Genomic DNA, 56078 nt, shown 5'->3' on the forward strand with positions numbered 1-56078 from the left:
TCAGAGCGCGAAGACGCCGCAGGAGCTGGTGAAGGCGCTGATGACGACTGGGCATACGGTAGTGGTGGCGGATGCGCGGTACTTTGCCAACTTCGGGCACTTTCATTACAAGGGGCAGGATGTGATGATGCCGTTCTGGGTGGACTCGCAGATTCGCGTGCCGGGAACGAGGCGTCCGCTGTTGGTTCCGGTGAGCCATGCTGAGTACGAGTGGGGGGTTCGCGGACCGAAGGTGAATGCGAATGTGAGTTGGTACTTCGGCATCGACGGTAAGGCGGAGTTTCGCACGATGGATACGCAGGATCAGTCTTGGGTGCTGGGTCGTCATGCGCATGAGTATCGCGATGCAGATGCGGTGGAGGTGACGCGGCTGGTGGGAAAGATGGCGATTGCGTATATGCATCAACATCTGGCACGTCCAGAGCTTCCATTTGGCGGATACTATCCGCTCGGCGTTTGCCAGGATGGTGTGGCGGCGATTGAAAGGAAGATGACGGGGAATGACACGTTGTTTCCCAACACGGCGGATGGCGCGTTGTTTGATGATCCTCGTGATGCGGAGATCAATGAACTCATCAAGGCTATTCCGAAGGACCGGGAAGGCGGGGCGCCGGAGCCTGCGCGGATCTTCGGGTCTCTGCCGGCCACGGATTTCGATTCGATTACGATTCCTGGGTTTGCGGCTGATCTGAAGCTTGTGCACGCGGCGTGGCAGGATGGGTCGCTGGAGCGGACTCCTTCGTGGATACGCAGAGTGACGTTGAGAGTTGTCGGGGTAGCAGCTTTGGGGATGCTGGCGGGAATCGTGGTGTGGCGACGACGGCGAAATCGCTGACGTTACTTGGTATCGTTTGAGGGGCAGTGATCGTTTGGTGATGCAACGTTGCGATGGTCTCGAGGACTCTTAGTGTGAGGAGGAACTCTATGACTACGAAGAAGGCAACGGCAAAGAAGTCGGGGAGTACGAAGACAGGTTCAAAGAAGACGGCAACGAAAAAGACAGCGACTAAGAAGACTCCGGCAAAGAAGTCGGCAAAGAAGAGTTCGACGCGGAAGTACAGTCCTTCGGCCAGCAAGAACGTTGAGACTGAGATGCGCGAGATGAAGAAGGGCACGTTGAAGAGTGGTCGCAGTGGCAAGAAGGTGACCAATCCGAAGCAGGCGATCGCGATTGGTTTGTCAGAGGCACGGAAGGCCGGGAAGAAGGTTCCGCCGCCACCGAAGAAAGGGTAAGGATGACGCAAGTGGAGAGGTATCGCGCGATGCTGGAGGTCGCGCTGAAGGAGGCCCGCACCGGTCGGAGCGAGGGTGGTGTTCCGATCGGTGCGGCGTTGTTTGATGGGGAAGGCAAGCTGCTGGCGTCGGGAAGAAATCGAAGGGTGCAGCAGGATGATCCGTCGGTGCACGGAGAGACGGATGCGTTTCGACGGGCGGGGCGGCAGAGGACTTACAAGGACAAGGTGATGGTGACTACGCTTGCTCCCTGCTGGTATTGCAGTGGGCTGATTCGGCAGTTCGGGATTCGCACCCTGGTGGTGGGGGAGAGCAGGAACTTTTTAGGTGGGGTGGAGTGGTTGAAAGGGCTTGGAGTGAAAGTGATCGATCTCGATTCGCAGGAGTGTTCGGACCTGCTGACCGGGTTTATCGCAGAGAAGCCTGAGATTTGGAATGAGGATATCGGTGAGGAGTAAAGGCTCTCCTGGCGGAAATCACTCTCGCGTGAAGATGCTCTCTGATGTGGAATGATGGAGAGATGAGTATTAAGTCAGAGAGCGGGTTTGGTTGTAGCGTATGTGGCGAGCATCATGTTTTGTCGTTGAGTTATAGCGTCAAAGCTCCGCTGGCTGTTGGTGCGATTGCGGTGGAGGAGTTGGATCAGCGAGTGGTGATTACTCCCGATCAGTGCGTTGTTGATGGTAAAGATTTCTATCTACGCGGGCGCATTCTGGTGCCAGTGATTGGGTTGGAGGAGCCGTTTGTTTGGGGGATCTGGGCTGAGGTGAGTCCAAAGAACTTTGTGCGGACCAATGAACTGTGGGCGGTTGAAGGACGAGAGAAGGAAGCACCGTTTCCTGGTTGGCTGAACTCTCAGTTGCCGATTTTCGGCGATACTTACAACCTTGAGGTGAGCGTGCAGACACAACCGGTGGGGCGTAGGCCGCATTTTACGATTGTGGATCAGGACCATCCTTTGGCAGAAGACCAGAGGGATGGCATCACGATGGAGCGGGTGGAAGAGATTGCGGTTCGGATGCTGCATCCGGATTGATTCTGTTGGTTGTCCTGCCGGACGGGCCCGCTGCGCGCGGGGCGGTCACTTCGTGACTTGTGTACCTTTTCTTGGTTGGATAACTGTGTGAGGGCCTCCCGTTGGTCGGCTAGCTATTAGATTGCTGAGGACTGCGACGGGTGGTGAGGGCAAACCAGGCCGTTCCTCCAAGGATGTAAGCGAGGTATACGTAGGGTAGCCAGTTGTAAGGACGCTCGGGGACGGGGTAGAGGGTTCCGGCCAGCGCGAGCATGATCGCGAGCGTAGTGGCGACGGAGAGGATCAGTGGAGTGTTGGTGAGGCGGTGGTTGTGCTTCAAGTAGAGAGGGAGCGCTATGGCGGCGAGACCGTAGGTGGTGAGGAAGCCGTAGACGGCGAGGGAGCCCATCCAGCCATAGATGTCGGTTCCGGCGATGCCGCGGAGGGCGAGGACCGTCACAGGGAGTGCGGTGAGGATGCCGGAGACGAGGACCGCTGCGCCTGGGGTTGCGTTCTTACGGTGGGCCAAGCCCAGTCGCTGGTGGACGAGGCCGTTGTGGCCCATGCGCATGAGGACGCGCGCGGCCGCGGTGATGCAGGCGAGGGTGCAGGCGAACATGCTGACGAGAGCGCCGAAGTCGATGAAGGGGCCGAGGGGGGTGACGCCCGCGAGGTTGGCGAGGACGCGCATGGGGGCGGTGGATTCGCCGAGGTTCTGGTGGGCGGCGTGCATGCCGAGGGTTTCGAGGTAAGCGCAGAGGATGAAGAAGAGGCCGGTGAAGACAGCGCTCTGGATGACTGCGCGGGGGATGGTGAGGAGCGGGTTGGAGGCTTCGGCTCCTAGAGTGGTGGCGCTCTCGAAGCCGACGAAGCTGAAGAGGGCGAGGACTACACCAAGGCGGACTGCGGAGGGAGTGACGCCTTCGAGGTGGAGTTGGGCGTGGTCGATGTGGAGGCCGTTGTGCCATAGCAGGAGCGCGAGCACGATGGCGATGAGCGCGACGGAGATGGCTTCGATCCAGAGCATCAGCCGGGCAGAGACTTGTACGTCGCGGTAGGCGATGAAGGTGGAGACGCCGACGCAGAGTAATGCGAGCAGGAAGGTTGGAGCCGACTTGCCGGTGATCGAGAGGAGGAAGACGTTGGCGTAGTTGATGAAGCCTCCGGTTACTGAGGCTCCTGTGGCGATGTAGGCAAGCAGGAGCGCCCAACCTGCGATGCCGCTGATGACCGGTGGGAGGGAGGAGGTTGCGTAGGTGTAGAGCGAGCCTGAGCAGGAGGTGTAGCGGGCGAAGCGGCTGATGCAGAGAGCGATGAGCAGGATGGCAGCGGTGGCGAAGAGGTAAGCGAGCCAGGTTCCGTTGCCGGCGAGGACGAAGACCAGAGGGATGGTCATGGTCGGTGTGGTGGTGGGAGCGATGGTGGAGATGGATTGAGCGAGTGTCTCCATCGGCGAGAGGATGTTTGCGCGCAGACCGGGAGCGGGAGCGAGGGAGGCTTCGGATTCGGCGACGGTTTGCTCCATTGTGCTTGATCCTTCTTGCGTCGGTGGGAATATCGATGCGGATGCGCGGAAGCGGTGCCGAATGTCCGAGGCAGAGCTGCTTGTGGCTGGAACGATGACGTGGAGTTAGAGCGAGGATAGCTGAAGTTGGCTGGAGCGCGAAGCGGTATCTTGCGCAGCTGTCGACAATGTGGCGTTGCCCTCAATTGAGAGCAGACGTTGCTTTGGCCGAAAGAGATGAGCTTGTTCGGGATCCGGAACGAATCACGAGGTGACTTGCTGATGTTCAGCGCTGGGAAACTGGTGTAAGCTTTCGGGCGGGCTCCCACACAGAAAAATCTATGAGGTACGACCATGAAGGCGTTCGCACGTTGTTTCGTCGCTTTGGTACTCACTGCTATGCCGGTTAGCGGACTAGCTCAACAGTATTACAGTCATACAGGAGTCGTTCGGGCTGTGAAGCTCCGGATATTGCCAGGAAAAACCAAGGAGTTTTACGAAGCGTTTGCTTATGCGCCTAAGGTTTTCGAGGCCGAGAAAGCAGCTGGCATCATCACGGGATACTCGATTATGACCTCAGTGAACTTCGAGGGGCCGGAGAAGTGGGACGTAATGTATGTGCTTCATTTCAAGAATATGGCCGTACTGGATACGTCCGCGGATCTGGCCGAACCTATTATTGCCAAGGTGTATGGCTCGCCCGAGAAGAGAGCAGAGGTGCTCAGGATGAGGGCGGAAAGCACAGAGGTGGTCTCGAGCGAACTGGTTCGCGAGATTCAACTGAAGCCGGTGCCATAAGCGAAGCCGCTGCCATCAACCGAAGCCTGGAGCGCCTGCGCGGCTACTTCTTGTCTGACGACGAGGAAGCTGCTGCAGGCGCTGCCGGGGCGGACGTGGCTGCTGGAGAGCTGCCGCTCGAGGAGTTGGAGTCGGTGCTCGACTTCGAACTACCAGACTTGGAATCACCGGACTTGGAGTCGCTGGACTTGGAGTCGGTGGATTTCGAATCGGCTGACTTCGAATCTCCGGCGCTTGACCCTGAGCCGTTGCCATCGCTCGAGGACTTTGGTTTGGCGTTGCCGTAGCCGTCGGCGTACCAGCCGCCGCCTTTGAAGCTGATCGCGGGGGCAGAGATGACGCGTTCGAGATGGCCGCCGCAGTGAGGGCAGACGGTGATCTCGGGATCGGAGAACTTCTGGATTTTTTCAGTGTGCTTGAGACAGGTGGTGCATTCGTATTCGTAGAGCGGCATGTTGTTCTTTCTTTATTTCCTTACTTGATGGGATGCGGGATGAGGCTTGAGGATGCGGTTCAGGCCTCATCCGGTGATGGAGCGTTAGAGTTTGCCTAGTTCGATGAGACGAACGCTGGCGATGGCTTCTACTTTGCGCAGAGCTTCGACGGCGGCGGTAGCCGATGCGGCCTTGGGTACGTCGATCTGGACGACTGCGAGGGCCTGGCCCTGGGGGACGCGCTGGCTCTGCGTGGAGTGTGCGCGGCCCAGGGCGAAGTTGGCGATGTTGACTCCATGGTCGCCGAGGATGGTGCCGATGCGGCCGACGACGCCGGGAACGTCGTGGTTGCGGATGGCGACGAGGGTGCCGTGGAGGGGGGCCTCGATGTCGATGCCGTCGTAGCTGAGAAGACGGGGCGAGGTGCCGTGGAGGACGGTGGCGGAGGCGCTGGCGTCGCCGTCGGAGGAGTGGAGGACGATCTTGAGGACTGAGCCTGCGCCGCCGACGGTGAACTCTCGCTTGTCTTCCTGGATGCGGATGCCGCGTTCGGCTGCGATGGCGGCGGCGTTGATGCGGTTGGCGGTGCTGCCGCCGTCGGCGCCCGAGAAGATGCCTGCGATGGCGGCGTTACGGATGAGGTCGGTCTTGCCGGAGGCGATGCGGCCGGTGTAGGTGATCTGGATGTTCTCTAAGTTGCCCGGCGTGGCGTGGGCGAGGAAGTATCCGAGGCGTTCGGCCATCTCGATGTAGGGAGCGATCTCTTTGTACTCCTCGTGCGAGAGGGAGGGCAGGTTGACGGCGTTCTGAACGACACCGAGTTTGAGGTAGTCGCGGACCTGCATGGCGAGCTGGATGCCGATGGCCTCCTGGGCCTCGTCGGTCGCGCCGGCGATGTGGGGGGAGAGGAGGACGTTGTCGAGGTTGTAGAAGGGCGACTCTTTGAGAGGCTCCTGGTGGAAGACGTCGAGGGCTGCGCCGCCGACGTGGCCGGATTTGATGGCGTCGGCGAGGGCTTGTTCGACGATGAGTTCGCCGCGGGCGCAGTTGATGATGCGTACGCCCTTCTTCATGATCTTGATGGAGGTGGCGTTGATGAGGCCTTCAGTCTGGGTGGTGAGGCCGACGTGGAGGGTGAGGTAGTCGGAGGATTTGAAGATGTCGTCTATGGGCACGAGGGTGACGTTGTTCTCGCGGGCGATGACGGGGGCGACGAAGGGATCATATCCGAGGATGGTCATGCCGAAGCTGGCGGCGCGGCGAGCGACTTCGAGGCCGATGCGGCCAAGGCCAACGATGCCGAGGGTTTTGCCGCGGAGCTCCTGGCCCTGGAGGGATTTTTTGTCCCACTTGGCCTGGTGCATGGTGGAGTTGGCGCGCGGGATGGAGCGGGCGAGCGAGATCATGAGGCCGAGGGTGAGTTCGGCGACGGCTACGGCGTTGGCGCCGGGGGTGTTCATGACGACGATGCCGCGGTGGGTGGCGGCGCCGGTGTCTATGTTGTCGACGCCTACGCCGGCGCGGCCGATGACGCGGAGTTTGGGGGCGGACTCGAGGAGTTTGGCGTCGGCCTGGACGGCGGAGCGGACGACGAGGGCGTCGGCGTCGGCTAGCTCTGCGGCGAGGCCGTTCCTAATCTGGTCTGGGGTGACGATCTGCCAGCCGGGTTCCTGCTGGAAGACGGCTAGGGTTGCTGGCGAGACTTTTTCGGCGAGAACGATCTTCAAGATTGACCTCTGCGTTCGGTATCGGTTCAGTGCGGCATTGCAGGAGGGGGTACCCCCTCCCCCATACCCGCGTGCAAGTTGTCTGTTTTCATTTAGATAGCGAAAGGGGTGGACGCTAAATACGTCCATCTAAATGGGTTACGGCTAAATTCTTCCAGCGAAACGAGTTAGGCAATCTATCGGACGGTTTGGCCAGTGGGACGGCTTTTTGTGTGTACTTCTCTCTATTTTACGGGATTGGGTGAAACTAATGCGCCACGTTGATGTTGTTGTTTGAGTTGGGGTTAGGAGGATAGGGGGCTTGACACGATTTTGTTTGGCTTATAGGAGCAATGTCACTGCATGTCCTGCCGGACGGGCCCACTGCGCGTGGGGCGGTCACTTCGTGACGGGTGTACCGGTCTTGGCGGGATGAGTTGCATAGGTCCTCCCGCTGGTCGGCATGAGCATAGGCCCGACCAACGGGAGGAGCACGTAGTTCCCCCTGCCACGACAAGGTATACCCGTCACGAAGTGACCGCTCTCCGCGCAGGAGGCCCGTCCGGCAGGACATGATCTTCTAAATGAAGAAGTGCGGGACGAAGGAGCTCAGGTTATCAGTGATGGGGTTGAAGGACTCGCGGACGCCGAGGCCGCAACAGTCCTGGTCGATCATCCAGAGGCCGAGGACGGTGTGGCGATGATCGAAGACGGCGTCCGGGGCGAGGGCCTGAATGATCTGTTCGCCATTGTAGGGGCCGGCCGTGGTGGCGATGTCAGTGCCCTCGCGAACGAGGGTGATGTTGGCGCCTTCGCGGGACATCAGCGGCTTGCGGACGTAGTTTCGCAGATTGACTGCGGCGTCGTTGCTGCCTGCGAAGTGGGATTCGAGGAGAAGGTCGTGGTTGGGGTAGAGCTGCCAGAGGATGGGGAGGATCCCTTTGTTGGAGAGGAGCATCTTCCAGATGGGCTCGATCCAGCGGGTGCTGGGGTAGGTGTCGATGGCGTGGGGGCCGAACTCCTCCTGAAGCATGGCCTCCCAGGGATAGAGCTTGAAGATGGAGAACATGGGGTGTTCGTCGGGGTCGAGGAAGAGTTGTTGGTCGTCATTCCAGCCGATCTCGTTCATGAACATCTGAAGGGTTTCGAGGCCGGCCTGCTGGGCGGTGTCGCGGAGATAGGTGACGGTGAGCTGGTCTTCGGGGTTGTCGAGCGCGGCGAAGTAGACGGGCTTCGAGAGGTAGGGGTCGATGTCATGCCACTTGGCGATGAGCTTTTCGTGAATCGAGTTGAACTGATCGGGCTTTGAGGAGATGAGGGATGTGGGCATGTCCTTGAGCCAGTGCCATTGGACGACTGCGGCTTCGAGGAGCGAGGTGGGAGTGTCGGCGTTGTACTCGAGGAGCTTGGGGGCGTGGCCGCTTTGTGCGCCGGCCCAGCTCAGGTCGAAGCGGCCGTAGAGCGCGGGTGGCTCGTTGTTCCAGGCCCACTCGATGGCGTCGACGGCCTGCTGGGGGATGTCGAGTTCGGCGTAACGCTTCTGGTCGATGATGTGCTGGGCGGCGGCGAGACACATCTCCTGGAGGGTATTGCCGGCGGCTTCGAGAGTGTCGATCTCAGCGGCGGTGAAGCTGTAGGCGGCGGACTCGTCCCAGTAGGGTGTGCCGTTTTCGAGGGTGTGGAAGGTGAGGCCGACGGACTCGACTTTTTGTTGCCAGTTGTCGCGTGGGGTTAGGGTGATGCGCTGCATGAGTCTCCTGGGTCGATGATTCGTCGCTGCTGTTATTCGCCTGCGCTGCCGCCGTGGGATCCGCCTTCACCGCTGCTGTGGCTTCCGCCCTCAGAGAAGCTGCGGCCGAAGCCGCCGCGGATGGTGACGCCGGAGCGATTGGCGTAGCTGCGACCGGCGACAGGGGCGTAGCCTCCCCCGCCAACTACGCTGCCGAGGCCGTAGCCTCCCCAGCCGCCGTAGTAGTAGCGGTAGGGGATGAGGATGGGGAGGAAGCCACCGTGGCCGTCGGGGCGCTGTTGCTGGATGCCTTGTTGATCAGGCGGGAGGTTGGCGCAGAGTTTGTCGTCTACGACGTGGTTGTTCTCGTCGACGCAGCGCTGCATCTCGGGTTTGCGACAGCCGGTTAGGAGCGCCATGGCTGCGGCGGCTAGAAGAGGTGCGGCGACCTGGCGGGAGCGTTTCATCGGGTTGCACAAGAGTATCAAGGGCCGAGAGACCGCGGATTGCGGATTTTACTAAGACGATTGCACTGCGGTTCGAGGAGTGCGGTTCGCTTCGCAAATCCGACCCTTTATGGTGAAACTGGAAGGGTGGGGACCGGCTTTGCCGCGGCTAAAGGGGTACTCTTCATTTCAGCTTCTTCAGCTCCGGATACCGCGCAAATATCCGTCGCTGATCCTCCGCTGTCAACTGCCCCAGCCGCTGGGGCTTATCCTGTGGCCGCGTGCCTTTCTGATTCAGCACATTCATCAAGCTCCACTCCCGCTGCAGAATCTGCGGCTCCTGAGCCGGCAAGTCGTAGCGCGTGAAGTCAATGACCATTGGTGCGTCGTTCTTCGCCCAGTTCCGCAGCAGCGCCAAACGAAACTCGCGGTTCATAAACCACTCGATCTCCAACTCTTTTTCCGAGCCCGGCGCGCCGGTTCCTCGAGCATCGAACTGATAGTTCAACGAGGCATTGCTGGGCGTGTGCTCGCGCCACTTCAGGCCGAACTCACCCTCGGTCAACACGCTGGTGTCCGGCCACCTGTCCCTGACGGCCTGCAGCCAGTAGGTCAGATCCTCGTCGTGCCCAACCGAGACCTCCCAGATCCCCGTAACCCAGCCAAATCCATTGAGAGCGTGGCCTCGGTCGAAGTGCACCGCAGTGGTGTCCAGCATCTCCCTACGGCCCACTGCCGTCCCCAGATTTCCTACAGCTTCGATTGGACCCACGCCCAGCCGGCTGTTATACCCGCCCTCGAAGCCCTCCCGCCGTGCGGTTAGAAAGTCGCAGGTCCAGCCATCCAGGCAGACGCAGTCGATGAAGTCGGCCGCTCCCTGTGCGGGTTTCAGATAGTGCTCCCGGCTTGGATAGTACGGATAGCAGATGGCGCCATCGCCATCACCGTGGTCAATGCCGTGCTGGCTCCAGATCTGCCCCTGGCAAACATGAATGCCCTCTTCGGTAGCCAGGTATCTCTGGTTTTCCGCGTCCAGGAAGCCCGCTACTATGCACTGCGGACGATATCCTCCGCCCACCATGGTGGAGATCAAGCCCAACGCCTTGTGAATCGTCTCGCGGTTATGCGGTCGCGTGTCGTACATGGGTGCAAAGTAGCCGCCCGGAATGAAGGTGATCTCGTCACCATACTGATCGTGATACGAGGCGAGAAGACGGCGCGCGTCTTTGTACTCCTGCCGGTTGTCGTTCAAGGCCAGCCAACTTACCGCCCATGTCATTCGGCCTTCCGGGCACCCTCTGGCAAATGCTTCTCTTCGCGAACGAATATGGGCGGGGCTGTTGTCCGGAGCTTCGTCTTCTCCGATCGAACGATTAGGCGTCACCTCGATCTGGTTGACGCGCACGACGGAGACATGGGTCAGGAATCGTCCGCGCAGAGCAGAAGTGCTCGCGCCCAACGCCATCGCGCTCTGCGCCGTGAGCGCGGCGCCGGCGGCACCGATCAGAAACTCTCGTCTGCTATAAGCGTGGTCCGTTGCCATAATTTAGACTTTCCGTCTTCCATGGCTATTGAAAACCCACGTCCGAGAGTCCGGACGTGGGCACCCCGTTTTGTGGCGTTGCTGGTTATTTGGCGTGTTCGGCGAAGAAGGTTTGGGCCGCGATCAGGCCTCTGCCGAAGGTGAAGTTGGGGGCGGGGAACTTGGTTTTGTGGATGACTTGCTCGAGCGCGCCGAGAATGGCGATGGTGTCCATGTAGTCGAAGAAGCCGATGTGGGCGATGCGGAAGAGCTGACCCTTCATCTCGCCCTGGCCGTCGGTGACGATGGCTCCGAACTGCGATTTGAGACCTTTGACCAGCGTGCCGGAGTCGCTGCCTTCGGGGGCGACGATGGCGGTGGCTGCTGCGGCTTCGTTGCCTGCGGGGGCGAAGAGCTTGAGGCCGAGTGCGGTGGCTGCGGCGCGGGTCATGGCGGCGCAGGTGATTGCGTTGTCTACCAGCTTGACGCGGCCTGCGGCGAGGTCGCCTTCGGGTTGTTCGGGTGTGGCGGCTTGTGCGGCGATGTAGTTTAACGCTGCGCCCAGGGCGGCGATGAGCGCAACGGATGGCGTGTATGCGGATTCGCCCTTGGCGGCGTTCTTGCGCTCCTTGCGGAGGTCGAAGTAGTAGCGCGGGTTGTAGGTGGCCTCCATGCGGTCCCAGGCGCGCTGGCTGACTGCGAGATAGCTGAGGCCGGGGGGAATCATGACGGCCTTTTGCGAGCCGCCGATGAGGACGTCGATGCCCCAGCCGTCCATGTCGAGGTGCGAGGTGCCGAGGCCGGTGATGCCGTCGACGATGAGGAGAGCTTCGGAGTTTTCGGACTTGAGAAGCTTGGCGATGGCTTCGATGTCGTGGCGGACGCCGGTGGAGGACTCGGTGGCCTGGACGAAGACGGCGCGGGTTTCGAGGTGGAGATTCGCTTTGATCTCATCGAGGGAGAAGGTGCTGCCGTAGGGGGCGCTGACAACGTCGACGTGGCAGCCGAAGGCTTTGGTGATGCCGGTCCAGCGCTCGCCGAACTTGCCGGCTGTTAGCACCAGAACGCGATCTCCCGGTGACGTCAGGTTGGAGACGGCGGCTTCCATGGCGCCTGAGCCAGAGCTAGAGAGGATGATGACGTCGTTTTTGGTGCCGACGAACTCTTTGAGCTGGGAGAGGACGCGGGTGTACATCGCGCGGAACTCGGGGGTGCGATGGTGAATATCGGCCGCAGCCATGGCGAACTGGGCGGCGGGGAGGAGAGGGGTCGGACCAGGGGTGAAGAGGCGCGTTTTGCGGATCATGAGTTTATTGTAGCGGGGTCCTGCCGGACGGGCCCACTACGCGTGGGGCGGTCACTTCGTGACTTGTATACCTTTTCTTGGTTGGTTAGAGGCTTGGGGCCTCGCGTTGCTCAGCTTACTTATAATTGGGGATTGATTGGATGGAGATGCGATGACGATTGGCGAGAAGATTCAAACGGATATTGTGGTTGCGATGAAGGCGAAGGATGAACATAAGCTGACGACGCTGCGGATGGTGAAGTCGGCGCTGAAGAATAAAGAGATCGACAAGCGCGAGAAGCTGACGGATGCGGAGGAGTCGCAGATTTTGACGACGCTGATCAAACAGCGGAGGGAGTCCGTGGAGTCGTTCACTAAGGGTGGCCGGCCGGAGCTTGCAGCGAAGGAGCAGACGGAGATCGGGATGATTGAGGGCTATCTGCCGCAGGCTGCGGGGGAGGATGTCATTCGCGGTGTGGTGCAGGGGGCGATCCATACGATGTCCGAGGGCGGTGCGAAGCCGACGCCGAAGGAGATGGGCGCGGTGATGAAGGTGGTGCAGCAGCGGATCCTGGCGGATGGACTGCGCGCGGATGGCAAGCTGGTGAGCGAGATTGTGAAGGCGGAGTTGGCGAAGTAGTTGCATGATGCCCGGTGTGGCGGTTAGGGGATTCAGGTAGGTCGGAAGGACTGAAGTCTGATTGATCGCGCGAACGGTTATTTAAGTAGTGATGGGAAGGTGCTTGTCCAGGGAGCTTATTCTTCGATGTCGTCTGCTTCTTTCAAATCAGTTGAATCTGAAGAGACCTTGTCGCTGCGGATGCCTGCGGTGAAAGCGGTGAGAGCACAGGGCGTTATTGCCTGGTCGAGCCTCTTCTTCGTGCTTCTGCAAAGCGTCTGCAGCTTCTTTGTTGCTCTGGATGGTCTGCGTGTTGTGATTGGAGTGGGCGCGTTGGCTGGCATCACACAGGCCGGGATGGCCTGGGATAAAGTCCACACGGACTGGATTCGCGTGCCGATGATTGCGTTTGCTCTGATGGGTGCGCTACTGAACCTGGCGATTCTGCGGCGTGTTCGATATCTCCGCAGACGCCCGTCGTCGCTCTGGCGTCAAAGGCCTCTGACCCTGCGCAAGATTCGAATGGAGCGCATCCAGTTGGTTTTGTCATTGGTCACACTGGCTCTGATAGCGATTGAAGAACTGACACACTTTCATACGTTTCATCGGATGTAATCTTCGATTTGCGTGCGGGTTGGTGGCTGTATCTTCGCGACCAGTTGAACTTGCGTGGTGTGATGATGGCGGAGCCTTGCAAGGGTGGCCGGCGGATTGATTGCGCGCGGATGGGAAGGTGGTGAGCGGGATTCGTTAAGGCGGAGCTGGCGAAACAAATCAGGCGCTTCGAGTGGAGATCTCTGGATTGCGTGGCCGCTGCCAGCAGGTGTATATTTCTCGGCCATCGAGGTAACAACTTTATGCGAAAGATTCTATGCGCGTTAGCGCTGTTAGCGTTTGCGACGCCGCTGCTGGCTAGTGATCCCTTCGTTGGGACATGGACGCTCAACTCGGCAAAGACGAAGTATACGACCGGTACTGCACCGAAGAACGTAACGCTTGTAATTGAGGAGCAGGGCGCCAATCTTCAGGTGACGGGTACTGGCACGACCGGCGATGGGTCGCCGCTATCGGTGAAATATACGGTTCCGATCAAGGGCGGGGTGGGGACTGTACAGGAGGGCGACTTCGACGGAGTCAGCTCAAAGCTGGTCAGCTCTCACAGCCGCGTTAATACTTTTACGAAAGCCGGAAAAGAGATCAGGACACGCCATACCGTCGTTTCAACAGACGGGAAGACGCTTACGACCACAGTCAAGGGAACGGGACTGGACGGGAAACCGGTGGCGGGGGAGGACGTTTACGACAAACAGTAGCCTGGCGCTTGACAGGGATTGAAGCTTGGATGCGCCTGAGGGGATCTTGAAGGTTAGGTGTGATCTCCACGGATTGCAGAGAGCAAGGGGTTGGGGGTTCCTGAGCGCTGTTTATTCGGGAACCCCCAATTTGTGTCGGGCTAATGGCGCGATGTGGTCCAGTTGAATTCCGTACCGGCGATGATGGTGCGGCCTTGCAGGGGGACTTGCGGGATCTCCTGGTAGCCGGTGTTGCTGAGGTTGAGCAGGCGCAGGTAGGGGCGCAGGTGGCCGGTATTGCGGGAGAGGGCGACGTCCCAGAGCAGGTAGGCGGTGTGCTGGGTGCGCTGGACGACGTTGACCTGGGTGTGGGCGTTGATCTGGTGACCTGCTCTTCCAAAGATTGCGCCGGGGAGGGTGCCGTTCCAGGCGAAGATGGCGTTTTGTGCGGCGTAGTTATAGGCGTACTCGGAGATGAGGTTGGGTGGTGGGGATGCTGCGTGGGCGGCGGTGTAACTGAACTGTAGCTGCTGGGTGGTGGTGAGGCGGAGGCGGAGGGTGGTCTCGGCTCCTGTGATGTTGAGGTTCTGGATGTTGACGGCCTGGTAGGGTTCGGCGAAGGTGAGGGTCGGGGTGGCGAGCGCGAGTTTCGAGTAGTCGATGGTGTCTTTTTGCTGGAGGCGGAAGCCTGTGGCAGTGAGTGTTAGGCGGCTGTTGGTGGGGTTCCAGTCGAGGCCGGCTTCGAAGCTCCAGGAGGACTCGGGTTTGAGGTTGGGATTGCCGATGGTGGTGGGATCGGCGTAGTAGAGATCGACGTAGGTGGGGAGCCGGAAGCCGTGGCCGGCGGAGGTGCGGAGGCGGACCGTGTGGGTGAGGGTGTAGGCGGCGGCTACTGAGGGGGAGAAGACGTTGCCGTTGCTGGAGAGGACTTCATCGCGGGCTCCGAGGGAGAGGGAGAAGCGGCCGAGGGCGCGGAGGTTGAGGTTGGCGTAGCCTGCGCCCTGGTTGCGGGCGTGCTGGCCTAGTGAGTTGGAGTGAATGGAGTCGCCGTCGGCTTCGAGGCCGTAGGAGAGGGTGGTGTTGGGGGTGAGGGTGTCGGCGCGGCGGAGGGCGGCCTCGTAGCTGGTGGCGATGTGGTTGTTCTCGTAGATCTGGGGCTGGTCGGCGAAGAGGACGAAGAGGTCGGAGTGGCGGCGGTAGCCGTAGCTGGCTGCGGTACGTTGGCCGAGTTGCTGCTGGATGCTGGCAAACCAGCCTTTGGTGCGCTCCCAGGAGTCGTAGGGGCCGTAGAAGAGGTTAGCTCCGTAGGGGCGGTCGCTTACTGCGAGGAGGATGTCGGTTGTGCCGGGCTTGAGGGTGAGCCAGGTCTCGGAGGCGAGGGCGTTGCTGGAGTAGTTGCGGTCGGGGATAAAGCCGTCGGAGGTGTCGCGGCTGCCAGTGAGTTGGGTGGCGATGGGGCCCTGGGTGTAGGAGGCGCGGAGATGCTGCTCGATGGAGGAGTAGCTGCCGCCGCCTGCGCTGCCGATGAGGGTGAGGCCTGGGGCCGGGGGCTGGGTGAGGAGGTTGACGGCGCCGCCGATGGCGTCGGAGCCGTAGAAGGTGCTGCCGGAGCCGTGGAGGATGTCGATGCGGGTGACGGCGTCGAGGGGGACGGGGATGTCGAGGTTGAGGTGGCTCGTCTCGGGGTCGTTGATGCGTAGGCCGTTGAGGAGGATGAGGGACTGCTCGAAGGTGGTGCCGCGGAGGGAGAGGTCGGCCTGGACGCCGTTGGCGGCGCGGGCCTGGAGGTTGAGGGAGGGGTCCTGTCGGAGGAGGTCAACGACGGAGTTCGAGACGAGGGGCTGGTCGCGGGGGGAGATGAGGTTGACTGCGCGGTCGCTCTCGGCGAGAGGGAGGGGCTCGAGGGTGGTGGTGACGGAGATGCTTTGGGCGATCGAGGTGAGCTTGTCTGGGGATGAGACTGGCGACGAAGGCTGCTGCGCGACGGACAGACCACAGGCGAGGAGTGGGAGACAAAGGTGGGGAGGGATCTTCATGCGATTGAGTTCTACTTCCATCATCCGCTGAAATGAGCTTGGGTTGGGAGTAGTTTTGTTTTGCTATAAATAGTTGAACTGCTTAACTAAAGCAGATTTGCAATTGGTGTGAGGGAAGACAACAGATTCCCTTCGGGGATGACAACAAAAAAGAGCACGGCGGGCTCCGCGCCAGCCGCTCCTTTGAGCTAAAGGTGAGGTCGGATGAGGATTGAAGCTTTTTTGCGGCAGAGCCCTGTGTTTCAGGCCAGCCGGATTGCCCGGCGGATGGATGCTTCGCTGAACCTTGTGTTGAAACACGAGGAGGTGACTGCGTTTGAGGCGATGGTGCTGGCGGCGATCTTCTTTGAGAAGCGCGGGCAGATCAAGCCGTCGGCGCTGGCTGAGGCGTTTGAGACTACGCGAAGCAACGTGAGTCATTGCATCTCGTCGCTTGAGGCGAAGGGTCTGGTGGAGCGGAGGATCGACCCGGAGGATGCGCGGGCGGTACAACTGTTGCTGCGGCCGCTGGGGAAGAGGAGAGCGGTGAGGGTGATGGGGATTCTGGATCGAATGCAGCGGCGATTTGAGGATGATATGGGGGCGCAGAAGTTGGAGACGATGCTGGCGCAGATGGCGGCGGTGGAGGAGCTTTGTGCGCGGATGGCAGCTGCCGGACGCTGAGGTTGTATCTAAGGCGAATAATTTGAAAACGGACCGGTGTAATCGAGTGTCCAATGAAATAGGAGAGAGCGACTAATGATTGCCGAGACAGTTTGGACGAAGGAGATGGAGTTTGAGGGGCGCTCTGAAAGTGGCCATAGCGTGGTTTTCGATGGTGGCGACCGGTACGCCAACGGTCCTTCCCCAATGGAGGCGGTGCTGATGGCCCTTTGCGGTTGCACATCCGTCGATGTGGTTTCGATCCTCAAAAAGAAGCGCGAGCCCCTGACCAGCCTTACGGTGTCTGCAACCGCTGAACAGGCCGCTGCGCCGCCCCGGGTGTTTACAAGGATTGTGCTGACTTACCGGATTGGCGGGGCTGTCTCAAAGAAGGCTGCCGAAGACGCGGTTGACCTCTCGAAGAATAAGTACTGTTCGGTCTCGAAGATGCTGGAAAAGGCCGCCCAGATCGACTTCAGGATCGAATACGCGAACGACTCCAGCGGGGACGTCTCGAGCAAATAGGGTTATTCGCGGATGATTTTTACGAAGACGCCGTTGGGGAGGGTGGCTCCGCCGAGGATGTGGACGACGCCGTCTTTGGTGAAGCCGCGGAGCATGGTGTCGGCTTTGGCGTAGGGGTTGGGTGGGGCTTCGGATTTGGTTGGGTATGGGGTCGCCTTCGGCGGCGGAGTGGAAGGGCTGGTGCTTGAGCCGGTGGCTGGTGTGCGGCGCATTCCGCGGTCCATGGCTTCGTTGGCGAGGCGGTCGGCGTCTTTGTTTTTGTGGCGGAGGGCGTGTGTGATCTCAAAGCCTTCGAGTTTGGCAATACGGCGCTTGGCCTCTTCGTAGAGGGGCTTGAGGTCGGGGCTTTTGACCTGATATTTGCCCTGGATCTGCTTGACCATCAACTCGGAGTCCGAGACGACGCGGAGGCAGGGGTGGTGGTGGTCGAGCGCGTACTGGAGGCAGCCGAGGAGACCGGAGTATTCGGCGTAGTTGTTGGTGCGCATGCCAAGGAACTCGGAGAGTTCAGCGAGGACGTTGCCTTCGTCGTCCTGAATGAGAGCACCGTAGCCAGAGGGGCCGGGGTTGCCACGGGCTCCGCCGTCGCAGTGGGCGTTGATCCAGTCGTTTTGAGGTTTGGGGTTTTGAGGTCTGGACGGAGTAGAGGCTGGGGTCTCTGCGAAGAGGCTGGGAGCGGGGGTCGGGCGAGGAGGCATTGGGATGAGTTTACCGAAACGGAGGGCTCGGGTGACTTCGGCGGGGTAAATCGATGGAGACAGCTGGAACAATAGCTAGGGCAGATACGAAATACGGGGGTCTCTCCACTGCGGCGGCAAAGTGCGCCGCCTTCGGTCGAGATGACGATGTTATTCCGGCTGAGTGAAGTAACAGCTACCCCTGCGGCGCGCCAAGTGGGGCGGCTTGCGGTCGAGATGACGAGCGGGTAGTGGTCAAGTTTCGAAGTTGCCCTCTACCGACGAGTGTTATGGGTTGAGTTGGGCTGCCCCTTTTGTGGGATCTGGTGATGCTCACCTTTCCGAAGTTTGGGGGTCTATTGGGGTGTAGTTCGATTTCCTGACTCCGGAGTCAGAACGATGAATGCAGATGTTGCTGGGTTGAATCCTGGCGGGGAGTTGTCTTCTCCGCTCGCTGTGGGGCTCCGAAAACGGCACGTCAGCCCGTTTGCTACGGGATTATTAGGTGCAGCCGCTGTAGAATCGTTGCCAGCGATGGCAAAAGCAGCGGCTCAATCCGGAACCAGGAACGGCGGCAAGCTGACGCAGGCGCAGCTCGACGCTCGTGCCCAGCAGCGGACCGAAGACGATGAACTGATTCGCGAGGCGCAGAAGGGCCAGCGAACTGCGTTCGACGCTCTGGTGCGGCGATATGACCAGTCTGTGCTTCGGCTGGCGCTGCATATGCTCGGTAATGAGCAGGATGCGCAGGATGTCCACCAGGAGGCCTTTATCAAGGCGTATCGACACCTGGGGAACTTCCGGTTCGAGTGCAGCTTTTATACATGGCTTTACCGGATTGTCACAAACCTTTGCCTGGACCAGTTGCGGCGGAGAAAGAGCCGCAGGGAAGATCCGGCGACGGTGCTGGATGCCAGTGGCGATGAGATGGACCTGATGGCCAATATCACGGACGACCGGGCGATGGCGAACCCGGGGCGGGAGTTGGACCGGAAGGTGATGAGTGAGCGGATCGGCGAGGCTTTGAACAAGCTGACACCGCGCGAGCGAACGGTGTTCGAGCTGAAGCACTATCAGGGGCTGAAGCTGCGGACGATTGGCGAGATGTTGAGCACGACAGAAGAGACGGCTAAGAATACGCTGTTCCGGGCTACGCGAAAGCTGCGGGCTAATCTGGCGGAGCTGCGGTAACGCCGTGAGTTGTGAGTGCAGGTACGTTGGAAATGATTTTATAAGGGCGCACGCAGAGCCCACAAAAAGCAAACAAAATTTGAGGCTGGTTGAGGTAGGACAATGAAGTGTGAGAGCGCAAGAGATTGTATCGTTTTGTTGAAGTACGGCGAGCTGCCGGATGAGCTGGCTGGGGGGCTGGAACAGCATCTGACCGAATGCGAGGGTTGCCGCGCGGAGCTGGAAGCTTTCCAGGTGTTTGAAGAGCGGTTGGCGTTGCTGCCGGTGCTGGAACCTTCGCCGAATCTTCTGGCGCAGTCGCGGATGCGGCTTGATGACGAGCTGGATATGATTCCGCCACATGGGTTTCTTACTCAACTGAGGACAAATTTCTATCGTTGGCTGGGGCATGTGCAGGGCGCTCCGGCGCTGGCGACACTGTTGCTGGGAGTGGGTTTTCTGGCGGGTAACTTTACGCTGCGCTACCAGGTGGCTCACGCTCCGAAGCCTCAGAAGCCGGTGATTGTTACGGGTCCGGATGAAGGCGTTGATAGAGGCGCTGTCGCTAACGTGACCGGGATTGTGACGATGCCGAACTCGGAGTTGGTGCAGGTTACCTACAACAGGGTGGTTCCGGAGACGATGGAGGGGTCGTTGGATAGTCCGCAGATTCGGAACCTGCTGATGGTGGGCACACGTTCTGCTGCGGCAGATGGAGTGCGAAGGCAATCGGTTGAGCTGCTGACGAGCGAATGCAAGTTAGGGCATGCGTGCCAGCCGACCGCTGTAGATGGTGCGGAGATTCGTAACGCTTTGATGGTTTCGCTGCGATATGACCAGGATGCCGGCGTTCGGATGACGGCGCTGCAGGGGTTGCAACATTTTGTGGGGCAGGACCAGCATGTGCGCGATGCGGTGCTGGAGGCAGTCATGCATGATTCGGATGCGCAGGTTCGTAAGATCGCGATTGGGTTGCTGGAGCCGGTGCAGTCGGACTCGAGCGTGCGGCAGGTGCTGCGAACGGTTTCAACGCAGGACGCAAATCCCTTTATCCGGACGGCTTCTTATAATGCGCTGCAGGGTTCCGCGGATATTCAGTAGGCGCAGGAAAGATAGCGCGCTCGATCGCCCGGGTGCGAGAGCAAGCGCGAATGAGGATAGGCAGATGAAATACCGCAGGTCTTTGGGGGTTGTGGCTGGGGTTGTGGCGCTGATGGCTGGGACGACCGTTCTGCATGGTGGGCAGAGTTCGCTTGCGGCGCAGGGTCTGCCTTTCTGGTCTGGGCGCACCGTTCTCGGGGGAGCGATGGGCGCTGGCTCACACAAGTACGCGACGCAAGGGTACCTCGGGGTGGAGACGCGCGATGTTAGCGACGATCAGGTTGGTTCGCTGCGGATGAAAGAGGCGCGTGGGGCGGAGATTGTGAGTCTGGATCACGATGGACCGGCGTGCAAAGCTGGGATGCGAATGCACGATGTGATTTTGCAGATGAACGGCCAGGGGGTTGACGGCCAGGAGCAGTTGAAGCGGTTGCTGCGCGATCAACCAGTGGGACGGACGGTGAGCTTCGTGATCAGTCGCGATGGGCAGACGATGACGATGACGATGCAGATGGCGGACCGGCTGACGGTGGGACAGCAGGCGTGGGAGCAGCACTATACGGTTCCAGCTCCGGGGAGCGGGCCTTCGGGGTCAGTACGCGGTGGGAATAGTTTTATGGGCGGCGGCTCGACCTCGTCCGGGACCACGGCGATTCCCAAGGGGCATCGAGAGATGCTGGCGATGAATATGATTTTGAGTTCGTCCTACACTGGCGCTCAGCTTGAGGTGATGGGGCCGCAGCTGGCGGGATTTTTTGGCGCAGAGGGCGGAGCGGGGCTGCTGGTGCGGAGCGTCGACAGCAACAGCCCGGCGGAACAGGCTGGGTTGAAGGCAGGAGATGTGGTGGTGCGGGTAAACTCGATCGCTGTTTCGAGCGGAACCGACTGGACGAAGACGATCCATGACAACAGAGGGCGGCCGTTGCCGGTGGTGGTGATTCGCGACAAGCAGGAGCAGACGTTGACCCTGACGCCGGATACAAAGAAGCGCTCGTGTGTGATTCCGGGGTTTGGGCTGGAAGAGTTCTTTGGCGAGACGGGCCAATACACTCGCGAACTGTTGGCGAAACTATAGAGCGAAGCGCGGTTGGCGAGACGCGACGGAATCTAACAGAATTTATTTGGGCGATTTATTTGGGCGAGAGGACGCGAGATCTTGCTCTTAGTGAGTCTGTTTGCCTTCAGTCAGTCTATTGGTTGGCGGAATGCTGGTTCTGAGAGTCGGGACATAGTTTCCGATCTCTCCTGCGCGGATTTCGAGCTCCCGCGATAGGCTAAGGAGGAGATCTGAGCGCACTTCGATATACTTGAAGATGATATGTCTTCTGCTCCTACAACTGCCGTGGTGAATGGCAGCCGTCCGATGACTGCCAGGCGCCGCTGGAAGGCAGTGACGCGCAAGCTGCGTGAGTTAGGCTCGATCGGTTCAGCGGTGATGTCGACCGGGCATCCGTACATGGCGCACATTGTGCCGATGCGGCGGTGCAACCTGGCCTGTACCTATTGCAATGAGTACGACGATCACTCGGACCCGGTGCCGCTGGAGGAGATGCTACGACGCATTGACCATCTGGGACGGCTGGGGACTTCGGTGATTACGATCTCGGGCGGCGAACCGCTGCTGCATCCGGAGCTGGATCAGATTATCGCTCGCATCAGAAAGACTGGCGCGATTGCCGGGATGATCACGAACGGGTATCTGCTGATGCCGGAGAGGATCGAGAGGCTGAATAAGGCCGGGCTCGATCATATGCAGATCTCGATCGATAACGTGATGCCGGATGAGGTCTCGAAGAAGAGCCTGAAGGTGCTGGATAAGAAGCTGCAGATGCTGGCCGAGCATGCGGACTTTCATGTGAATATCAACTCCGTGGTTGGCGGCGGGATTGCGAATCCGAACGACGCGTTGACGGTGAGTGAGCGGGCGCTGGCGCTGGGGTTCAGCTCGACGATTGGAATTATTCACGATGGCAGCGGGCAGTTGAAGCCGCTAGGGGATGCCGAGCGCACGGTGTGGGACAAGGTGCGGAACCTGACGCGGCGGAGCTACTCGCGGTTCAATCACTTCCAGGAGGCGATCGCCAATGGGAAGACGAATGACTGGCGTTGCCGGGCGGGTGGTCGGTACTTGTATATCTGCGAGAACGGGCTAGTGCACTATTGCAGCCAGCAGCGTGGATATCCGGCGGTGCCGCTGGCGCAGTACCAGACCGCCGATGTGAAGCGGGAGTTTTTGACGGAGAAGAGCTGCGCGCCGAGTTGCACGATCAGCTGCGTGCATCAGGTGAGCTACATCGACCACTGGCGTGCTCCGCAGACCTCCTCGGTGACGCCGGGCGCGTCGGGGCATGGGGCTGGTGCGGAGCTGGTACAGATTCGTTGATTGCGTTGGGTGAGTTGTTGGCGAGGTTATAACTGACAACTGTGGGCGATTGCCTTAGCGGGTGAATTGGCGGATGCTGTTGGGATGACGCTTTTCAGTGGTTCGCCGTGGCTTGGGCTGGGTAGAGTTTTTCTGGTTTTGGTTTTGACGGTTGGAGTTTGCGTTTCTTCTAGTGGGCAGACGGGCGCGGGAACGCAGCGGAGCCTGGACAAAGCGACCGCCATGATGTCGACTTCGCCTGATCCGGCGCAGGACGTGACGCAGCGGCCTACGAGTACTCCTTACTCTGGCGACCTTTCCATCTTTGAGTATCCGGACCGGGATAAGAAGTTGCAGATCGATCGCGTGATGGACCTGCTGGGGATTGTCGCGGGGAAGAATGTTGCGGATATTGGCGCGGGTTCGGGGTGGTTTACGGTGCGTGCGTCGCGCAGAGTGGGAGCTACGGGTGCGGTGATCGCGGAGGACATTAATCCGTTGGCGATCGAATACATTGGCAAACGAGCGTTGAAGGAAGATCTGTCGAATGTGCGTACGGTGCTGGGCAGCCCAGACGATCCGCGGCTACCCACGGGGAGCGTGGACGCGGTGCTGATGCTGAAGGTCTATCACGAGATTGCGCACCCTGTGCCGACGATGAAGGTGCTGCAGAAGGCTTTGCGGCCGGGGGCAAAGGTGGGGATTATCGACCGTAACGGCAACGGAGCGGACCATGGATTGAACCACGATGTTGTGGTGAAAGAGATGGGTCAGGCTGGGTACAAGCTGGTCGGGACGTACGACTTCACCAAGGCGGACGGTCAGGACTACTTCCTGATCTTTCAGGTTCGGTGAGATGGCCAGACTCGGTGAAGCGGCCGTGATCGGGAAGCCGTTACTTCGCGGGATCGATGAGCCTGAGGCCGCTTGGATCGTCGCGTTTGTTGAGCGGTGTGTCATCAGCGGTGACGAAGACCTCCAGGGTGGGGTTGACCCAGGCCTCGAAGAGATGACCGCCCGCTGTGGTTCCGTGTTGTTTCCCCAGGACGACGTGGGTGTGAACGATCGGCCTGCCCTGGAAGGAGGCGATGTCGCCGATCATGGAGAGTACTTCGACCTGTTCGTTGACAGGCAGCGGGTGTAGAGTTTGCGATCTAAATCGAACCATGCGGTCAGGGCGCTGGAAACTGCTCCTATGCCGGTGAAGTGCGCGTCACCTACGTGATTGCGACAACAGTCGTCAACAAGAGGCCCGAGATTAGGAACTGCGCCCGGGTCATTGGTCTATCGCTTCGCTGTCGTGGTCTTTGGTTTGGCCGTTGCCGGTGCAGGGTTTTCTGCGATTGCGGTGTCGAGCATGGCGTAGAGCTGAGTGACGTCGTTAACTTCGACGAAGCCCTTGTGGGTGACGATGAAGATGGTCGGAGTCTTGGTGAGACCGACGCGCTCGCCCAGGGTCTGGTCGGCGTGCACCTCTGCAGCGAAGAGCCCGTTCGGGTCGATGACGAACGGCATCACGCGGCCATGAGATTGAAAGTACTTTTGCGTGAAGCCGTTGAGATCTTCTTTCGAGGCGATGGAGATCTGGTTGGCGAAGACGGCGCGGCGGTACTCTTCAGCGGCCTGTGGGGAGATCTTGTCCTGAATGTAGCGGGCGATCACGGCGGCGTCGAAGCTCCAGACGTGCATCCGCAGAGGGAAGTCGTGGCGTAGAAGGGGAATCTTATATTTATCGACGGCCGCATGCACGATGGGGAAGGCGTGCGAGCAGGCGGGGCATTCGAGATCTTCAAACTCGTAGATGGCGACTGGAGATCCGGCGGGAGCGCGGAGCATGGAGGTGTCTTTGAAGCCCTGAGCGAGGGCCGGGATGGCCGGAAGGGCGAGGAGCAGGGCTGCGGCGAGGACGATGCGGTTCATTGTTATAAGACGCATAGGATTATCTTTCGTATTTTAGCTGAGGGAGGGGGGCGAGGACCGATTTCTCGTGATTTCTGCATCGCGAGGGGAGTGTGGCACTCTAATAAGAGAGCATGAAAGCCCTGACTGAAATTTTACGAGAAGCGAAGGTGCGCTCGCGGGCGGTGGTGTGGCCTCTGGCGCTGGCTTTGTGTGTCCCCATGGCGGGCGCGCAGACCCAGAGTGCTCAGATCCAAGGTGCTCAGGGGCAAAGTGCAGATCTGCCGTCGGCCCCTATGCCCAATCTCGTGAAGCTGCCGGGTGGGGTGGTGGTCGAACAGGCAACGCCGGGTGCGTTGGCGCTGAGTCTCGATGACGCGATCGCTCGCGGTGAGAAGCGTAACCTGCAGATGCTGCTGGTCATCCAGAATGAACGGGTGGTGCGTGGCCAGGTGCTGACGGTCGAGAATAGTCTATTGCCGAGCTTGACGGCCAAGGGGGCGATCGAGGCGCAGGAGATTAACCTCGCGGCCCAGGGGTTCAAGGGCCAATCGCTGGCTGGGTTGGGTTTGCCTCCAGGGGCGTTCAGCGAGATCGTCAAGGTGGATACTGCTTCGGCCCAGATGAGTTTGAATCAGCAACTCTTCAATGTGCCTGCGTATTATCTGTACCGGTCGGCGCAGCAGGCGGCGAAGGTGGCTAACCTTACCACTCTAAATGAGCTGGGTGGTGTGACGCTGGCAGTGGGATCGCAATATCTGCTGGCGCTGGCGGATGCTTCGCAGATTGCGAACGCGCAGGCTTTGGAGAAGGCCGACGAGGTGGCGTACCAGCAGGCGAAGGCCTCGCACGAGGCGGGCGTTGGGACGAATCTGGACGAGTTGAGGGCGAGGGTCCAGTTGCAGACGCAGCAGCAGGCGCTGATCAATGACGAGAACGCATTTGCGAAGGACAAGATTGCGCTGAACCGGTTGATCGGACTGCCGGCGGACCAGGAGATTACGCTGACCGATACGGCTCCTTACGCGGAGTTTGCGCAGCTGCCCCTGGAGGATGCCAAGAAGCTGGCTTACGAGCGGAGGAAGGATCTGCTGAGTCTGCAGGCGCAGCTTGAGGTTGCGGCGAAGGCGCGGAAGGCGGTACGGGCGGAGCGTCTGCCGGTGGTGTCGTTCGATGGATACTACGGCGTACTGGGTGAGATCGGTTCGCTGTACCACGGCGTGTTTACAGCGACCGGCAAGGTGAGCGTGCCGGTGTTTCAGGAAGGACAGCTTCGTGGCGAGCGTGAGGTAGCGGAAGCTCAGGTTACAGGGTTGAATCAGCAGATCGATTCGCTACGGGTGACCATCGAGCAACAGATTCGCGCGGCGATGCTGGATGTGCAGTCGTCGAATGATCTGGTAAAGGTGGCTAGGAGCAACGTCGACCTCGCGACGCAGGAGTTGCAGGATGCGTCTGACCGTTTCTCTGCCGGGGTGGACGACAATCTGCCGGTCGTGCAGGCGCAGGCGACGCTGGCTGCGGCGCAGAGCCGGCTGGTGGATACGCTGTATCAGTACAACCAGTCGAAGCTGCAACTGGCGCGGAACACTGGAGTCGTCGAGACACAGTACAGGGTTTATCTGGGCCGGTAGCGGTGCTTCGGCACTGGGATCTCCAACGAAAATTCAGGCGCGATTGCTTAGAGCCTTGCGGGGACATCTCGACTGCGCGACGGCATGTTGTGCCGGGAGAGATCACGCAGCATTCCAAGAAGGTGATCGACAGGCAAATAGGTCCTGGGAGAAGGTGACATTTTCGTAGCGGAAGTGTGAAAACATAGGGCATGGCGGACGGCTCGGAACGAGTAAAGCTGGCGGACGAGAACGACTACCGCTCGGCGTTTAAGTCGCGGGACTTTCGGCTTTATCAGACGGCGCGGTTGATGGTGATTCTGGGGGCAGAGGCTCAGTCGGTTGCGGTGGCATGGCAAGTGTATGCGATCACACACTCTGCCTTGGACCTTGGGTATACGGGGCTCGCTCTTTTTCTGCCTGGATTGTTTGTCGTGCTTGCTGCGGGACATGCGGCGGATCGATATGACCGGCGCAAGATCATTCTGCTTTGCTACGGGCTGCAGGCTTGTTGCACGGCCGTGCTGCTGTGGTTGTCGTTGAGCGCGACGGCGTTGCAACACGGACGAATCTGGCCGATCTATGCGGTGCTTGTGGGGATTGGGTTGGGCAGAGCGTTCAGCGGACCGGCGGCGAGTGCCATGCTGCCGAGCCTGGTGCCTAAAGAAAACTTTGTCAACGCGGTGACGTGGGGCGCGACGGTCTACCAGATTGCGAATATGTCCGGCCCCGCAGTGGGAGGAATCTTGTTTACGCTGCCGCTGGCCGGTGTCGCGGCACTGTGTAACGGCGCGCCGCTGGTATACAGCTTCACGCTTCTGATGCTGCTGGGGTTCATTGTGCTGGTCAGCATGATTCGAACGAAGATGGTGACCACGGAAAAGAAGGCTTTCAGCATGAAGACGGTGCTGGCAGGGCTTGAGTACGTTTGGCGCGCGAAACTGCTTCTGGGGTCGATCTCGCTGGACCTGTTTGCGGTGCTGCTGGGTGGGGCGACGGCGTTGCTGCCGATCTTTGCGACGGACATTTTGCATGCTGGACCACGCGGGCTTGGGTTGCTGAGGGCGATGCCGTCGGTAGGGGCGCTCGCGGTTTCTCTGGTGATGGTAGTGCGACCGATCAAGCACAAAGCTGGGGCGACGATGCTGGTGTGCGTTGGAATCTTCGGCGCGGCTACGGTGGTTTTCGGGTTATCGAAGAGCATTTACTTAAGCGCGGCGGCGTTGGTGATCGTCGGTGCGAGTGACATGGTGAGTGTGGTGGTTCGGTCGAGCGTGCTACAGTTGGCGACGCCGCCTGAGATGCGTGGGCGTGTGAGTGCGGTGAACTGGTTGTTCATTGGAGCGTCGAATGAGTTTGGCGAGTTTGAAAGTGGTGTGACGGCGCAGTGGTGGGGCGCTGTGCGGGCAGTGGTGATTGGCGGGATTGGATCGATGCTGGTGACGGCCTCTGCTGCCGCATTGTTCCCGCAGTTGCGCAATGCCGATGCTCTAACGGCAGACGCTTTGATGGGAGCGGATGAGGAGTTGAGTGTCGCGGAGTCGGTAGATTAGAGTGCAGTGGTTGCTATCTAAGGGGTAAGGGAGAGTCGATGCAGAATGGAGCGAAGGCGGCGATCGGGGCGACTGTTGTGCTGGTGCTGGCGGTCGGCATTCGGGTGGGGTTGATCTACCGGGAGCGGAATGCTCCGGATACGTCGGTGAAGGCGCCCGCGCGCGAGGTGATTCCCGAAGACGATCTTGTCTTCTTGAAGAAGAAACGGCCGGATTCGCTGAAGGACATTAAGGATCTGGCGGGATCGACGGTTTGGGTTTCGGCCGGTGGGCAACTGGAATACTATCCTCTCGTCGGACATGCGGCTCAGTATGGCAAGGCTGCCGGGACGCTGCTGGGCGCAGAGCCGCTGATGGTGAAGGACGCGATAGAGCAGGTGGCTCCGAAGGCTGCGACGTTTCGAATTCCAGGCGGCGACAAGCAGGTGCTGATGGTCTTTACGCGGCCCGATGTCGCAGGAGATACGAAGGAATACGCCGTGCCAGTGGGGTATCGGCAGGCGGGCCAGTACACGTTTTATACCGACGAGATCCTGTTCTATGACGATCCGCATGAGCTCTACAAGCATTGGGGACCGGAGATCTGGAAGGCCGTGGACTCGCACCGTGTCATTCTCGGGATGAATGAGCGGCAGGTGGAGCTTGCGCTGGGACAGGTTAGCAAGAGCACGAGCAACGACTATGGGAACCGCATGGTGGTGTTTGCAAATCTTGGCAAACCGATGGCGGTGACGTTTGTGAAGAATAAAGTAACGGCGTTCCGAGCGGATCAGGGATATTGATACTTTGCTTGCGAGAGGTGCGGCAAGGAAGAGCTGATTGAGCTCCCCCTTTTCGAATTAGGTATTTCTACTTCTTTCGCGATCAGCCGGTGTTGCGGAGGCCGGCGCTGATGCCGTTGATCGTGGCGGAGATGGCGCGGTCCAGTTCGGGAGACTCGGGGTGTCCTTTTGCCAGGGCTGCGCGCTTGCGTCGCATCAGCTCGACCTGAATGAGCGACATCGGGTCGACGTAGGGATTGCGCAGGCGGATGGAGCGCTCGAGAACCGGGTTGGTTTCGAGGAGCGATTTCTGCTTTGTGATCTCGAGAATCATGCGGTGCGTCAGGTTGAACTCAGCTTCGAGGATCGTGAAGACGCGGTCGCGAAGGGCTTCGTCTTCGACCAGTGACGCATAGAGGCGGGCGATGCCGAAGTCTGCCTTGGCGAGGGCCATCTCTACGTTGCGGATGATGTCGAGAAAGAGCGGGAAGTCGCGGGCCATGGTTTGAAGTTGCGCGAGGCCGTCGGGTTTGGATTGGATGAATTGATGGAGCGCATGACCCACGCCGAAGTACGCAGGAACGAGCTGGCGAGACTGCATCCAACCAAAGACCCAAGGGATGGCGCGAAGATCGGCCATGGATTTTTTGCCGCTGCGCTTTGCGGGACGTGAGCCGAGACGCGCATGTTCGAGCTCTGCGACGGGAGTGGACTGCTCGAAGTAGGTAAATGTGTCGGGGTTATCGACGATGTGTTTGCGATAGAACTCGTAGGAGGTAGCCGAAAGCTGGTCGAGTGCGGCTTCCCATGCTGGAAGGATCTCGCCGGTGAGGTGGGGAGTCTCCGCGCCGCGCTGCAGCGCCGCATCGGGGCGGCCCAGTGCGTCGAGGCTTGCGGCGATCATCAGTTCAAGATTGCGTTCGGCGAGCACGACGTCGGAGTACTTCCAGTTGAGAACTTCGCCCTGTTCGGTGATGCGAAGTTCGCCGGTGAAGCTGTCGACAGGCTGAGCGAAGATGGCGCGGTGCGTTGGTCCACCACCGCGACCTACCGTGCCGCCGCGACCATGGAACAGCCGCAGGTTCACGTTGCATTCGCGAGCGACCTCATGCAGTGCACGGTGAGCCTTCCATATCTCCCATGTGCTCGTGATCATGCCGCCGTCCTTGTTCGAGTCGGAGTAACCGAGCATGACCTCCTGCTGACGATTCCAACTCGCGAGAAGTGGCTTGTAGGCCTCGCTCGTCCAGAGCTTGCGCATAATGTCGGGGGCGTTCTGAAGATCCTCGATGGACTCAAAGAGCGGAACGGGCTGCAGGCCGGGGTCGTCTACTGTGCCGTCTGGTTGAGGTGTGGTGGCTTCGACCTTGACTCCACCGAGACGCGCAAGCCAGATGACCTGCAGGACATCTTCGGCGCTGGTTGCGCCGCTAATGACGTACTGCCGGATGGACTCTGGGGAGTAGGTTTGCTTGAGTTCGGCGATGGTGCGGAAGGTGTCGAGAACCTCGGCGGTCTGTTCGCTCAGCGCGGATGGGAGGTTGAGCGCGTCAGGCGAGTTGGAGGGACACCATGCGGAGACCTCCGCGACGGCGGCGGCGTGGACGCGGGCGTGCTGGCGGATGTCCAGTGTCTGCAGGTGCAGTCCGTAAGTGCGAACCTCTATCAGCAACGGGTCGATGAGCATCTCGGCGAGACGAGGGCCGCTATTGTCGACCAGTGATTCGCGAAGGATTGTGAGATCGGAGAGCATCTCGGTAGCCCGGGTGTATGGCTTGAGCGCGGGATTGGCCGGAACGGGAACGGCGGATTGCGGAGTCGCACCAAGTCGCATCATGATGCAGGCGATGAGCAGCCGGATGGATTCGTGAGGGAAGCGCTCGCCGAGAGCACTCTGGCCGGCGGTGCGGAGTTGACTGAGATAGCTGTCGAGCAGCGCGTTTAGTTCCTGGGAGACAGGGACCTGTTGGGTAGAACTTGCAAGCTGCTCGAAGATGTTTTGCAGACGGCGGCGGTAGTGCGTGAACAAGAGAGCGCGGGCCATCGCGAGCGCGTCGCGCGTCGCCTGGGGAGTGACGAAGGGGTTGCCGTCGCGGTCGCCCCCGATCCAGGAACCAAAGCGGATTAAAAGGGGAAGATCGGCGACGGAGGATTGAGCTGTCGAAGATCTAGACTGTTCCGATTTGTTTGTAACTGAATCTGAGCTTTTATCGTCGGGATATTCGGCAGCGAGCGCGGCGGCGACTTCGGAGTAGAGAACAGGGAGGGTGTCGAAGAGGCTTGACTCGTAGTAGTCGAGGGCCATGCGGATCTCGTCGAGCACCGTAGGGCGTGCGCTGCGCACGTCGTCGGTCTGCCAGAGCGCGGTGATCTCGGCCAGCAGATCGCGTTCAAGAGATTCGAGGTGAGGTTCGGGGACGGGTATGCGGTCGAGCTGCTCGAGGAGATCGGAGATGCGACGGCGCTTGAACATGACGCTGCGGCGGGCGACCTCGGTGGGATGCGCGGTGAAGACCGGGGCGACGCAGATACGCGCCAGCAGGGAGTGAACTTGTTCCGCGGGAAAGCCGGCCTGGCGAAGACGGCGGAGAGTTCCGCGCAGATCACCGCGTTGAATAGAGCCGGCTGAATCCGCGCTCTGATTCAGCTGTAAGGAGAGGCGTCGGCGCTTGCGATGGTTGGTCTCGGCGAGGTTGATGAGCTCGAAGTAGAAGCCGAAGGCACGGGCGAGCTGGTAGGCAGCGGGCAGGTCAAGCGTATGGACGCGGGCCAGCGCCTGCTGGAGATGGGCGGTGGCGACGGTCTGGTCGGCGGCTCCGGTCTGCGGGGCTTCGGCTTCGCGACGCGCGATGGCGATGCGGCGGAGAGCTTCGACGGCCTCATAGAGCGGCGCGCCGGCCTGCTCGCGCAGCACCTCGCCCAGCAGCATCCCGAGAGAGCGAACGTCGCGGCGCAGCGGAGCTTCTTTCAGCTCGCCCGTGGGGGCCTGCAGTTCGGCGAGGCGCTGGGGCCAGTCGGTTGGGGACCAGAGAGACGGCATCCTTTGATTATGCCTTGTAAGACTACGGAAGGGCGCGCGGGTTATTCTCTCTGGCGAAGGTCTGCGCTCTTTTCAGTGCCGTACCCTGAGGTCGAACCGGAAGTGTAGTGCTGTAAGCGATTTTCAACGGGCCGGTGCAGGCGTTTTACGTCGTGAAGGGTCGTCCGACCGCGAAGATTAGCGCTGCGCCATGCAAATTTGAGCGCGTACCAGTCGTTATCAATCGAGCACACCTTGTAATCGACCAGGCCTGCGGCTAGGGACTCATCGCGTACGTGGTTCTGATTGAAGTCGACGTAGTGTTTGCCGGTGCGTTTTGGATGAACGATCCAGACGGAGGCCTGCCTGGGGAGACGAAGCGTGAGTAGATCCAGCGTAGAGGTCAGGTCTGCGAGCGAGAGCAGGATGGTCTCTTCAGGGAGGTCGCCAAGTAGCTCTTCGAAGCCGTCTGGAGCGGCGATGAGGGCTACCTCCATACTCGAGTTAACTCCAAATTTTTTTGGCAGGGGCGTTGTTGAGAAATCGCGTGGAGGTGCGATGGCCGGAGGAGCTGGTGGATGGCGAAGAAGTGCGGCGAGGGCGCGAGGGGCTTCGGACCATGAGGCGTAACTGGCCTCGGGATTTTCAGCACGGATTCGTTCCGTCTTTTCGGGCAATCCGCCTGCGAAGAGGATCGGTATGTGGTGCGCGGATTTGCTGGAGCGAAGAGCCAGTGCAACCTCGCGGGAGCGCGACGGAAGTTTGTCCAGATCGAGAACCAGCGCTGCGGGGTTGAGATGGGCGAGTTCACCGACGACCCCCGAGTTTCTGATCAGAGGAGCAGCGTCGATCTTCAGGCCACGGCGTTTCAGCGATGCAGCCTTCGTCGTAATGTCTTCGTGCCAGGAGAGAAGCTTCACAGTCTTCATGGGCTCTCGAGCGTTAGGTTTCGCCCTGCGCTGGAAAGGATTTTAGACCCTGTTCCAGAAGTCCCGACTTCGTTGTCTTGTGTTGGTCCCCCTTATCAGAGGGCGGCCGCACGGCAGAGCGGTTCTTTGCGGATTTCGTTGAGCAGCGGTGTGGTGAGAAAGTCAGCGGAGTTGTTGCCGAGCGTGAGGCGAAGCGTGGGAAGGGCAACGAGATATCGGAGGTAGTAGGCGATCTCTTCCAGGTTCGTAGAGCCGGGGCCAGGAGGGTTGTAGCGATACTGGCCCGGTGTCTGAACCGGAATCTCCCACTGACGACGAACGGGTTTAACGCGGGTGTAGCCGAGGAAGTCCATTGTGATGGGGACTTTCTCCGTGCGCGGAGGAAAGAGGTCGTCTTGGGAGGCAGGCGTCCAGGGAGGATAAAAAGTGAGGTCGGTGGCGCCTCCAAAGTTCGTGAAGAGTTCGAAATAAGATTTTCCGTTTGGGCGCAGGGTGCATTGAGCGATTAGCGTGGGGGCGGGTAAAGGCAGGGAAGAGTCTGCAGCAGCGGGGAGACGGAGAGACCCCGCGAGAGCCAGCCGTACGTACTTTATCTGCGAACCTGGCTCCTGTCCGGCAACTCGATCGATCCCGTCAGCGAGAGTGGTCTTTACGAACTGGGGACGATCAGGTTGCTCCACAACTTGTTCTTCGCCAAGAACCGACCTCCCTCCAGGGAGAGTGAGCGTGAGAAGAAGGAGAATAGAACAGCGAGAGCCAGCGGGCATGGGGATAGCGTAGCTGACGAAATTGCCGCCTGAACGATCTTTTTATTCAGCCTTGCGCGTGTTCCTATTCCAGTCGGAAGGTGCCATGTGGAGGTGCGGCACTTCACATCACTTGCGCGATCTTCTCCAACTCCTCCTGAAGGCAAGGCAAAGAGCAGCTGATAGACTCCATCCGGAACGCCGCTTTGCGCGCATCCTGCGTGGAGACGCCGTAGCCGCGTGTGACAAGAAAGCTGCTTATGAGATCGGCGGCCTGCCAGGAGTCGAGACCCGACTTCATCAGATCTTCCCGCAACCCGGAGAGATCGGCCTCAGCGAACTTTTCGACGTGGGCGCCCTTTGCCTTAGTCACTTGTTCTTCTCCTGCCCGGCGTGTATCCGCCGTCAGCTTATCTGTAGTGTTAGACGTCATAGATTGACTGAGGTCGTACTCTCTTTCTGAACACGCATTGATCGACAATAGAGTTCATCGTCAGACGACATTACGAAAAGATGGCCCGAAAAGTTCTTTGAGTCACTGGATTAGAGCGCGGTCCGCAAGCAGTACAGGAATTCCTTCGACCACAGGATAGCGTCGCCTGCATCCCTTGCACGAGATAACATCGTCCACGCGTTCGAGCTTCTGATGGCAGACCGGACAGACGACGTAACGTAGATCTTCGGCCGGCGGGGATTGCGCGCTCACAAAGTTATCTTACCGTCAGAGGAGCCAGAGAGCGCGATACCATGAAAGACGTATGGATGAGATGAAGAGAACTGCAACGATTTTGGACGGCGTTGCCATCGCCGGGCAGATCAAGGCCGAGGTCGCAGCCGAGGTTCAAGCGCTCGCGGCTCGCGGCATCACTCCCGGGTTGGCGGTGATTCTGGTCGGCGAGTCGCCTGCGTCGCAGATCTACGTTCGCACTAAGGTAAAGACCTGCGGCGAGTTGGGAATCTTCAGCGAGATGATCACGCCGCCGGAGAGCATCACAACCGATGAGATGCTGGCGCTGGTCGCGGCCCTCAACGCCCGCGAGGATATCGACGGAATCCTGATTCAACTTCCGCTGCCGAAGCACGTAGACACCAAGCGGCTGCTCGAGGCTGTAGCGCCGGACAAAGATGTGGATGGATTTCACCCCGTGAATGTAGGCCGTCTGCAGAGCGGTCAGCCGGGATTGGCTCCATGTACCCCGGCGGGTATCCTCGAGATTCTGCGGCGTAGCGGATTGCCGGTCGCCGGACAGAACGCGGTTGTGGTGGGGCGATCGGATATCGTAGGCAAGCCCACGGCGGTGATGTTGCTGAACGCCTCCGCCACGGTGACCGTATGCCACAGCAGAACGGTGGACCTCGGCAGCTTCACTCGCGAGGCAGACCTTCTCGTGGCAGCGATCGGTCGTGCGGGATTCGTGACGGCGGATATGGTCAAGCCGGGCGCAACGCTGATTGATGTCGGAATCAATCGCGTCACTGACGCCGCAGACATCGAGAAGTTCTTCCCCGGCGATCCAAACCGGGCAGCGACCTTCGCCAAGCGCGGATCAGTTGTGGTTGGGGATATTCATCCGGCTGCATTTGCGGTGTCGGGCGCGTACACCCCGGTCCCAGGCGGCGTCGGCGCGTTGACGATTGCAATGCTCATGCAGAACACGGTAACGGCTGCAAAGCTGCGGCGCGGAATCTCGCCGGGGAATAAGTAGCCGCTATGCTGCGTGTCGGCCTCACTGGCGGGTTGGGAAGTGGAAAGTCCACCGCAGCGAAGCTGTTTGCTGTTCACGGGGCGCACATCCTGCAGTCGGACGCGATCGGCCGCGAACTCATGGAGTTGGGCCAGCCGATCTACATCGGGATGGTCGATCACTTTGGTCCGGGTGTGGTTCTCGCCGATGGAACTCTTGATCGCGCCGCCCTGGCGCGCATCGCTTTCACAGAGGGTCGCGTTGAAGAGTTAAATGCAATCGCTCATCCTCTGGTGATCGCGCGCCAGATGGAGTTGACTGAGAAGATATTTCAGCAGGAGCCTCACGCCGTTGTGATGGTGGAGTCGGCGTTGATCTTCGAGACGCGCTATGGTGCAGATGGTTCGCGCTGGCAGAGCCGTTTCGACAGGATCATTCTGGTGACGGCTCCGGAAAAGGTGAAGATCGCACGATTCGTCGCTCGTTGCTCCACCGGCAGGATGATAAGCGAGGAGCAGCGCGCGGAACTTGAAGCGGAGGCGCGCCGCAGGCTGGCTCAGCAGATCTCCGACGAACAGAAGAGCGCTTTGTCCGACTATGTGCTGACCAATGGCGGCGCGCTGACCGAGCTGGAGTGGCAGGTCGATCAGCTTTGGCCGATCCTCGAAACTGCGGCATAGACAAGCCTCCGTCCCGGACTTCAGGGGGAACACGTTGCATCGAATCTCCAACATTTTGGGTGTCCCCGGATGATGCATTTCGATCTTCTGCCGATGAAGGGACTGTGTCAGACAGGCACACTTCATTGAAGGACAAGGAGACAGGCAGATGATCCGGCAAGCTATCAATTGCGATATCTGTGCAGCAGAGAAGCAGACGAGTAACTACTGGTTCGTCGCCTACGAACAGGGCGGCGAGTTGAAGCTGCGCGGTTGGGAGTCGCCGAAGAACTCGCGCAAGGGCGCCAAGCATCTGTGTGGACAGAAGTGTGCGCAGCGCATGATGGCAAACTTCATGGCTTCACTGATGGCGACTGTTCATAGCAACGAGCAGGACGTTGAGGCAGTGGCCGAAGGTATGGAGGTCGCGGCGAAGAGCGAAGAAGTAGAGGTCATCAACCGCCTGGAACGCTCTGAGCGTATCGACAGGCCTGAGCGCGCAGACAGATCCGATCGGCTCGATCGCACGGACCGTTCCCTGGTGGGTCGAGCGAACATCGCCAGTGCTGATCTCGACGCCGAATCCTGGGCCGGGCCGGTCAAGGTCAAGGAGGAGCAGTGGGAGGTGCAGACCAAACGGCAACCCGAACGCGAGAACTTCCTCCATGCGCCGCGCATCAAGCCGTCGGCACTCAATCGGCTGCAGCGTATGGTGTAAGCAAGTACAGACTTTAGCCCTCCCCGGGAGAGGCATCGGGAGCACGACCGACTTCAGTGCCCTGGTGCTCTCAAAAAGCGGGACGAATCCAGTCCCGCTGTACCACTCTTCAGACAATGCTGATGGGCCGCTTTGATGGGATCCACGGACTTTACGGCGCCTGAGCAGCGGGGCGCGCGCCTCGATACAATTGAATGTGTCGGTCTTTCGCAGCCGGCTATTTGAAAGATCAGGTCGTGCTCACGATGAAACTACGCCCCGTTCTCCTTGTGGTGCTTCTTCTCTCTGGCTTCTACTACCTGACGACGCATGTCTGGTCGACGGGAGCCGTCTCGCCCTGGCTGCATCGCGCCACGCCCTCCACGTCCCTGTCTGCGACGAACACCGCCGCCGTGAATGGCCCGCTAGGAACCTTTGAGCTGACCGAAGCCAATGCCGCTCCCGCCTACGACACTGAAGAGCAGCAGAATATTGCCGTCTACAAGAAAGCCCTGCCGTCGGTGGTCAACATCACCTCGACCGCGATTGCGATGGACTTCTTTTACGGTCCGGTTCCGCAGCAGGGGCAGGGGTCCGGGTTCATTCTGGACAAACAGGGACACATCCTTACCAACAATCACGTCATCGACAACGCCCAGCGCGTCGAGGTCACGCTCTCGGACAAGCACAAGTACAAGGCCACCGTAGTCGGCGTAGATAAGGGACATGATCTCGCTCTGCTTCTGATCAACAATGCGCCTAACCTTCAGCCGGCGACGCTCGCCGAATCGCAGAGCCTTACCGTGGGCCAGCGTGTCTACGCGATCGGGAATCCGTTCGGCTTGTCCGGCACCATGACACGCGGAATCATCTCGGCGATACGGTCGATTCGCGGACCGAACAACAATCCCATTGAAGACGCGATCCAGACCGACGCCAGCGTCAATCCGGGCAACTCCGGCGGCCCGCTGCTGAATTCGCGAGGCGAGGTCATCGGCATCACCACTCTTATCGCTTCGAATGGCGTTGACCAGTCGGCGGGTATCGGCTTCGCCATCCCCGTCAATACCGCCAAGGCCGTCATCGCAGACTTTGCGAAGTACGGGCGAATCCGTCGTCCCTCGCTCGACATCGCCACCCTGGAGATTGGTCCGGAGGTCGCCGACCAGATCGGTCTGGCTGCCGACTACGGTCTGTTGATTGAGCGTGTCCTGCCGGGCGGCGCAGCGGAGAAGGCCGGTCTGCATGGAGGAACTCAGAGAGCCTACCAGGGAAACATGCCGGTGATGCTGGGGGGCGATCTGATCGTCGGGATGGACGGACAAGAGATCACGAACGCGCAGGATCTGGCGGCGGTGATGAACTCTCATAAGGCTGGTGACGAGGTGACTCTTACTGTCTTCCGTGGGCGCAAACGGCTCGACGTTAAGGTGAAGCTGAACGACGCAACCGAGCAGCAGGGACAGCCAGGTCGCGAGACTTAGAAGCTTTCCTGCCGGACGGGCCCACTGCGCGTGGGGCGGTCACTTCGTGACTTGTGTACCGGTCTCGGAAAACCATATGCAACGGTCCTTCCGTTGGTCGGCATAAGATCTTCTTCGCGACCAACGGGAGCGCCAACCGAAGGGGTATACACGCCACGAAGTGGCCGCCCTCCGCGCAGGAGGCCCGTCCGGCAGGACAGACTCTCGGATAAAATAGACGCAGATGCTTCTACGGCTGACCTGTTGTGACTGAAACGACCCTTTCCGCTACTACTCCTGATCCGATTCACAACTGTCCCGAGTGCGGTCTTTGGCTGCCACCGATGACGCTTGCTTGTCCCGAATGTCATTCGATCATCTACGCGCGACACCTGAAAGGGCTTGGACAGCTGGCCGTATCACAGGAGCAGGAGCGGGCCTGGCCGCAGGCACGTGAGACCTGGCAGCAGATGCTCCAGTGGCTGCCTGCCGGTACGGAGCAGAGCCAGATGGTGGCAGGGCACCTCGCAGCGATCGACGGGCGAATTGAGCAAGGGGAGCAACGAACGGCGACCTGGAAGAAGAGACTGGGCCCGCTTGCCCCGGCTGCGTTCTTCCTCATGAAGGCGAAGACCTTCCTGTTCGCTCTGCTGAAGTTCAAATTTCTGTTCAGCTTCTTCGCCTTCTTCGGAGTCTACTGGGCGCTCTTTGGCTGGAGATTTGGTCTCGGCTTCGCTGTGTCGATCCTGATCCACGAGCTCGGGCACTATGTCGCAGCTCGTCGTCGCGGATTGAAGGCTGACCTTCCAGTGTTCTTGCCTGGGTTTGGGGCGTACGTGCGCTGGTACAGCATGGGGATCTCGCTCGACGCGCTCTCAAGCATTGCCCTGGCGGGGCCGTTCGCTGGATTGCTGGCTGCGGCAGCGTGCGCGGCAATGTATTTTTTCACGAAGGTCGAATTGTGGGCCGCGCTGGCTCACGCGGGCGCATGGCTGAATCTGATAAATCTGGTGCCGGTGTTGGGTCTTGACGGCGCGCAAGCGACTCACGCACTAAATCGTATGCAGCGCGGGTTGATCTTAGCCGCCGCCATTCTCTTCTTTGCGTTCCTGCATGAAGGGGTCTTTCTCTTCATCGCAGCCGGCATGGCGTGGCGTCTCTTTACGGGCTCGGCTCCGGAGAACCCGAGCAGTGCGACGATGATCCGTTACACCTTGCTGTTGTTCCTGCTGGGAGCCTTGATGGGGCTTGTGCCTCAGACCATGCGACGGTTTTAGACTTTGCTGCGGACGTAACGTCGATCCTGTATGGAGTATTCGCCGCTGAGCACGCAGGCAATCGCCTCCGGGTAGGCACGGTGCTCCTGTTCGAGGATGCGAGCCGATAATGTCTCGTCGGTATCGTCGTCGTGAACTAACACGGTCTTCTGCAGGATGATGACGCCATGATCCACCGCTTCATCGACAAAGTGAACCGTACATCCAGCCACTTTGGCCCCGTAGTTCAGCGCTTGCCCTTGTGCGTCGAGCCCAGGAAAGGCGGGAAGCAGCGATGGATGCACGTTGAGAATGCGGTTCGGAAATGCCTCCACAAACACCGGAGAGATGATGCGCATGTATCCCGCCAGGCAGACCAGATCCACCTTGTGCTGATGCAGACGCGCAATCATCTCCGCGTCATGCTCAGCGCGCTTGCGGCCAACCGAAGGAACTCCAAACGCTGGAATATTTAGCTGGCGCGCCGCGGCCAGCCCCGGAGCATCTTCAAGGTTCGACAACACCACGGCAATCTCCGCGCCGAGCAGACGCTGCTCATGAATAGCCTTCGCGATCGCAAGAAAGTTTGAGCCTCTGCCGGAGAGAAGAATTCCAATTCGGTGCATGAAGGGTCCCTTGCTTAGATTTTAGGCGAGGCATGCGCTCCTGTCTCCGACGGCCCACAACTCATCGTGCATCCGGAAGCAAACCCTTCTCCACCAGCACCGGGGGCCTGCGATGCTTCGTCGCCTGCTCATACGCGTAAGCCCAGCCCAGCAGATCCCCATCTCTCCAGGGACGCGCCGAGATCTCCAGTCCGAACGGCAATCCGTCGGGATAGAATCCACCAGGCACCACCACCGCAGGCACGCCGATCATGTTCACCCACCCCGTATCGCTGTGCGGCCCCTCGCTGAGCTTTCCATTCTGCGGCATCGTCTCATCCGGCGGAGGCATCTGCGTTGCCGGGTAGACAAACCCGTCCAGATGCAGCCGGTCGAGAGTCTCGTTATAAGCCTCGAGCGCTTTTTTCCGCGGCCCGTAAAAATTGGCTTCAGCCTGCGGGTCGCTCTCGATCGACTCCTGCACAATGGTCGCCCGTCCTCGTCGCGTCGCCGGATCCGCGCCACCAATAATCGTCGGCGGCAACCGCGAGCCAATCACACTTTCATACTCCGCCGCCGAGTGATACTGCGCCGGGCCGTACTCCGCCAGAAACTTCTCTGTACCCTCCTTTACATAAGGAAACGTCCCCACGCGCGCCACCGTCACCGCAAAGCTGTCCGGCAGAATCGAATCATCGAATACCACCGTGGCTCCCGCAGCTCGCAGACCTTCAACCGATTTCATAAACGCTGCCCGGGTCTCTGGCCGTAACGGCTCACGCGAATCTTCGGTATCCTCTGCTACTTCACTCGCCGGCGCCGATGCAGGAATCCCCTGAAACGGAATCCCCGCCCCTGCAAGAATGAAAGCCGGCACACCAAACCGCTTGCCCTTTAGCGCATCCGCCTTCAGATACTGCGTATAGGGCCCTTTCTGAGCCTCCGCCGCGGAACCCGTCGTCCGCGCATCCGCAGCGTCCTCGGAGGCCATTACGTCCAGCGCAATCGTCGCATCGGTCACTGTTCGTGCGATCGGCCCCGTATTGTCGAGCAGCCAGTCCAGCGGCGCGATCCCCGCGATACTCACCAGCCCTCGCGTCGGAAACACTCCCACCACCGAGCTCGTCGCCGACGGCATACGAATCGAGTTCCCCGTATCGGTCCCATTGCCCAGCAGCGCAAAGTTGCCCGTCACCGCCGTCACCGTTCCTCCCGACGAGCCACCCGGACTGAACCGCACATCGTAAGCGTTTCCCGTCCGCCCAAACGCAGTGCTGCGATTCGTATCGCTCGCTGCAAAGTCCGGCATGTTCGTCTGCCCCAGAATCACCGCTCCCGCAGTTCGAAGCTTTGCGACGATGGTCGCATCCTTCGGTGCCACCAGCTCGTGTCCTGGAATCATGTAGCCCTTCCAGCCATCGGTTGTAATCAATCCCTTGATGCTCGTATTCGCTTTCGTCACAATCGGAACGCCCCACATCGGTCCACGCCGAAAACTGCTTCCTCCAGCCTTCGCTTCCGCATCCTCGCGAGCTGCAGTGGCCAACGCATTCCGTGCATCAACAGTCTGCACCGCGCGATAGATTCCGTTGTACCACGCGATCCGCGTCAAATACCATTCGACCACCTCAGTCACGGTGTACTTGTTCGCGCGGTACAACTCCTCCAGGCGAGGAATCGTGACCTCCATCAGGTCGCGATCCATCGTAGCCTGCGAAGCTGGGGTAGTCGCGGAAGAAGAAGCACGTTGCGCGCTTGTGAGAGAACCAGAAAGCAAGTTGAGTGCGACGAAAACAAAGCAAACGCTGACTCGAATCTTCATGTCGTCCCTTGAGTGATTTGGTGCTTTCTATAAGAACACAAGGTGTCGGCAAGCTCTCAAGTATGATGGCCTGAAACCACGAGGACCCTATGTGCTTCTCCGCAACCGCGAACTTTGTCGGCAGCGCCATCCTGGGCGGAATCGGTGTCGCCACGCTCACCGAAGTAAAACATCGCCGCGAGCTGCTCTTTGCCGCTATGCCCTGTCTCTTCGCGTTCCATCAGTTCATTGAAGGCTTTGTCTGGTTGGGCCTTGACGGAATACTTTCGCCCGGAGTAACCCACGGCGCCGGCGCCGCCTACACGCTCTACGCGCAGGGCCTGCTGCCGTTTCTCCTTCCTCTCAGCGTGCTGCTTATTGAGCCCACCCTGAAGCAGCGCCGCCAGATGCTCCCCTTCGCCATTCTCGGCGGCGCGCTCATGCTCTACATGCTCTGGGGCCTCATCGCGTATCCGCTGCAGGTCTCTGTGCAGGACAACAGCATCGTTTACGTCAACACCATCACGACCACCACCCTTATCGCGATCCTCTATGTCATCGCCACCTGCGGCTCGCTCTTCTTCTCCGGCTACCGCGATCTCATTACCCTGGCGTGGCTCAACCTCGTGGGGTTGCTCGTTGTCATGCTGGTCAAGCGCTATGCCTTCACTTCGGTCTGGTGCGCCTACGCCGCCGTCGTCAGCGTCATCATCTACTTTTTCTTTAGACGCAGCCGTCCGCATCGTCCGTCTACCTACGCCCTGGCTGCGCAGTAGATCATTCGCGGAGATAACCCGGACCGACACAAAAGCCCGCCAATCATCTGCGAGATTCAGTGGCCGCGGGCTCGTAAAGCGGCACTTCGAACTATCTAGTTGTAGCTGACCTTGCGTTCTCCGCGCACCACACGGCCTATCAGGCAGTGCCGTTCGTTCGCGCGGTTCAGAATCGCCTTTGCCTTTTTGATCTTCTCCGCCGGAATCACCGCGATCAGCCCGATGCCCATGTTGAAGGTCCGAAGCATCTCGTCCTCATCCACATTGCCCAGCTGTTGCAGATGTTCAAACAGCGGTGGCACCGTCCACGACGCGCGGTCGATCAGCGCTCCCATGCCCTTCGGCAGGATGCGCGGCAGATTCTCTGTGATCCCGCCGCCAGTGATGTGCGCCATGCCGCTTACCACCTCGGCTCCCGTCAGCTTCTTGATGACCGACAGATAGCTGCGGTGCGTCCGCATCAAGGCGGCTCCGGTCTTGTCCTTCAGCTCGTTGATGTACTGCTCGGGACCATACTTTGCGACTTCGAACAGCAGTTTCCGCGCCAGCGAATACCCGTTCGTATGCAATCCGTTTGACGGCAGACCCACGAGCACATCCCCGATTTGAATATGCTCTCCGGTGATGATCTTGTCGCGGCTCACGGCACCGATGATCGTGCCGGCAAGATCGTACTCTCCATCCGCGTAGAAGCCCGGCATCTGCGCCGTTTCTCCGCCGATCAGCGCGCAGCCATTGGCTTTGCATGCCTCGCTGATACCCTGCACGACGCGCTCGATCACCATATCTTCGAGCTTGCCCGTGGCGAGGTAGTCAAGGAAGAACAGCGGCGTCGCGCCCTGCACCGCGATGTCGTTCACGCAGTGGTTGACCAGGTCCTGCCCGACGGTATGGTGAATGCCCAACTCAAACGCGACCTTCAGCTTCGTGCCAACGCCGTCCGCGCTCGAGACCAGCACGGGGTTGGGAAACTTTTCAAGGTCCAGCGCGAACAGACCGCCAAAGCCGCCGATCTCGCTCAGCACCTGCCTGTTGAAGGTCTTGCGCGCCAGCATCTTGATGCGCTGCTTGCTGCGGTCGCCCGAGGTGATGTCGACGCCGGCATCGGCATAACTGATGCTCTTCTTCGACGGGCCTTTGGCTTTTTCTCCCGCGGCAGGCTGCTTCAGGCCTGCGGCTTTTCTCTGCGCAATCGCGGACTGCAGCGGAGAGGTCTGCCTGGGTGTGTCCTGCTCGGACGTAGCGCGGTGCGTGGCGATTGAATCGGGCGGCGGGGAGGTCTCATCCGGCAAGGTCGTGCTCCATATCGTAGTGCTTGAAAAGAAGAAGTTTAGTCTAGCAGGGCGGCGGTCAAAGCAGCATAAACAACCGTTATTCGTACACACCCAAAAGTTTTCGTCGCTGGTCCAAAGGTGGTAGTGGGCAGGTATCGTAACGCCCGAAGATCCGGTAGCGAAGGCGGGCGATCACTCCGTAGCCGAACTCGCGCAGGGGGCGTGGCACCAGCGTCACCAGCCGTCCCAAAAGCCTCCACGGTGGTGCTAGCAACTTCAGCGACGCGGCCACCGCATCCGAACGCTGGTAAAGCCGTTCCTGCGGCCTCAGAGCATCGGTCAGCAGCATCACGCCGTCGGGGAAGCTGTGAATTCCGAAGCGGCCAAGTATCTCGTGGCCGAGAGCACTCTGCAGCGGGGCATATCGTAATCTCTCTTGCCGGTCGTGTTTGAGCAGGAACTGCACCACGCCGTTGCACAGTGCGCAGACGCCGTCGTACAGCAGTAGTGCCCGGCCCTCAATCTCTGCATATTCTGGCTCGGTCATGTCCTTATGATATGCCCTCTTATACTGTTGCTATGTCCCGGTCTCTTACCCGCTCCCGTCAACTGCAGCTTCGTGCTGAAAAATTCCTGCCTGGAGGCGTCGACTCGCCGGTGCGGGCGTTTCGTGCCGTGGGAGGGGATCCGCCGTTCGTTACCCATGCGGAAGGGGCCTATCTGTTTGATGCGGATGGAAATAAGTATCTCGACTTCTTTGGCTCCTGGGGGCCGATGATCCTCGGCCACGCCTTTCCGCCGGTGGTCGAGTCGATTCAGAAGGCTGCCTCGCGTGGAGCGAGCTTCGGAGCCTCTACTGCTGCAGAGGCAGATCTGGCTGAGCTGGTGACGCGGTGTTTTCCTTCGGTCGAAAAGCTGCGCTTCGTCAGCTCCGGCACGGAGGCCTGTATGTCGGCTATCCGACTTGCTCGTGGATTCACTGGCCGCAACTTCGTGATCAAGTTCGAAGGCTGCTATCACGGCCACTCGGATGCCATGCTGGTCAAAGCCGGCAGCGGCGTCGCGACGCTGGGAATTCCAGGCTCGGCAGGGGTTCCCGCAGAGACTGCCATGCACACGCTCGCTTTGCCGTACAACGACCTTGGGGCCGTAAGGGAAGCCTTCGCAGCGCGGCCGGACGAGATCGCCTGTGTCATCGTGGAGCCGGTTGTAGGCAACGCCGGGACGATCGCCCCCGCCGCCGAGTACCTGCAGGGTCTGCGAGCAATCACCGCGGAGCACGGTGCGCTGCTCATTCTGGACGAGGTCATGACGGGGTTTCGTCTCTCGCTTGGAGGGGCGCAGCAGGTCTATGATGTGAAGCCGGATCTTACGACTTTGGGCAAGATCATCGGCGGCGGTTTGCCATGCGGGGCGTTTGGCGGGCGGGCTGATGTGATGGAGTTTCTGGCTCCGCTGGGGCCGGTTTATCAGGCTGGAACGTTGAGTGGGAATCCGCTTGCGATGGCTGCAGGAATCGCTACGTTGAGCCACCTCTTGAAGCATGAGCAGGAGGTCTACAACGGGCTTGAGAGCACTACCTCGCGCATCGCTGAGGGAGTTGCGGGCGTGGCTCGAGAGGCGGGGATTTCGCTGACGACCAATCGTGTTGGGTCAATGTTTACGTGGTTTTTCACGGATAGGCCAGTCACTGATTTTGCGAGTGCGGCTACGTCGGATACGGCAGCTTTTGGGCGATTTCATCGGGCTATGCTTGACGAGGGGGTGTGGTTGCCGCCGAGTCAGTTCGAGGCTGCTTTTGTTTCGACCGCTCATGGAGAGGCGGAGATCGGGATGGTTCTTGAGGCTGCCCGCAAGTCTCTCTCGAGAGATCGGCCGGAGTAATTTCTTAAAAAAGTTGGTGGATTTTTTTGCGGTGAGCAGATTTTTTTCTGCTGTGGTGGGCGGGCGCAAAAGTGTGGGTTTGCTGGGGTTTTTGAAGGGGGTTGCGGGAAAACTGTGTGTTTGGACGTGGTTTTTTGATGGTGAAAACGTGGTGGGATGCGTGGTGGATGTGGAGTTTTAGCACCACACTTTTCGGCTTCGAAAAATACGCCAACTTTTTGAGATTTATTTTTGGTTGGCTTGGGGATGCGGCCTCGGACGCCTGTCGATGACAGATTAGGGCCGGTCGCCTCCTCCAGATCTGTCCCGCATCGGCAGAAATGAGGCGCACTGGAATGGTTGGGTGCTCCGGTTGAGCTGACCGTATAATCTGGGCGAATGTGGAGGACGTCATGAAGATGCAACGCCGTGAGGTGCTTGGGGTGCTCACAGCTGCTGCCGGATCGGCACTATTGCCGGGGGCTTTTGCGGTCGCAGAGCGGACGACCGCCGCGAACCCGAACTCTCTGCCGAAGGAACGGGTGACTGGTGTCGGCGGCATCTTCTTTCGCGCGCATGATCCGAAGGCGTTGGCGCAGTGGTATCAGGACCACCTTGGCGTCTTCGTCACTCCGCAGAGCAAAGACGATCCAGTGTGGAATCAGCAGGCCGGACCGACGAGTTTTACGCCCTTTTCCGAGAAGACCAATTACTTTGGCGACGCGACGAAGCAGTGGATGATCAACTTTCGTGTGGGCGATCTGGACAAGATGGCCGCACAGCTGGAAGCAGCGGGAATCGCGGTGAAGGTGGACCCGACGACCTATCCGTACGGGCGCTTTGCACGTCTTCATGATCCGGAAGGCAACCCAATCGAGCTGTGGCAGCCGGTGAATGCGGCCACCGTGAAGTAGGTTCCCGGCTTCGTCAGGTCGGACTTCGCGATCTCGCTCCGATGGTCTCAACCGCCGGAGTTGTAAAGCTGTGGATGAGCGTAGGGCGGGTTCGTCTCTGTGAACCGATGCTGCTGTCGAGCGCATCTAAGTCGCAAAGCTAGCGAGGTATGACGATGAAAGCAGTTGTGCTGCACGAGTACGGCGGGCCCGATAAGTTGAAGTATGAGGAGTGGGGCGATCCCCAGGCGGGCGACGGCCAGATCCTGATTCGCGTGACTGCAGCGGGAGTCAATCCGATCGATTGGAAGATTCGCAGCGGCGCCATGAAGGATTTTATGCCGCTGGAGCTGCCTACCATCCTGGGTTACGACTACTCCGGCGTTGTGCGGTCGGTCGGTAAAGGCGTCACGGGATATGCGGAGGGCGACAAGGTCTTCGGCCGCGCCGGCAAGACCTATGCCGAGTTCCTTTTGGCCGATCTTGCGGGCTTGTCAAAGGTTCCGGATGGACTTGATCCCATCGAAGCCGCTGCGCTTCCGGTGGTGCTGAACACGGGGCACCAGCTCATCACTGAGGCCGGCAAGGTTCAGCCTGGCCAGACGGTCATTATCACCGGCGCACTGGGCAGCGTGGGCCGCACTGCGGTATGGGTGGCGAAGAAGCTTGGTGCTCACGTCATTGCCGGCGTTCGCGGGTCACAGAAGAAGGCGGCCGAGGAGCTCGGGGCCGATGCTGTTCTCGCGCTCGATAGCCAACAGGAGATGGACTCGCTGGGTTTGGTCGAGGTCGTTGCGGATACGATTGGCGGCAAGGTCAGCGACGCGCTTCTGGGTAAAGTTAAGCCCGGGGGAACCTATGCCTCCGTGGTGGGGCCTCCCCTGAATGCCAAACTTTATCCCAACGTAAAGGTGGAGGCTTTCGGCTCCCATCCTGACGCGGCGGGTATGCGTGCGCTCGCAGAAGACATCGCAAACGGAAGGTTCAAAATTTCTATTGATCGGACGATGCCTCTTGCCGACGCTGCGAAGGCGCATGCTGAAGCGGAGAAGGGCGGCATCGGCAAGATTCTTCTACTAGCGTAACCGGCAAAGAGACACCACGTGCTTCGTCCGGGCATCTGGATCGATGCCCGGATCGCTGAAGTGGCGGTCTTCGCAAGCCTTCCGAGGAAGAAAGGCTTCGAGGATCGTTGGGCCAACGTTTAGCTTGTGCACAGAAACAGCGAGAACAGTCTGCTCCTGCCGCTTCACCTTTGCCCGTAAGCCGTGAAGACGTAATCTTTTGTCCTGACTGCTGTGTGGCACGCGAAACCGCACTTGGCGTCGTTCCCCTGCGGCGGCTTGTCACCTAAGTTGCCGAGCCTGAAGTTGCCGGACGCGGCGTCATACTCGAAGACGCCGTAACCCCATCCGCCGCTGTCCGCGAATCTCCTGCTGTCCTTCACCATGAGATCAACGTCATGCTGGTTGCCTGGCACGGTCGGCGCACCGGGTTCACTGGCATCCACCTTCGCGGTCCAATGGACCTTCGCCATCTTGGCACCATCCGGAAAGGGCTTGCCGTTACCGGGAATTCCTGCCTTATAGGCGTTGATCATCACAGGATTTCCAAGGATGGCGGCGATCGCACCTCCGTTATGGCTGATGGCAATCACGGGCCAGCTTTCGTATCCTCTGAACTCGGAGAACGCGAGGCCATTGGGTATTTTGAGGGTGTACTTGTCCTGCGTGGAAGTGGCGGCCTGGGTCTGTGCCGGGACTGGTGTGGAGGCGGGGGCAGCGGCAGCGTCAGCGTTGGGGTGGGGAAGTTTGTGGATGAAACGTGCAAGTTTCCAGGTGTCGTTCTCGGAGATGCTCGACTTCCAGGCAGGCATACCGGTGAGGCGGACTCCGTTCTGTACGATCCAGAACAGTTCGGCGTCGCTCCAGTGCTGGACGTGACCCGAGCTGAGGTCCATGGCAGGCGGATCCATGCTGCGGCCGAGGTCCGCATCCCCGCGCGCATCGGCGCCGTGGCATTGGGCGCAGGATCCGAGGAAGACTTCGCGACCCTGACTGATGACCTCGTCGGTCTCAGGCAGCGGGTTGTTCATCTTGCCTGCCTCCAATGGGATGGTGACGTCTTTCGCTGCATTGGCCAGGCTGGTTTCGCCCTGGGATGGGGATTTGCCTGCGGTGCAACCTTGAAGCAGGACGCCGAGCATTGCGATCATCACGCCAAGCATCGGCTTGTGTTTTAGTGCGCTACGATCACGTCCGTGCCACGCACCATTCCCCAGCGGAGCGATAGATTCCCTCATGAGTTCAGTCATGGTGAACTCTCCTTCACAAGAGTTTTCTGGGCCCGATGCAGCGGGGTGCCAGTCCTCGAAGCTTCTGATGTCGCTGGAACCGGAACGGGGGCAAGCTATTTTCACTAGGACGCTCACATTTTTGGCGAAGAATGACGTTTCGCCACCTTGCGCCTGGCGATGACGGTGAGGGACGCGTACAGTTTTCGAAAACCCGACTTTCGAGGACCCAGAACCAATACGCCGTTCCACGGCAATAAGGATTTGACAGGCAATGCCAGTTGGGGGAAGGTAGGGCAATCGCGAAACGGGAGGTCAAGAAATCAATGAACCAGCGGTGGCTACTACTTGCGGTCGCTCTCTTCGGTCTAGTGGTTCCGAACAATATGTTTCTCTACGCATGGCTTCACGACCCAAACGGTTGCGGCGGAGTTGCCCACAATCTACTAGCTTCATCCTTCATGCTTGATGCCTTTCTTACTATGGGAGTTCTTGCCTACTTGTTTGCAGTGCGTCCCATCGGAACCGTCAGATGGTACTGGTTTGTTTTGCTATCGCTGTTGGGAGGAATGGCATTCAGTCTTCCCCTGTACTGGTGGTTGAACTCGAGGCGTGAAGCAACGGTCCAGAGGTAGAACCCCCGGCCTGACAAAGTTCCCGCGAACGGGGTTGTCGGCAACTGCGGTTGGTGTCCAGATCTAGCGCGACGCCTCGATGTAGGAGGAGGTGCTTGAGACACCTGCAGTTCGAAATCTTTCTGGGCCCGGGCCTTTCAGATGCGGCAGGCTGACTGAGTGGTATTCAGGCGGGCTGCGGGGCTGCGGGTTTTGGTTCCATCCAGATTTTGCCTACTGCCATGAGGACCACCAGCATGGCGGCGCAGAGGGCGAAGACGCGACGCACGCCGATGTAGTGGGTGAGGATGCCGGAGAGGACGAGGCCTGAGATCTGGGCGGTGAAGATGATGGACATGAAGGTGGAGCCTACGCGGCCCATCAGCTCCGGTGGTGTTGCTTTCTGGAAGAGGGTTTGGGAGGGGACGATGATGCCGGCGACGGAGAAGCCGATGATGAGGTTTCCGAGGATCGTCGACCACAGGTGTGGCAGCGCCGTGAGGATGACCAGACCGACGGCGATGCCGCAGAGGCCGGAGTAGACGAGGAGGGTGTCCTTTAGCTTTTTGCCGAAGGTGTTGAGGCCGTTGATGCCGATCAGCATGCCGAGGCCGATCATCGCTGAGGCGATGGCGAAGGATTTGGTGGAGGCGTGGAGGGAGTCGCGCACGTAGATGGCGATGAGCGGGCCGAAGCAGCCGAGGACGAACATGCCGGCCGCCATGGCGAGGATGACGAAGAGCAGGGCGGCGTGGTGGATGATGAAGTTGATGCCCTGTTTCATGTCGAGCCACACTTTGGCGATGGCGGATGCGTCTGCGGCGTGGGGTGTTGGCGCGGCGGCCTTGGGTCCGGGTGCGAGGAAGGAGACGGATGCGATGAGGAGCGCGGAGCCGATGAAGCTGGCGGAGTCGAAGGCGTAACAGCTGACGGCTCCCATGTAGGAGACCATGAGGCCGGCGATGGCGGGGCCGATGATGCGCATGCCGAACATGACCTGCTGCATGAGTGCATTTGCGGAGCGGAGGCCGTGGAGGGGGACTGCGGAGCGGATGGCTACTCCCTGTGCGGGGCCGAAGAAGCTGGAGATGACGCTGATGGCGGCGAGGATCGCGTAGAAGTGCCAGATCTGGGTGGCGAAGATGAGCAAGAGGCAGAGGCCTGCGCGGATGGAGTCGCTGGAGACCATGGTGGGCTTGAGTGGCCAGCGGTCGACGAAGACCCCGGCGAGGATGCCGAGGACGGCGATGGGCAGCATGTAGGCGATCTGCACGCCGGTGACCTGCTGGGCGGTGGCGTGAAGTTTGAAGGTGAGGACGTTGATGACGGCGAAGAGTGCGAGGAAGTCGCCGAAGACGGAGATGATCTGGGCGTACCAGAGACGGCGCATCATGGGGACGCGGAGGACGTCTCCCATGGATAGGGGTGCTGGAAGTTCGGGGTCGATGACGGGAGGCGCATTCGACCCAACGGCTGCCGGGTTGGTGGAGGTTGTGCTCATCAGGGGTTGGCTTATGGTACTTGATTTCGGGTGATTCAGGCCCAGGAATCGACGGTGACGAAGCTTGTTGCCGGTTGCGTCTTCAAGTGCTGGAGGAGCAGGTCTGTAGCTTTGACCGTTGGAAGCCGGGGCTGGCCGAGGCCTGCCTGACCGCCATCGTGCAACACGATATTCGATGCGCGACTTCTCTTTTGGTTTCGGAGAATGGCGTGGAGGGTGCGGTCGGCGATCTCGCCGGCAGAGATGGGGTTCCAGTCACCGGGGAGGATGTTCCAATGGACCGGGGTGAGGCCGAGCTCGTGGGCGATGCGTAAGACCGCGGGACGGCGGGCGCCGTGGGGCGGGCGGAAGTAGCGGACGGGGATGCCGAGGGTGTCTTCGAGAGCGGCGTTGCAGTCTGTGAGCTCCTGGCGAATGCGGGTGGAGGATTGCCAGGCGAGCCATGGGTGAGTCATGGTGTGGTTGCCGATGAGGTGTCCGGCGGCTGCGATGGCGCGGGCGATGGCGGGGCGCTGCTGGACGTAACGGCCGATGAGGAAGAAGGTCGCGCGGGTGTTGTTGCGGGCGAGGACTTCGAGCAGCTGTTCGGTAGCGACGTCGTTGGGGCCGTCGTCGTAGGTGAGGGCGATCTGGTTGGGATCACTGCTTGCGATGACGACTTTGCCGAAGAGTTGAGACTGGGCGGAGAGGGCGGCGTAGGTGAGAGTTCCTGCGGCTGCGGTGGCCGCGGCAAGGATGGCGGCGGCTGTTTGAGTTTGTGTCATGCCTTCGCTCCCCTCGTTTCATTATAGGGAGGCTGCGAAAAGGCCGGAGTTACCTGCGGGTATAAGTAACAGAAATTGATTGCTTTCTGGCATTGAAGTTCCTACTATTGCTCGCACTCTTTAGCACTTGCTTCCAGGCTCCGGGGAAATACTCGTTCCCGGGCAGCCGGGCTGAGGGTTTTTAATCCCAGGCGCGGCTGTCCGCATTGCAGCCGATATACCTCTCGCGAAGACATCAGAGGAGTTCGTCGTCTGCGCACCTCCTTCGCTTCTCTCACGTTTGAATCAAGGAGAAAGATCGTATGAAGCTGCCAATTAGTTGCCAATGTATTGCTCTCCCTTTGTTGCTTGCGGGTTTTGTAAGCAGCGTGACGCCTGCGGTCTGCGCGCAGGATAAGACGATTCCGAGTCAGAAGATATTAACGATTCAGCGAGAGTTCACCAAGCCGGGCAAAGAAGGTGCAGCCCATGAAAAGAGCGAGGCTGCGTTTGCCAAGGCGATGGCGGATGGAAAGGTTACGGACCACTATTACGCCCTTACGTCTCTTTCGGGTCGGCCGCGGGTTTTGTTTTTGAGCGCCTATCCGAGCTTTGCGGACATTGAAGCTGAGCGCAAGAAGGTGAATGCCAATGCGTCTCTTTCGGCGGAGCTTGATCGAGCAAATGAAGCCGATGGCGATCTGCTCGCGGAGACGAACTCCAGCATGTGGATGCGAAGGGACGATCTGAGTCTCAACCAGGGATATCGGGTGGGGGCTCGATATGAGGAGCTGACGCAATTCGTGGTTCGCCCGGGACACACCGGCGAGTGGACGGAGCTGGTGAAGCTGGTGATCGATGCGTACAAGAAGGGGATTCCGGATGCTCACTGGGGAACCTACGAGATGCTTTTTGGCGGGGGGAGCACGTACCTGGTGATTACGACGCTACGGTCGGCGGAGGAGCTCGACGCGGAGTTCGCCAAGGATCCGAAGTTCATCGATGCGTTGGGGCCAGAGGGATTGAAGAAGCTGGAGGCGTTGGAAGCTTCGTGCGTCGAGTCGAGACAGTCGAATCTATTTCGGATTTCACCGAAGATGAGCTATCCGCCAGAGGCGCTTGTACAGGCGGAGCCGGACTTCTGGACGCCGAAGCCGTAGCTGGTCGTCATGTTACAAAAAGAGCCCTGCGCTGGTTGGCGCAGGGCTCTTGCTTTGGTGCGGGTTGAGGTTAGTAGAGGATCTTGAGGCCGAACTGGAAGATGCGAGGCTCGAAGGTGCTGGTGATCTGGCCTCCGCTGGTTGGATTGTTCAAGGTTGCCGGTGCGGTGCTTGTGGCTGCGGTGCTCAGAGTGCCGCTAAGACCGCTGCCGGGGATGTAGAAGTTGGTGTGGTTGAAGAGGTTGTAGGACTCTGCGCGGAACTGCACTCGCAGGCTCTCGAGCGGGGTGTTGAAGGTTTTGTTGAGGGCTACGTCGGTCTGGTAGAAGGCCGGCGAACGGCCTGGGTTTCTGGAGGCGTTGCCGAAGGGGCTTACCAGATTTCCGCTTCCATCCTTGGTTTCGGGAAGGGTGTAGGCGGCGAGGTTGATGTACTGGATGAAGCCGTTGCTCAGCTTGGTTTTCTTGATGGCTGGCTGACCGGCTACGACGTTCGGGCGGTACTCGTTGGCGCCGCGATAGGTTGCAGCAATTTGAGGTGAGACGGCGTTGGCGGAGTTGGGGGAGTAGCCGATGTTGTAAGCGGTACCGGCCTGCATGGTGTTGATGGCGCTGATCTGCCAGCCGCCGAGGACGGTGTCGGTGAAGCCATTGGCGGTGTTGAGGAAGTGGCGACCGTGTCCGAAGGGCAGGTCGTAGACGAGGCTGGTGACGTTGCTGATGGGCAGGTTGTAGTCAGACTGGGCGTAGTCGGCGGAGATGTTGTTGGCATCCTGCGGTGAGGGGCTGTTGCCTTCGAGGGAGGCGCTGGCGTTGTCGAGCGAGTGCGACCAGGTGAAGGAGTTGAGGAGGGTGAGGCCGGCGACGAAGCGCTGCTCGTAACGAACCTGAAGGGCGTCGTAGTGGGAGTAGAACTCGTTGAGGGCTGCGGTGATGTCGCTGGGCCAGTTGGCGTAGGGACGGGCGAAGTTATTGGCGGGGTTCTTCTGGTTGGCGTTGAGGAAGCCCTGGAGCTTGCTGCCGTGGTTGCCGACGTAGGCGATGTCGAGGAGCGTGTTCTTGGCGAGCTCTTGCTGCACGCTGAGGAAGTAGCTCTGGACGTAGCTGTCGCGGGTGTTCTTTGGCACGTAGGTGATGTTGTCGGTGGCCGGGTTGAAGGTGGTGGCGATGCCGGTGGGGAAGCCCTGGTCGGTGGTGACGTAGCAGCTTGCGGAGGCTCCGCCTACAGGGCAGTGGTTGGTGGTGCTTGGTGTCTTCTGGGTGACGGAGACGAACTGCGCCTGCGGGGCGTTGATGGCGAGGATGTCGCCGGAGCCGGCGCGGGTGTAGTGGACGTAGCTGGTGCCGTAGCCGCCGCGAATGGAGGTGCGCGGAGTGGCTGCGTAGGCAAAGCCGAGGCGAGGAGCGAAGTCGTTGAGGTCGGGGTTGACGAGAGTTTTGCCGTAGACTCCGCCGGGGGATACGGGGGTGATGCCGTTGCCGGCGACTGCGCCTGGAGTGATGGTGAGGACGGTCTGGGAGATGGGATCGAAGTTGGAGATGTAGTTGTGCTGCTCAGAGTAGGGCGAGCCGTACTCCCAGCGGAGGCCGAGGTTGAGGGTGAGTTTGGGATCGACCTTCCAGTCGTCCTGGGCGTAGACGCTTTGCAGGGTCTGGCGGAGGTGGGCGACGAAGAGGTTGGCGAGAGAGTAGTTGTTGGTGGTGCCGAAGAGGAAGTCGGCCCAGTAGTTGTCGGCGACTGCGCCTTTGATATCCGCGCAGGATTGGCCGTTCGGATTGGTGGGAACCTTGACTCCGTTGACGGTGGAGCTGGGGCAGAGGCTGAAGCCGCCGGAGTAACTGAAGGAGCCGTAGAGGGGGTTGTTGTCGTTGACGGCCATCCAGATGTGCTCGTACTCGTAGCCGAACTTGAGGGAGTGATGGCCTTTGATCCAGGTGAAGTTGACCTTCGGATCGATCAGCGCGGGGTTCTGCCACTGGGGGTTGGTGCTCTGTCGGCCGAAGGAGGTGAAGCCGCCGTTGATGCTGGTGGAGGGGAGGCCGCCGGCGACTGTGGGATCAGAGGGCAGGCCGGGGATGGAGATGGCGTTGTCGCCGATGGAGAGGGAGTACTTGCCGGCTTTGGTGCGGGAGAGGCCGAGGCGCGCATCGACGACCTTGTTGGCGCCGATGAGGTGGGTGTAGCCGAGGGCTATCTGCTGGTCGAGGACGCGGATGGTGCCGTTGGTCTGGCCGTCGAGGGGGAGCGGGAAGATGGGATGGTTGACGCCGGTCTCTTTGCGATCGGAGACGCGGAGGAACCAGGAGCTGCTGGGGTTCTGCTGGTAGTCGAGACGGAGGTCGCCCTTGTCGGAGTTGTCGGTGAAGGGGACCTGGGTGGCGTAGTTGTCCTGTGCGAGGCCGCTGGTTGAGAGGCCTGTGCCCTGGGTGGGGATCTGCTTGAAGAAGCCGATGATCTGCTGAGAGACCGGGTTGATGGCAGCGGCGGGGATGACGGTGCCTTTGGGGTAGACGACGCCGGTGATGGGATTCTGCACGTCGACGACGAGCTTGCCGTTGAGCTCGTTGGTGGTGGGGACGGTGTTGACGCTAAGCGGCTTGAGGACCTGGCGGAAGCCTTCGTAGTCGACGAAGTAGAAGAGCTTGTCCTTGATGATGGGACCGCCGAAGTTGACGCCGAACTGGTTGCGGTTGAAGGTGGGTTTTTTGAAGGGAACGACGTTGCCGCTGGTGCCGACGAGGGTGGGCTTGAAGTAGCCGGCGGCGTTGAGGTCGGTGTTGCGGATGAACTCGTACACGGTGGCGTGGAAGCGGTTGGTTCCGCTGGCGGAGGCGACGTTGATGGTGGCGCCGGAGGAGCGGCCGTACTCTGCGCTCTCGTTGTTGGTGACGATCTGGAACTGTGCGACGGAGTCGGGCGGGATGGCGATGATCTGGTTGTCGAAGCCCTGGTTGCTCTCGCCGTAGGCGTTGTTGTCCATGCCGTCGAGGAGGAAGTTGTTGAACATGCTGCGCTGGCCGTTGATGTTGTAGGCTCCGGCGCGGACGAGCGAGCTGATGGAGCTGGTGGTGGCGGCAGTGGGGGCCTGGCGGGAGCCGGTGACGAGGCCGAGGAGGTCGGAGTAGTTGCGGGAGACGAGCGGGAAGGCGGCGCTTTGGTATTGGGTGATTGTCTGGCCGCGCTGGCTGGTCTCGGTTTCGATCTGGAGGGCGACGTCGGAGACTTCGACGGTGGTCTGGGTAGAGCCGACCTGCAGGGAGAGGTCGATGCGTTCGCGGACGCCGACGGAGATGGTGATGTTTTTTGCGACTGCGTCTGAGAAGCCGGGAGAGTTGGCGGAGATGGTGTAGACGCCGACGCGGAGGGAGGGAATTTCGTAGTCGCCGGAGCTGTTGGAGGTGGCCTTGGCGGTGATGCCGGTGGCGTTGTTGGTGATGGTTACGGACGCGCCGGAGACTGTGGCTCCGCTGGAGTCGTGGATGGTTCCGACGAGGCTGCCGTTCTCATATTGCGCGTTCAGATGGGAGCACAGGAAGAAAAACAGTATGGCCGCCACAAGGCTGGGTGCAGAAGAAAATCTTTTTTTTCGCATAACCCTAAGTTTTGGGGCGGCTGATTAACCTGCGATCAAAGAAGTATGAATGAGAGATTACGAGTGGATATTCTTGTGGGTTAGCAACGCTAGATAGCTGAATTTTTAAAGTGACACCGACCTGCTCGATAGGCTGGTGTGCGGTCACTGACGAGAGCGTGACCTGATTCTGCCGAGGTGATCAGGCGGGTATATCGAATCCTAGATGCCGCATCATCTCATTGGTCACTTCGTAGTCCTGATCGGGGTCGGGCATTACGTCTCTGCCTGGGTCCTCCTGTCCGAAGGAGTGGAGATAGAGGCCGGCTTTGAGAAAGGCTCCTTGTAGTTTCACCTTGTCGGCATAGGCGACTCTAAGGCGGATCTCTTCGTGGGTGATGTCGCCGACACGCGTGTACTGCATGATGATTCCGCCGGGGTTACTGGGGTCCGGATTGGTCTTGAATCTCACTTGGTAGGTGTTCATGGATGACGTCTCTGCTTGTTCGATGCGGAGTCGCGAGGGGCTGCTGCAGTTGCGGCGGTGTTATTTCTTCGCGTGAGCTTTGAGCAGGGCGAGGACCTCTTCGGCGTGGCCTTCGGGTTTG

54 protein-coding genes (2 of these 54 only partly in view) are annotated in these 56078 nt (G+C 59.9%); 28 read left to right on the forward strand and 26 right to left on the reverse strand.

What is annotated here, in order from left to right; genetic code table 11:
• The 4 genes from HDF12_RS03475 to HDF12_RS03490 form a co-directional block, all read left to right on the forward strand.
• Window positions 1–835: the 3' portion of a hypothetical protein gene (locus HDF12_RS03475; RefSeq protein WP_179581232.1), read on the forward strand. The gene continues 596 nt to the left of window position 1, outside the view; only the last 835 of its 1431 coding nucleotides appear in the window; its start codon lies beyond the left edge, outside the window; its stop codon occupies window positions 833–835.
• An 89-nt stretch (window positions 836–924) separates the two neighbouring features.
• The gene (locus HDF12_RS03480) at window positions 925–1233 is read left to right on the forward strand and encodes a DUF6496 domain-containing protein (RefSeq protein ID WP_179581233.1); all 309 of its coding nucleotides are present in this window, start codon (window positions 925–927) and stop codon (window positions 1231–1233) included.
• Between the two features lie 11 nt (window positions 1234–1244).
• Entirely contained in the window at window positions 1245–1691 is a 447-nt protein-coding gene (locus HDF12_RS03485; protein ID WP_348641601.1) for a nucleoside deaminase, read from the forward strand.
• A 62-nt stretch (window positions 1692–1753) separates the two neighbouring features.
• The gene (locus tag HDF12_RS03490) at window positions 1754–2269 is read left to right on the forward strand and encodes a DUF2199 domain-containing protein (protein ID WP_179581235.1); all 516 of its coding nucleotides are present in this window, start codon (window positions 1754–1756) and stop codon (window positions 2267–2269) included.
• Between the two features lie 109 nt (window positions 2270–2378).
• On the opposite strand, the gene HDF12_RS03495 is transcribed toward HDF12_RS03490, so the two are convergent.
• Window positions 2379–3773 carry an APC family permease gene (locus tag HDF12_RS03495; protein ID WP_179581236.1) on the reverse strand — a complete coding sequence of 465 codons (1395 nt, stop codon included), beginning with the start codon at window positions 3771–3773 and terminating at the stop codon, window positions 2379–2381.
• Between the two features lie 333 nt (window positions 3774–4106).
• Between HDF12_RS03495 and HDF12_RS03500 the strand changes: the two genes are divergently transcribed.
• A complete protein-coding gene (locus tag HDF12_RS03500; RefSeq protein WP_179581237.1) occupies window positions 4107–4550 on the forward strand; it encodes a hypothetical protein in 444 nt (147 codons plus the stop codon).
• A 43-nt stretch (window positions 4551–4593) separates the two neighbouring features.
• Here the strand turns inward: HDF12_RS03500 and HDF12_RS03505 are convergent, their stop codons facing one another.
• From HDF12_RS03505 to HDF12_RS03530, 6 genes are all read right to left on the reverse strand, one after another.
• Window positions 4594–5004: an FmdB family zinc ribbon protein gene (locus HDF12_RS03505; protein WP_179581238.1), complete on the reverse strand. Its 411-nt coding sequence runs from the start codon at window positions 5002–5004 to the stop codon at window positions 4594–4596.
• 84 nt (window positions 5005–5088) lie between these two features.
• Entirely contained in the window at window positions 5089–6711 is a 1623-nt protein-coding gene (gene serA / locus HDF12_RS03510) for a phosphoglycerate dehydrogenase (protein WP_179581239.1), read from the reverse strand.
• A 559-nt stretch (window positions 6712–7270) separates the two neighbouring features.
• A complete protein-coding gene (locus HDF12_RS03515; RefSeq protein WP_179581240.1) occupies window positions 7271–8440 on the reverse strand; it encodes a glutathionylspermidine synthase family protein in 1170 nt (389 codons plus the stop codon).
• Window positions 8441–8472: 32 nt separating this feature from the next.
• Window positions 8473–8886: a hypothetical protein gene (locus tag HDF12_RS03520; protein ID WP_179581241.1), complete on the reverse strand. Its 414-nt coding sequence runs from the start codon at window positions 8884–8886 to the stop codon at window positions 8473–8475.
• A 163-nt stretch (window positions 8887–9049) separates the two neighbouring features.
• The gene (locus tag HDF12_RS03525) at window positions 9050–10408 is read right to left on the reverse strand and encodes a DUF3863 domain-containing protein (RefSeq protein ID WP_179581242.1); all 1359 of its coding nucleotides are present in this window, start codon (window positions 10406–10408) and stop codon (window positions 9050–9052) included.
• An 85-nt stretch (window positions 10409–10493) separates the two neighbouring features.
• On the reverse strand, window positions 10494–11693 hold the full coding sequence (locus tag HDF12_RS03530) for a pyridoxal-phosphate-dependent aminotransferase family protein (RefSeq protein ID WP_179581243.1): 1200 nt from the start codon (window positions 11691–11693) through the stop codon (window positions 10494–10496).
• 151 nt (window positions 11694–11844) lie between these two features.
• Here HDF12_RS03530 and HDF12_RS03535 point away from each other — a divergent pair, with 151 nt between their 5' ends.
• The 3 genes from HDF12_RS03535 (at window position 11845) to HDF12_RS03545 (ending at window position 13604) form a co-directional block, all read left to right on the forward strand.
• Window positions 11845–12312, forward strand: coding sequence for a GatB/YqeY domain-containing protein (locus HDF12_RS03535; RefSeq protein WP_179581244.1), 468 nt, complete (start codon window positions 11845–11847; stop codon window positions 12310–12312).
• 126 nt (window positions 12313–12438) lie between these two features.
• Window positions 12439–12906 carry a hypothetical protein gene (locus tag HDF12_RS03540; RefSeq protein ID WP_179581245.1) on the forward strand — a complete coding sequence of 156 codons (468 nt, stop codon included), beginning with the start codon at window positions 12439–12441 and terminating at the stop codon, window positions 12904–12906.
• 242 nt (window positions 12907–13148) lie between these two features.
• Entirely contained in the window at window positions 13149–13604 is a 456-nt protein-coding gene (locus HDF12_RS03545) for a hypothetical protein (RefSeq protein ID WP_179581246.1), read from the forward strand.
• Between the two features lie 140 nt (window positions 13605–13744).
• On the opposite strand, the gene HDF12_RS03550 is transcribed toward HDF12_RS03545, so the two are convergent.
• Window positions 13745–15619 carry a TonB-dependent receptor plug domain-containing protein gene (locus HDF12_RS03550; protein WP_257025328.1) on the reverse strand — a complete coding sequence of 625 codons (1875 nt, stop codon included), beginning with the start codon at window positions 15617–15619 and terminating at the stop codon, window positions 13745–13747.
• 204 nt (window positions 15620–15823) lie between these two features.
• Here HDF12_RS03550 and HDF12_RS03555 point away from each other — a divergent pair, with 204 nt between their 5' ends.
• Together HDF12_RS03555 and HDF12_RS03560 are read left to right on the forward strand one after the other, a co-directional pair.
• Window positions 15824–16282, forward strand: coding sequence for a MarR family winged helix-turn-helix transcriptional regulator (locus HDF12_RS03555; RefSeq protein WP_179581248.1), 459 nt, complete (start codon window positions 15824–15826; stop codon window positions 16280–16282).
• Window positions 16283–16357: 75 nt separating this feature from the next.
• Window positions 16358–16786, forward strand: a complete 429-nt coding sequence (locus HDF12_RS03560) for an OsmC family protein (RefSeq protein WP_179581249.1) — start codon at window positions 16358–16360, stop codon at window positions 16784–16786.
• A 2-nt stretch (window positions 16787–16788) separates the two neighbouring features.
• On the opposite strand, the gene HDF12_RS03565 is transcribed toward HDF12_RS03560, so the two are convergent.
• Window positions 16789–17484 (reverse strand): ribonuclease HI family protein, encoded by a 696-nt coding sequence (locus tag HDF12_RS03565; RefSeq protein WP_179581250.1) that lies wholly within the window; start codon window positions 17482–17484, stop codon window positions 16789–16791.
• Between the two features lie 378 nt (window positions 17485–17862).
• On the opposite strand from HDF12_RS03565, the gene HDF12_RS03570 reads away from it, so the two are divergent.
• The 5 genes from HDF12_RS03570 to HDF12_RS03590 all read left to right on the forward strand — a co-directional run bounded on the left by HDF12_RS03570 (window position 17863) and on the right by HDF12_RS03590 (window position 22951).
• Window positions 17863–18654, forward strand: a complete 792-nt coding sequence (locus HDF12_RS03570) for an RNA polymerase sigma factor (protein WP_179581251.1) — start codon at window positions 17863–17865, stop codon at window positions 18652–18654.
• 102 nt (window positions 18655–18756) lie between these two features.
• Entirely contained in the window at window positions 18757–19734 is a 978-nt protein-coding gene (locus HDF12_RS03575; RefSeq protein ID WP_179581252.1) for a HEAT repeat domain-containing protein, read from the forward strand.
• Window positions 19735–19798: 64 nt separating this feature from the next.
• Window positions 19799–20809: a PDZ domain-containing protein gene (locus HDF12_RS03580; RefSeq protein ID WP_179581253.1), complete on the forward strand. Its 1011-nt coding sequence runs from the start codon at window positions 19799–19801 to the stop codon at window positions 20807–20809.
• Window positions 20810–21052: 243 nt separating this feature from the next.
• Window positions 21053–22117 carry a radical SAM protein gene (locus HDF12_RS03585; RefSeq protein ID WP_257025329.1) on the forward strand — a complete coding sequence of 355 codons (1065 nt, stop codon included), beginning with the start codon at window positions 21053–21055 and terminating at the stop codon, window positions 22115–22117.
• Between the two features lie 84 nt (window positions 22118–22201).
• Entirely contained in the window at window positions 22202–22951 is a 750-nt protein-coding gene (locus HDF12_RS03590) for a class I SAM-dependent methyltransferase (RefSeq protein WP_179581254.1), read from the forward strand.
• A gap of 40 nt (window positions 22952–22991) precedes the next feature.
• Here HDF12_RS03590 and HDF12_RS03595 read toward each other — a convergent pair whose 3' ends face one another.
• Together HDF12_RS03595 and HDF12_RS03600 are read right to left on the reverse strand one after the other, a co-directional pair.
• Window positions 22992–23264 (reverse strand): PPC domain-containing DNA-binding protein, encoded by a 273-nt coding sequence (locus tag HDF12_RS03595; RefSeq protein WP_257025330.1) that lies wholly within the window; start codon window positions 23262–23264, stop codon window positions 22992–22994.
• A gap of 116 nt (window positions 23265–23380) precedes the next feature.
• The gene (locus tag HDF12_RS03600) at window positions 23381–24031 is read right to left on the reverse strand and encodes a DsbA family protein (RefSeq protein ID WP_257025331.1); all 651 of its coding nucleotides are present in this window, start codon (window positions 24029–24031) and stop codon (window positions 23381–23383) included.
• Between the two features lie 98 nt (window positions 24032–24129).
• Between HDF12_RS03600 and HDF12_RS03605 the strand changes: the two genes are divergently transcribed.
• The 3 genes from HDF12_RS03605 (at window position 24130) to HDF12_RS03615 (ending at window position 27943) form a co-directional block, all read left to right on the forward strand.
• Window positions 24130–25629 carry a TolC family protein gene (locus tag HDF12_RS03605; RefSeq protein WP_257025332.1) on the forward strand — a complete coding sequence of 500 codons (1500 nt, stop codon included), beginning with the start codon at window positions 24130–24132 and terminating at the stop codon, window positions 25627–25629.
• 191 nt (window positions 25630–25820) lie between these two features.
• Window positions 25821–27161, forward strand: coding sequence for an MFS transporter (locus HDF12_RS03610; protein WP_179581255.1), 1341 nt, complete (start codon window positions 25821–25823; stop codon window positions 27159–27161).
• A 38-nt stretch (window positions 27162–27199) separates the two neighbouring features.
• Window positions 27200–27943, forward strand: coding sequence for a hypothetical protein (locus HDF12_RS03615; RefSeq protein ID WP_179581256.1), 744 nt, complete (start codon window positions 27200–27202; stop codon window positions 27941–27943).
• A gap of 82 nt (window positions 27944–28025) precedes the next feature.
• Here HDF12_RS03615 and ppc read toward each other — a convergent pair whose 3' ends face one another.
• The 5 genes from ppc to HDF12_RS22770 all read right to left on the reverse strand — a co-directional run bounded on the left by ppc (window position 28026) and on the right by HDF12_RS22770 (window position 33322).
• Window positions 28026–30962 (reverse strand): phosphoenolpyruvate carboxylase, encoded by a 2937-nt coding sequence (gene ppc / locus HDF12_RS03620; RefSeq protein WP_179581257.1) that lies wholly within the window; start codon window positions 30960–30962, stop codon window positions 28026–28028.
• 41 nt (window positions 30963–31003) lie between these two features.
• Window positions 31004–31870 carry a hypothetical protein gene (locus HDF12_RS03625; protein WP_179581258.1) on the reverse strand — a complete coding sequence of 289 codons (867 nt, stop codon included), beginning with the start codon at window positions 31868–31870 and terminating at the stop codon, window positions 31004–31006.
• Between the two features lie 95 nt (window positions 31871–31965).
• A complete protein-coding gene (locus tag HDF12_RS03630) occupies window positions 31966–32550 on the reverse strand; it encodes a hypothetical protein (protein ID WP_179581259.1) in 585 nt (194 codons plus the stop codon).
• A 190-nt stretch (window positions 32551–32740) separates the two neighbouring features.
• A complete protein-coding gene (locus tag HDF12_RS03635; protein WP_179581260.1) occupies window positions 32741–32989 on the reverse strand; it encodes a hypothetical protein in 249 nt (82 codons plus the stop codon).
• Window positions 32990–33151: 162 nt separating this feature from the next.
• The gene (locus tag HDF12_RS22770) at window positions 33152–33322 is read right to left on the reverse strand and encodes a Trm112 family protein (protein ID WP_353073171.1); all 171 of its coding nucleotides are present in this window, start codon (window positions 33320–33322) and stop codon (window positions 33152–33154) included.
• A gap of 61 nt (window positions 33323–33383) precedes the next feature.
• On the opposite strand from HDF12_RS22770, the gene HDF12_RS03640 reads away from it, so the two are divergent.
• The 5 genes from HDF12_RS03640 to HDF12_RS03660 all read left to right on the forward strand — a co-directional run bounded on the left by HDF12_RS03640 (window position 33384) and on the right by HDF12_RS03660 (window position 38397).
• Window positions 33384–34322, forward strand: coding sequence for a bifunctional 5,10-methylenetetrahydrofolate dehydrogenase/5,10-methenyltetrahydrofolate cyclohydrolase (locus tag HDF12_RS03640; RefSeq protein WP_373563836.1), 939 nt, complete (start codon window positions 33384–33386; stop codon window positions 34320–34322).
• A gap of 5 nt (window positions 34323–34327) precedes the next feature.
• The gene (gene coaE, locus HDF12_RS03645; protein ID WP_179581262.1) at window positions 34328–34981 is read left to right on the forward strand and encodes a dephospho-CoA kinase; all 654 of its coding nucleotides are present in this window, start codon (window positions 34328–34330) and stop codon (window positions 34979–34981) included.
• A gap of 148 nt (window positions 34982–35129) precedes the next feature.
• The gene (locus HDF12_RS03650) at window positions 35130–35678 is read left to right on the forward strand and encodes a hypothetical protein (RefSeq protein ID WP_179581263.1); all 549 of its coding nucleotides are present in this window, start codon (window positions 35130–35132) and stop codon (window positions 35676–35678) included.
• A 245-nt stretch (window positions 35679–35923) separates the two neighbouring features.
• Entirely contained in the window at window positions 35924–37141 is a 1218-nt protein-coding gene (locus HDF12_RS03655) for a S1C family serine protease (RefSeq protein ID WP_179581264.1), read from the forward strand.
• Window positions 37142–37464: 323 nt separating this feature from the next.
• Window positions 37465–38397 (forward strand): site-2 protease family protein, encoded by a 933-nt coding sequence (locus tag HDF12_RS03660; protein WP_218892288.1) that lies wholly within the window; start codon window positions 37465–37467, stop codon window positions 38395–38397.
• On the opposite strand, the gene purN is transcribed toward HDF12_RS03660, so the two are convergent.
• Window positions 38394–39002 (reverse strand): phosphoribosylglycinamide formyltransferase, encoded by a 609-nt coding sequence (gene purN, locus HDF12_RS03665; RefSeq protein WP_179581266.1) that lies wholly within the window; start codon window positions 39000–39002, stop codon window positions 38394–38396. The genes HDF12_RS03660 and purN overlap by 4 nt on opposite strands.
• Window positions 39003–39063: 61 nt before the next feature.
• Window positions 39064–40686 (reverse strand): amidase, encoded by a 1623-nt coding sequence (locus HDF12_RS03670; RefSeq protein WP_257025333.1) that lies wholly within the window; start codon window positions 40684–40686, stop codon window positions 39064–39066.
• A gap of 206 nt (window positions 40687–40892) precedes the next feature.
• Here HDF12_RS03670 and HDF12_RS03675 point away from each other — a divergent pair, with 206 nt between their 5' ends.
• Window positions 40893–41558: a DUF6629 family protein gene (locus tag HDF12_RS03675; RefSeq protein ID WP_179581268.1), complete on the forward strand. Its 666-nt coding sequence runs from the start codon at window positions 40893–40895 to the stop codon at window positions 41556–41558.
• Between the two features lie 95 nt (window positions 41559–41653).
• Here HDF12_RS03675 and purM read toward each other — a convergent pair whose 3' ends face one another.
• Both purM and HDF12_RS03685 read right to left on the reverse strand, forming a co-directional pair.
• Complete coding sequence (gene purM / locus HDF12_RS03680; RefSeq protein WP_246374032.1) at window positions 41654–42727, reverse strand: phosphoribosylformylglycinamidine cyclo-ligase; 1074 nt, start codon at window positions 42725–42727, stop codon at window positions 41654–41656.
• A 202-nt stretch (window positions 42728–42929) separates the two neighbouring features.
• Window positions 42930–43379 carry a thiol-disulfide oxidoreductase DCC family protein gene (locus tag HDF12_RS03685; RefSeq protein ID WP_179581269.1) on the reverse strand — a complete coding sequence of 150 codons (450 nt, stop codon included), beginning with the start codon at window positions 43377–43379 and terminating at the stop codon, window positions 42930–42932.
• A gap of 32 nt (window positions 43380–43411) precedes the next feature.
• Here HDF12_RS03685 and hemL point away from each other — a divergent pair, with 32 nt between their 5' ends.
• The 3 genes from hemL (at window position 43412) to HDF12_RS03700 (ending at window position 46673) form a co-directional block, all read left to right on the forward strand.
• Entirely contained in the window at window positions 43412–44716 is a 1305-nt protein-coding gene (gene hemL, locus HDF12_RS03690) for a glutamate-1-semialdehyde 2,1-aminomutase (RefSeq protein ID WP_179581270.1), read from the forward strand.
• A 392-nt stretch (window positions 44717–45108) separates the two neighbouring features.
• Complete coding sequence (locus HDF12_RS03695; RefSeq protein ID WP_179581271.1) at window positions 45109–45609, forward strand: VOC family protein; 501 nt, start codon at window positions 45109–45111, stop codon at window positions 45607–45609.
• Between the two features lie 149 nt (window positions 45610–45758).
• Window positions 45759–46673: an NADP-dependent oxidoreductase gene (locus HDF12_RS03700; protein WP_306457993.1), complete on the forward strand. Its 915-nt coding sequence runs from the start codon at window positions 45759–45761 to the stop codon at window positions 46671–46673.
• Between the two features lie 164 nt (window positions 46674–46837).
• Here HDF12_RS03700 and HDF12_RS21950 read toward each other — a convergent pair whose 3' ends face one another.
• From HDF12_RS21950 to HDF12_RS03720, 3 genes are all read right to left on the reverse strand, one after another.
• Entirely contained in the window at window positions 46838–47902 is a 1065-nt protein-coding gene (locus HDF12_RS21950; protein ID WP_218892290.1) for a cytochrome P460 family protein, read from the reverse strand.
• A 780-nt stretch (window positions 47903–48682) separates the two neighbouring features.
• Window positions 48683–49996 (reverse strand): MFS transporter, encoded by a 1314-nt coding sequence (locus HDF12_RS03715; RefSeq protein WP_179581272.1) that lies wholly within the window; start codon window positions 49994–49996, stop codon window positions 48683–48685.
• Between the two features lie 35 nt (window positions 49997–50031).
• On the reverse strand, window positions 50032–50760 hold the full coding sequence (locus tag HDF12_RS03720; protein WP_179581273.1) for a polysaccharide deacetylase family protein: 729 nt from the start codon (window positions 50758–50760) through the stop codon (window positions 50032–50034).
• Between the two features lie 302 nt (window positions 50761–51062).
• On the opposite strand from HDF12_RS03720, the gene HDF12_RS03725 reads away from it, so the two are divergent.
• On the forward strand, window positions 51063–51899 hold the full coding sequence (locus HDF12_RS03725) for a hypothetical protein (RefSeq protein WP_179581274.1): 837 nt from the start codon (window positions 51063–51065) through the stop codon (window positions 51897–51899).
• 70 nt (window positions 51900–51969) lie between these two features.
• Here the strand turns inward: HDF12_RS03725 and HDF12_RS03730 are convergent, their stop codons facing one another.
• From HDF12_RS03730 to HDF12_RS03740, 3 genes are all read right to left on the reverse strand, one after another.
• Entirely contained in the window at window positions 51970–55491 is a 3522-nt protein-coding gene (locus tag HDF12_RS03730; protein WP_179581275.1) for a TonB-dependent receptor, read from the reverse strand.
• A 181-nt stretch (window positions 55492–55672) separates the two neighbouring features.
• Window positions 55673–55957 (reverse strand): hypothetical protein, encoded by a 285-nt coding sequence (locus HDF12_RS03735; protein WP_179581276.1) that lies wholly within the window; start codon window positions 55955–55957, stop codon window positions 55673–55675.
• 60 nt (window positions 55958–56017) lie between these two features.
• Window positions 56018–56078, reverse strand: partial view of a peroxiredoxin gene (locus HDF12_RS03740; protein WP_179581277.1) — the 3' end only. Its footprint extends 419 nt past the window's final position; 61 of the gene's 480 nt are visible here — the last part of the coding sequence; its start codon lies beyond the right edge, outside the window; the stop codon is at window positions 56018–56020.

The organism is Tunturiibacter gelidiferens, assembly GCF_013410115.1.
Lineage (GTDB): Bacteria > Acidobacteriota > Terriglobia > Terriglobales > Acidobacteriaceae > Edaphobacter > Edaphobacter gelidiferens.

Coding starts and splice junctions, on each gene's coding strand:
- purN (WP_179581266.1), bottom strand. CDS start 39,002: ATGCACCGAATTGGAATTCTTCTCTCCGGCAGAGGCTCAAACTTTCTT.
- HDF12_RS03685 (WP_179581269.1), bottom strand. CDS start 43,379: ATGACCGAGCCAGAATATGCAGAGATTGAGGGCCGGGCACTACTGCTG.
- HDF12_RS03565 (WP_179581250.1), bottom strand. CDS start 17,484: ATGCCTCCTCGCCCGACCCCCGCTCCCAGCCTCTTCGCAGAGACCCCA.
- HDF12_RS03575 (WP_179581252.1), top strand. CDS start 18,757: ATGAAGTGTGAGAGCGCAAGAGATTGTATCGTTTTGTTGAAGTACGGC.
- coaE (WP_179581262.1), top strand. CDS start 34,328: ATGCTGCGTGTCGGCCTCACTGGCGGGTTGGGAAGTGGAAAGTCCACC.
- HDF12_RS03595 (WP_257025330.1), bottom strand. CDS start 23,264: ATGGTTCGATTTAGATCGCAAACTCTACACCCGCTGCCTGTCAACGAA.
- HDF12_RS03600 (WP_257025331.1), bottom strand. CDS start 24,031: ATGCGTCTTATAACAATGAACCGCATCGTCCTCGCCGCAGCCCTGCTC.
- HDF12_RS03725 (WP_179581274.1), top strand. CDS start 51,063: ATGAAGCTGCCAATTAGTTGCCAATGTATTGCTCTCCCTTTGTTGCTT.
- HDF12_RS03610 (WP_179581255.1), top strand. CDS start 25,821: ATGGCGGACGGCTCGGAACGAGTAAAGCTGGCGGACGAGAACGACTAC.
- HDF12_RS03660 (WP_218892288.1), top strand. CDS start 37,465: ATGACGCTTGCTTGTCCCGAATGTCATTCGATCATCTACGCGCGACAC.
- HDF12_RS03715 (WP_179581272.1), bottom strand. CDS start 49,996: ATGAGCACAACCTCCACCAACCCGGCAGCCGTTGGGTCGAATGCGCCT.
- HDF12_RS03615 (WP_179581256.1), top strand. CDS start 27,200: ATGCAGAATGGAGCGAAGGCGGCGATCGGGGCGACTGTTGTGCTGGTG.
- HDF12_RS03495 (WP_179581236.1), bottom strand. CDS start 3,773: ATGGAGCAAACCGTCGCCGAATCCGAAGCCTCCCTCGCTCCCGCTCCC.
- HDF12_RS03605 (WP_257025332.1), top strand. CDS start 24,130: ATGAAAGCCCTGACTGAAATTTTACGAGAAGCGAAGGTGCGCTCGCGG.
- HDF12_RS03490 (WP_179581235.1), top strand. CDS start 1,754: ATGAGTATTAAGTCAGAGAGCGGGTTTGGTTGTAGCGTATGTGGCGAG.
- HDF12_RS03640 (WP_373563836.1), top strand. CDS start 33,384: ATGAAGAGAACTGCAACGATTTTGGACGGCGTTGCCATCGCCGGGCAG.
- HDF12_RS03625 (WP_179581258.1), bottom strand. CDS start 31,870: ATGAAGACTGTGAAGCTTCTCTCCTGGCACGAAGACATTACGACGAAG.
- HDF12_RS03670 (WP_257025333.1), bottom strand. CDS start 40,686: ATGGATCGCGACCTGATGGAGGTCACGATTCCTCGCCTGGAGGAGTTG.
- HDF12_RS03535 (WP_179581244.1), top strand. CDS start 11,845: ATGACGATTGGCGAGAAGATTCAAACGGATATTGTGGTTGCGATGAAG.
- HDF12_RS03540 (WP_179581245.1), top strand. CDS start 12,439: ATGTCGTCTGCTTCTTTCAAATCAGTTGAATCTGAAGAGACCTTGTCG.
- HDF12_RS03650 (WP_179581263.1), top strand. CDS start 35,130: ATGATCCGGCAAGCTATCAATTGCGATATCTGTGCAGCAGAGAAGCAG.
- HDF12_RS03505 (WP_179581238.1), bottom strand. CDS start 5,004: ATGCCGCTCTACGAATACGAATGCACCACCTGTCTCAAGCACACTGAA.
- HDF12_RS03735 (WP_179581276.1), bottom strand. CDS start 55,957: ATGAACACCTACCAAGTGAGATTCAAGACCAATCCGGACCCCAGTAAC.
- HDF12_RS03730 (WP_179581275.1), bottom strand. CDS start 55,491: ATGCGAAAAAAAAGATTTTCTTCTGCACCCAGCCTTGTGGCGGCCATA.
- HDF12_RS03720 (WP_179581273.1), bottom strand. CDS start 50,760: ATGACACAAACTCAAACAGCCGCCGCCATCCTTGCCGCGGCCACCGCA.
- HDF12_RS03585 (WP_257025329.1), top strand. CDS start 21,053: ATGTCTTCTGCTCCTACAACTGCCGTGGTGAATGGCAGCCGTCCGATG.
- HDF12_RS03545 (WP_179581246.1), top strand. CDS start 13,149: ATGCGAAAGATTCTATGCGCGTTAGCGCTGTTAGCGTTTGCGACGCCG.
- HDF12_RS03500 (WP_179581237.1), top strand. CDS start 4,107: ATGAAGGCGTTCGCACGTTGTTTCGTCGCTTTGGTACTCACTGCTATG.
- HDF12_RS03580 (WP_179581253.1), top strand. CDS start 19,799: ATGAAATACCGCAGGTCTTTGGGGGTTGTGGCTGGGGTTGTGGCGCTG.
- HDF12_RS03655 (WP_179581264.1), top strand. CDS start 35,924: ATGAAACTACGCCCCGTTCTCCTTGTGGTGCTTCTTCTCTCTGGCTTC.
- HDF12_RS03530 (WP_179581243.1), bottom strand. CDS start 11,693: ATGATCCGCAAAACGCGCCTCTTCACCCCTGGTCCGACCCCTCTCCTC.
- HDF12_RS03515 (WP_179581240.1), bottom strand. CDS start 8,440: ATGCAGCGCATCACCCTAACCCCACGCGACAACTGGCAACAAAAAGTC.
- HDF12_RS03520 (WP_179581241.1), bottom strand. CDS start 8,886: ATGAAACGCTCCCGCCAGGTCGCCGCACCTCTTCTAGCCGCCGCAGCC.
- HDF12_RS03560 (WP_179581249.1), top strand. CDS start 16,358: ATGATTGCCGAGACAGTTTGGACGAAGGAGATGGAGTTTGAGGGGCGC.
- HDF12_RS03590 (WP_179581254.1), top strand. CDS start 22,202: ATGACGCTTTTCAGTGGTTCGCCGTGGCTTGGGCTGGGTAGAGTTTTT.
- HDF12_RS03550 (WP_257025328.1), bottom strand. CDS start 15,619: ATGAAGATCCCTCCCCACCTTTGTCTCCCACTCCTCGCCTGTGGTCTG.
- HDF12_RS03480 (WP_179581233.1), top strand. CDS start 925: ATGACTACGAAGAAGGCAACGGCAAAGAAGTCGGGGAGTACGAAGACA.
- HDF12_RS03555 (WP_179581248.1), top strand. CDS start 15,824: ATGAGGATTGAAGCTTTTTTGCGGCAGAGCCCTGTGTTTCAGGCCAGC.
- HDF12_RS21950 (WP_218892290.1), bottom strand. CDS start 47,902: ATGACTGAACTCATGAGGGAATCTATCGCTCCGCTGGGGAATGGTGCG.
- HDF12_RS03700 (WP_306457993.1), top strand. CDS start 45,759: ATGACGATGAAAGCAGTTGTGCTGCACGAGTACGGCGGGCCCGATAAG.
- HDF12_RS03525 (WP_179581242.1), bottom strand. CDS start 10,408: ATGGCAACGGACCACGCTTATAGCAGACGAGAGTTTCTGATCGGTGCC.
- HDF12_RS03570 (WP_179581251.1), top strand. CDS start 17,863: ATGAATGCAGATGTTGCTGGGTTGAATCCTGGCGGGGAGTTGTCTTCT.
- hemL (WP_179581270.1), top strand. CDS start 43,412: ATGTCCCGGTCTCTTACCCGCTCCCGTCAACTGCAGCTTCGTGCTGAA.
- HDF12_RS03695 (WP_179581271.1), top strand. CDS start 45,109: ATGAAGATGCAACGCCGTGAGGTGCTTGGGGTGCTCACAGCTGCTGCC.
- ppc (WP_179581257.1), bottom strand. CDS start 30,962: ATGCCGTCTCTCTGGTCCCCAACCGACTGGCCCCAGCGCCTCGCCGAA.
- HDF12_RS03675 (WP_179581268.1), top strand. CDS start 40,893: ATGTGCTTCTCCGCAACCGCGAACTTTGTCGGCAGCGCCATCCTGGGC.